We start from the raw sequence: 57,671 nt of genomic DNA on the forward strand, positions 1-57,671 counted from the left end.
TATCGTTTCAAAAATTATGATATTTATTGGAGCGTTAGTACAATTTGTTTTATTAACAACTTTTTTGTTGTTAGTTTATAAGGAAAAAATCATTACAAAGTGCGCTGACTTTTTCTTAAGATTGTTTAAAAAACTACATTTAGTTAAAAACATTAAGGAAAGACAGGAAAAATTAAAGCATGTTGAAAAGCAATATAAAGAGTGTGCTCAGGCAATAAGCAGTCATAAGAAACACATTTTCGTGGCATTTATTTACAACTTATTACAAAGATTGTCACTGATTGGTGTTTCTATTTGTGTGTTTATTGGAATTGGTGGAACAAAGGTGGTAGATGCTTTTGCAGCTCAGGGATTTGTTGTAATCGGTTCTAACAGCGTGCCAATACCGGGAGCAGTTGGAGCAGCAGATTATTTGTTCATTGACGGATTTGGACATTTGGTTAAAGACAGTATTAGCATTGAACTTTTAAGTAGAGGAATTTCTTTCTACTGTTGTATACTAATTTGTGGATTGATTACTTTAGTTGCATATTTGTTAAGAGGAATGAAAGGAATGAAACACAAGATAAAATGATAGGAATTTGGGATTATACTGTGATACTTACATACGGTTCACTACTTTCTGCAGTAATGGGAATCTTAGTATCACTTTCAGGACATGGTCACCCATATTTTGGAGTATTGTTTCTGCTTTTATGTGGATTGTTTGATACTTTTGATGGTAGAGTGGCAAGATCAAAGAAAAATAGAACAAAAAAAGAAAAAGATTTTGGTGTTCAGATTGACTCATTGTCAGATTTGGTAGCATTTGGTGTTTTACCGGTTTGTATAGGTATGGGACTTTGGAAAAGAGATATGTTTGACGCAGGCAGAGTGGCTGGTGCAACAATGGTTAAGCAACCTAGTGTTTTATGCACAATACCTGAAGCAGTTATCGTTATTGTAAGTGCATTTTTTGTATTAGCAGCGTTAATCAGACTTGCGTATTTTAACATTACTGTTGAAGAAACACAGGGAGATTGCGTAGGAGATAACAAGTATTATTATGGTTTACCTGTTACATCTACAGCACTTATTTTCCCAGCATTTCTTTTACTAAGACATATTTTATATATTAACAGTGTTAATATTTCTTTTGCATACTACATAGTTCTTATAATTGTAGCGGTTTTATTTGTTTTGAAATTCAAGCTTAAGAAACCGGGTACTGCAATGTTGTATTTTATGGTATTTTTAGGTGCATTAGAATTTATAGCTATGATAGTTGTAAAACATTTTGCAAGATAATTTATAAATGAGTTAATGTGGTAAGCATAGAACAAATAGATTAGTTTATTAATAATAGAGAGTAACATGGAAAATAATAACGAATCAGGAATTTTAAAATTTTTATATAATACAGTGCCAGGTCGTGTGGTGCTGAAAATACTTACAAGCCCCATCATTTCAAAAATTGGTGGGGCTTATATGGATTCTCCAATATCTAAAATTCATATTAAAAATTTCATCAAAAACAACGGTATAAACATGGCGGATTATGAAAAGGCAAAATACCATTCTTTTAATGAATGTTTTACAAGAAAGATTTTGCCGGAGAAGCGACCGGTGGAATACAGTAGCGATGCTTTTATTTCGCCTTGCGACAGCAGATTGTCAGTTTATAGGATTGATGAAAAGTCAACTTTTAATATTAAGAGAAGTCATTACAAAGTGGCAGATTTAATACCGGACAGTAAGAAGGCGCCTGACTATAATGGTGGAATTTGTATGGTGTTCAGACTTTGTGTGGATGACTATCACAGATACGGCTATGTTGACAATGGCGAGATTGTGGAAAATAAGCCGGTTAAGGGAATACTTCATACAGTGCGACCTATTGCCGTAAATAAATATCCGGTGTTTGCACAAAATAGCAGAGAATATTCAATTATTGAAACTGAGAATTTTGGAACAGTTGCTCAAATAGAAGTGGGTGCAATGATGATTGGAAAAATCAAAAACCACCAAAAATCAGGTTTGATAAAACGTGGGGAAGAAAAGGGTATGTTTTTATATGGCGGTTCAACTATTGTTGTTTTAGTTGAAAAGGACAAAGTAAAACTTCCTGAAACATATTTCTATAACACTTCAAAAGATATTGAGACAAGAGTTCTATATGGCAGAAAAATAGGCACAAAATATAAAGAGTAATTTAGAAAATGGTGGCATATTACCACCATTTTTTCTTTTTGAAAATTACACACATAATAATAACAAGAAGAAGACTAAAACCAAAAACTATAGGATAGCTGTATTTGAATTCAAGCTCAGGCATATGTTCAAAGTTCATACCATACCAGCCAACAATTAAAGTTAAAGGCATAAATAGCGTGGTTACAACAGTGAGAAATTTCATAACCGCATTTTGATGCACGTCCAACTGTTGCTGATAAATATCTCTTATTTGTGACGTGTATTCCCATATCTGTTCCGATTCGTGACCAAACATTGTAGTTTTTCTTATAAGAATATTGAAATATTCTTTTGCTTCATTACTAATTAAATCAGAAATATCATCTTCCAAATCCTGAAGAATTCCCTCAAGTTGTACATAGTAATGGTGAAGCTTCATGGTGCGGCTCCGATAATTTGTAATTTCTTTTATAATATCTAAATTTTTTTCATTTAAAACTTCCAACTCCAACTGTACAAGATTTTGTTGAAGGCTGTTAATCTTCTCTAAATCCTTAGCCATAATATAATCAAGAAGAAAATACAAAACACACCCGCTATCCCGAAAAGCATCTTGGTTCTTGCTGGATTCAGACATTTTTTGAAAAGCCTGGGCAACATACTCGTCTCTGTCAATAAACACAATATAGTCCCGAGTCAAAATAAAAGAAATAATAGAACGGGTCGTAACAAGAATATCCGGTATATTAATGTACCCATAGATAAAATTTTTAGAGTTCTCTAATTTAGAGAAATGGAAATCCATAAATAAATTAGGTATTTTTGGTACATACTTATTAATAATGTGGTAATTATTAACAGAAGATAGTGGTATAATCCCTACGAAGTTATGTTCAGGCTGTATATCTAACTTATTTTTAAAATCATTAAATTTATAAAACATAGTATTAGTATATTGTCCGAAAAATAATGTTTTAAACATAGAAAAATAAGGTATAATCATTGTGGGAGTGCGAATTGCGAAACAATTCCCAGAATCAAAACTCAAAATCAAAAAAAGTTCGTAATCACTTGTGTTTGAACAAAAGTGGATTAAAGACTTTGGGAGAAAGGAAGTTTTTATAATGAACAAACAGGAAATACTTGTAAAAAAATTAATTGAGAAGAAATATACAATATCTTTTGCAGAAAGCTGCACCGGAGGAAAGATGGCAGCGACTATCGTTGATGTGGCAGATGCGTCAAAGGTTTTAAACGCAAGTTTTGTCACTTATGCAAATGCGGCAAAAATGAAATATGTAAATGTTTCAAAGGAGACACTTGATACATTAGGTGCAGTAAGCGAACAGACAGCAAAGGAAATGGCTGAGGGCGTAGCAAAAGCTAATCAGGCAAATGTAGGAGTGGGTATTACAGGAATTGCCGGTCCTACAGGTGGCACTGTGGAAAAGCCTGTTGGTACTGTATGTTTTGGCTATACAATTAATGGTGAAACAAAAACGGAGACAGTACACTTTGGCAATCTCGGAAGAAACGTGGTCAGGGAGAAAAGCGTGGAGCATGTTTTAGATATGCTAATAAGCATGTTGTAAAAATATGTATAAATATGTATAATACAAAAATTTGAACAAATCTCACTATTATGTTAAAATGAAATTTACGATTGATTAAGAGAAAATTATGAAATATAATTGCACAATACATAATGTAGAATTACGAAATTTGCACGTATTATTTCATATTATTAAACTAAATGTAGGAAAGAGGATATAAACATGCCAATAAAAGTAAAATCAAATTTACCTGCTAGGGATATTTTAGAAAATGAAAATATATTTGTTATGACGGAGAACAGAGCAATGACTCAGAACATTCGTCCGCTAAAGGTGTTGGTATTGAATTTAATGCCTACAAAGATAGTAACAGAAACACAGATTTTAAGAAAATTATCAAATACACCACTCCAAATAGAAGTGGAATTTTTGCAGACAGCAACATACCGTTCAACTCATACTGATCCAAGTCATATGGATGAATTTTACAAAACATTTGATGAAGTAAAAGACCATCATTTTGATGGCTTAATTATTACAGGCGCCCCACTTGACTTTGTAGCTTACGAAGATGTGGAGTATTGGGATGAACTTTGTACAATAATGGAGTGGTCAAAGAAACACGTTCACTGTACGTTCCATTTATGCTGGGGAGCTTTTGCAGGCTTATATTATCATTATGGAATACAGAAAAGAGACAGAGTGCCTAAATTATCAGGTATTTACAAACATCATATTTTAAATAAAAAGTCACCATTGTTTAGAGGTTTTGATGATGTGTATTATGCACCACACTCAAGAGCAACAGAAATTACAAGAGAACAGATTCTTGAATGTCCGGACCTTGAATTAATGGCAGAGTCAGATGAAGCAGGAGTTGGTGTTGTAAAATCAGTAGACAGCAGACAGTTCTTTGTTTTATATCATTCAGAATATGATGCAGATACATTGAAGTTGGAATACGAAAGAGATTTAGCAAAAGGTATGGACCCGATTATTCCGGTAAATTATTTCCCAGACGATGATCCAACAAAAGAGCCAATTGTTAACTGGCGTGCGGCAGGTCAGCTTTTGTGGACAAACTGGATTAACTATTATGTATACCAGACAACACCTTACAATATTAATGAGGTAGAGAACGAATAACAACGGAGGAACTATGGTAAAAATTATTACAGACAGTACAAGTGATTTAACAAAGGAAATATTAGAAAGATACAATATTGATGTTTTACCGCTGTATGTTCACATGGGTGACAATGAATATAAGGATGGTGTGGATATTACACCGGATGATATTTATAAATGGAGCGATGAAAATAAAACAACACCAAAAACAGCGGCACCATCAATTGAAGATGCGGTTAATGCGATAAAACCATACAAAGAAGCAGGCGACGATGTAATTATGTTTGCTATTTCAGAAGACATGTCAACAACAGCAAATGTAATGCGACTTGCAGCAAAAGAGCTTTATTACGAAGAACACGTTTTTGTTATTAACTCAGAAAGCCTTTCAACAGGTATTGGACATTTAGTAGTTGAGGCAGCTATTTTGGCAAGAAAGAAATATCAGCCGGAAGAGATAGTTGAAACAATTGAAACTCTTAAGCCTTATGTAAGAGCAAGCTTTGTTGTGGACACATTAACTTATCTTCATAGAGGTGGAAGATGTTCAGCAACATCAAAATTATTCGGCAGTATTCTTAAGGTAAAACCTTGTATTGTTGTTAAAAATGGTAAGATGGATGCTGATAAGAAATATCGTGGTCCAATAAAGAAGGTAATTCTCGACTATGTAAAAGACCAGGAGCAGGAACTAAGACATGCTAAAAAAGACAGGGTTTTTATTACGCATTCAGGTTGTGACGCAGAAATCGTGGAGGCTGTAAGAGAATATCTTCAAAGTCTTAACAGATTTAAGAAGATTGTTGAAACAAGAGCGGGAAGCGTAATATCAAGTCATTGTGGACCGGGAACACTTGGAGTGTTGTACATTGCAGGTGGGGATTCTTACGGACCATACGATAAAGACTTTGACTACAACCATAATGGAATTATAGATGAGGACGAAAAGGCTGCTGAATCAGCGTATATAAGACATATGGTTGAAGCAGAAAAGTTGGATAGGAATGAGTCAGAAGAAGATGATGATGACCAGGAAATGTTCTCTGGAGAATAAAATATATCAATAAAAGTTGACTGATTTAGACAATTACACAACTAAAAATCTTGTTTATTCTGCCTATAACAATTTATTTTTAAAAGTAGTAGAATTATATTGTGGGAAAATCGGTTTAGGTACAGCTTAAATTTGTACCTATATATTTATACATAAATAGTATTACAAAACAACATATATTGAGATAATATCTTAGTATAGTAGGAAATTATTTTATGCATTGTTGTAGAATTTCAAGTCACTTAAAACGATGTTAAATTCAATGACTGAATATTTTCGTAAAAACGTGAAGTTTTGTATTGCACTAATAGTAAAAAAAGAATAGAGGTGTTAGAATTGTTTAAAGTTGGAGACTATATTGTGCATGGAAGAAATGGTGTATGTAAAGTGGTTGACATAACACATCTGGATATGTCAGGAGTTGATAAAGACCAGTTATATTATGCTTTAGTTCCAATGAAATCCGAGGATAGCAAAATTTTCTACCCTGTGGACAGTGACAAAGTAGTTATGCGTTCAGTTGTAACAAAAGACCAGGCTAAAGACTTAGTTTCAGAAATAAAAGACATTGAGCCAATGCGGATTGAAAACGACAGACAGCGTGAGGCAAAGTATAAAGAAGCGTTAGTTTCATGTGACTGCAAACAGCTTATCTGCATTATCAAAACTATGTATGCAAGAAACAAAGAGCGTATTGCTAAAGGAAAAAGAATCACATACGTGGATGACAGATATTTAAAAGAGGCAAAGCAGAATTTAAATGACGAATTTTCAATTGCCCTTGGTATTGAACCAAGAGAAGTTGAAAAATACATTAAAGCTCAGTTTGTAGAACAGGAAGCTTAAATAAAATATTAGATTTTTGGAAAAAACCTTACTGATTTTTTGAAGTCGGCAAGGCTTTTTCATATTTATGTGCAAAGCAAAAATAATTATTTATGCTGTATAAAAAATGAATATTAGAATGAAGGAATAGAAAAATATGAAGTTTGCGCTTAAATCATATAATTCGCATCAGGACGAATTTGTGTGTATATACGACATGGACGAATTGAGTTTATACACATCAGATTGTAGCACTGATGGTAGCCTAGTTGTTAATGGAACATATATTTGTTTAGATTTCGATATTAAGACACAAGAAGTCAAGGGAATATTTTCGTGGCACTAAATGATAGCGTGATAGAAGGAATTTTGATAAAACTATAATGTGTATAAAAGTTTAAAACACCAATAGAATTACATTTTACTTGCATTGATTATAAAAATTGAATTATAATGTGAAATAAATGATAAAAAATATACGTTATATATTAAACAGGGAAAATAAGACCTGTGAATTTATATAACACATAAAACGAAAAGAAAAAACAAGGAGGACATTAATATGTTTTGCAAAAAGTGTGGTAAATATGTACAGCCAACTGAAAAACAATGCCCATATTGTGGAGAAATAATGGAAGATACTGTGAATAATCAGGCTGACAATGGTACAGGAAATGCGTCAGAAGATTTTGGAGAAACTAAGATTTTTGATGACCCAAAAGAAGATTTTGGAGAAACTAAAATCTTTGGAAATCTGGATATTGATGATGACAATGTTGAAGAAATACCAACAGTATCAGATGACTTCGACGGAATAGATACAGTGGATGATGAGTTTGAAGACTTGCCTGACGAAATCCAATATGAAGAAGAGGATTCTTTTGACTTCCCAGAAGAAATGGAAGATGAAAATTTCGTTTTTGAAGATGAGAATCAAATTGACGAAGATGAAGAATTTTATGATGATGATTCGGATGAATATGATACGGAAATACCGGACAGTCAGATAATTAATCAAAATAAAAAAATGAACATTATTGCAATAGCGGTTTCAGCAGGAATTATTATTGTGGTTGTAGTGGCAGCAATATTTTTATCAAGTACATTTGGTAAAACAAAGACGGAAGAAACAACAGCAGAGGAAACAACAACTGTTGATAAAACTACAAAAGAAAAAGCAAATAATGACGACGATAATAATCACACAGAAGAATACACAAGAGCATCTGAAACTTATGCACCACAGACAGCAGCACCTGAAACAGATGCACCTGAAACAGACGCACCGGAAACTAATCCACCAAAAACAAAGCCACCAAAGACACAGGCTCCAACAACAAAGAAAGTAGTGGAAACAAAAGCACCGGAACCTGAGACAGCAGCACCTGAAACAGATGCACCACAGGACAACAATGAAGATGGTGGAGAAACAGCAGGAGAATAAAAGTTTATAAAAGAAACATAAACATCCCTTTTGAGATTAAATAATAATCTTGAAAGGGATGCGCACTCGTGGGAAAAGAAAGTAGTTGCATACGGGCTCGCACTCGGTGTGTAGAATGTCGCAGGCGACATTCTTATTTCCATAAATTGTTAAAAAAATTAATTTATTACTTTAATTTATTAAATTTCCATTTATTTTTTTTCAGTTTTCAGGTATACTAATCAAGTTAAGTAAAATAGTATGAAATACATTACGGGAAAAATACGCGCCATCTGTATTTTTTTGGTAACAAAGTGTGTTAACACAAAATAAAAAAGAACAGGAGAGAAAAAATGGATAACAAGAAAGAGTTTAAGCCATTTATTCCTGCTGATAAGGTTATGCCTGAATTTACAGTTGCATCTGTAATTATCGGTCTTATTTTAGCAGTTATATTTGGTGCAGCCAATGCTTACCTTGGTGTAAGAGTTGGTATGACAGTTTCTGCTTCTATACCGGCAGCTGTTATTTCAATGGGTGTTATTCGTGTTATTATGAAGAAGGATTCTATTCTTGAAAATAACATGGTACAGACTATTGGTTCAGCTGGTGAGTCATTAGCAGCAGGAGCAGTATTTACATTACCTGCAATTTTTATGTGGGCAAAAGAAGGAAAGGCAACATCACCATCATTTATTACAATTGCATTAATCGCATTATGTGGTGGTATACTTGGTGTACTTTTCATGGTACCACTTCGTACAGCATTAATTGTTGAAGAACATGGTACATTACCATATCCTGAAGGAACAGCTTGTGCTGAGGTACTTCTTGCGGGAGAAGAAGGAGGAAGTAAGTCAAAACTTGTTTTCTCAGGATTAGGAATTTCAGCTGTATATAAATTTATCGCAGACGGTCTTTGTTTATTCCCAAGTGAAGTTGACTTCTCATTTAAGGGAAGCTACACATGTGCTGTTGGTATGGATGTGCTACCGGCATTATCAGGTGTAGGTTATATTTGCGGACCTAAGGTTTCAAGTTACCTTTTTGCAGGTGGTATTTTATCTTACTTAGTGCTTATGCCTGCAATTGCGTTCTTTGGAGGAGACAGCTTATCATCTGTTGCAGATGATGCAGGAAATTTACTTCCATTTAACCAGTTAGATCCGGGAACAATTTGGAGCAAATATATTAGATATATTGGTGCCGGTGCAGTAGCAGCAGGTGGTATCATTAGTTTAATTAAAACTTTACCAACTATGTTTAGAACATTTAAGTCAGCTATTAAAGGTTTTGGAAAAAATGTATCAGGTGGAGATAGAACACAGCAGGATTTACCAATATCTGTAGTTTTAATTGGTTCATTAGTAATCGCTGCTGGAATGTGGTTAATCCCTGAAATTCCTGTTAGCTTACTTGGCGCATTATTAATAGTTGTATTTGGTTTCTTCTTTGCTACAGTTTCATCAAGAATGGTTGGTATTGTAGGAAGTAGTAACAACCCTGTATCAGGTATGGCAATTGCAACTTTAATACTTACATCTTTCGTATTAAAGGCTACAGGTTCAACTGGTTCAGCAGGAATGATAGCAGCTATTTCAATTGGTACAGTTATTTGTATTATCGCAGCTATGGCTGGTGATACATCACAGGATTTAAAAACAGGCTACATTGTTGGTGCAACACCTGTAAAACAGCAGATCGGTGAATTACTTGGTGCAGTTGTTGCAGCTTTAACAATCGGTGGCGTATTATACATTTTAAGCAAGGCATGGGGTGGATTCGGTTCAGCACAGCTTCCAGCTCCTCAGGCATCTTTGATGAAAATGGTAGTAGAAGGTGTTATGGGTGGAACTCTTCCTTGGGTTCTTATTATCGTTGGTGCATTTATTGCAATCGTCGTGGAAATCCTTGGAATCCCTGTATTAGCATTTGCAATTGGTTTATATTTACCAATTCACTTAAGCACACCAATTATGCTTGGTGGTGCCGTAAGATGGATTATTGAAAAGAGAAAATATTCATCAGAAAAAGAACAGAAAGAATCTGTTGACAAGGGTGTACTTTACTCTGCAGGTATGATTGCAGGTGAAGGAATCGTAGGAATTTTACTTGCAATATTTGCAGTAGCAAAATTAGATGGCAAAATTAATTTATCAGGAATTTACGGAGACAACTTCAACACAGTTGGTAACTGGGTTGCTCTTGTAGCATTCGCCTTATTAGTAGGTTCACTTTTCTTATTCTGCAGAAGAAAGAAAACATCAGACAAATAAATTTTTGATATGAATAATAATTTAAACATTTTATAATTTTAGAATGTTTTTTAGAGGGGTGGAAGTGCTGATTTTTGGTGCTTCCACTTTCTTCTATAGAAAGATTTATACTGTGCTTGTATAAACAAATGTGGTATACTAATGGTTAGATTTAAAGAAGGCGGTATTAAATGAAAAAAGAAAATAAAAATCAAAAATCACAGGAAAATTATTTGGATAAAGTGCCGGTGATACAGAAAAAATGGGAAGTAAATGAAAAAGGTTTAGTTGAAGTTACAGTTGAAAATACTGGGTTCTTCAATGTAATTGCACAGAAAGTATTTAAGAAACCAAGATATAGTTTTATTGAATTAGATGAGTATGGCAGTTGTGTGTGGCAACAGATAGACGGCAGGAAAACATTGTATGAAATTGGAGCCGTTTTAAAGAAACAGCACAAAAAAGCTTCAACACAGTTATATGAAAGATTGGCAAAATTTTTTGGCATATTAGAACATAATAAATATATAAGATTTATAGATAAGGAAAAATAATGGAAATTAGTACAGTCGTTATTGGGATAATTTTATTTGCCATAGCTACAATGATTATTTATGGCTGGGGACTGGTTAAACAGAAGAACCAGTCATCTGATTTGATGAACATGCTTTTTAGTAAGGGCAATAGTAAAGTAAAAAAATATTTAAAGAAAAATGAGTATATTACATTGCCACAGGTTGCAGAACTTTGTGATGGCATAGAGGCGAAGCTTCCTTTTTCGAAAAACAAGGCAATTGTAAAAGACAAAAATGATTTTGCAAAACAGCTTATGCAGTATATGGTTAAAACCGGCCAGGTGGAAGAAGAAAACGGAAGCTATAAAAAATCAAAGTGATTGAATTAAGTATTGAGCAAACCAAAGTTAATAAAAAGATTAAAGAAGGCTAAGTTAATAGAAATTAAACACATAACAAATGTTAGAAGGGTAAATGTAAAAATAATAAATATAGTTACAAAGTAAAGCAGAAATGTTTTGACTAAAAGTATAAGAATAACAGAGTTTTAAATATCATTATTATAAATTAATGATTGAAAATAAATAATAATTAAAATATATAATGCGAGGTGTAAGGATATGTCAGTTTTAGAAGGAAAGAAACCTGAAAATGTATTAAAATTTTTTGAAGAGATAGCATCTATTCCTCATGGTTCAGGAAATGTGGAACAGATAAGTGATTATTTAGTAAAGTTTGCAAATGATAGGGAATTAAAGTGCCGTCAGGATGAAAAGAAAAACGTAATCATTTGGAAAGGTGGCACAAAGGGCTACGAGAATTCAAAGCCTGTTATTTTACAGGGACACATGGATATGGTTGCTGTAAAAACAAATGACTGTGACAAGGACATGACAAAAGATGGACTTGACTTGGAAGTTAATGGGGACTATTTAAGTGCAAAAGGTACATCACTTGGTGGTGATGACGGTATTGCTGTAGCCTATGCTTTGGCAGTTTTAGATAGCAACGACATTGCACATCCACCAATTGAAGCTGTATTTACAGTTGATGAAGAAATTGGTCTTTTAGGTGCAGACTTCATTGATACATCAGATTTAAAAGGCAAAGAGTTAATCAATCTTGATTCTGAAGACGAAGGAATTTTTACAATTAGTTGTGCAGGTGGTGCTACAGTAGAATGTTTACTACCTTATAACACAGAACCTATTAATGCAAAAATTATTGAACTTAGGTTATCAGATTTTGCCGGTGGTCATTCCGGTATGGAAATTATTAAATGGGGAGCTAATGCAAACTGTATTTTAGGTCGTATTTTATTAAATGTATTTCAAAATGTTGGTATGCGTATAATGGCAGTTAACGGTGGCGAAAAAGATAACATTATTGCAAAGGAAAGCGAAGCTGCAATTGCAGTATTACCTGAAGTTGTAGATAAAACAAAAGAAATTATCGAAAAAACTTTTGAAGATGTTAAGGAAGAATACAAGTTTACAGATCCTGACATGAAGCTTCAAATCAATGTTATGGATGAAGGAATTTCAGAAGCATTATCAGGTGCAGCCACATTGGCAACAATTATTTCTTTAGTTAATATGCCAAATGGAATTCAGAGAATGAATCCTGAAATGCCACATATGGTACAGACTTCTCTTAACTTGGGAATTTTAAGAACCAAAAAAGACAACGTTTCATTATCATATTCAGTAAGAAGTTCAATTGAAAGTGAGAAGAATTCCCTAATTGAAAAGATGCGTTCACTTACAGAAATCTTTGGTGGTCAGATTGTTGTTTCAGGAGAATATTCTGGTTGGGCATACAGAGAAGACTCAAAATTAAGAGATACTGCAGTGGAAGCCTACAGGAAATTATACAATGAAGAACCTGTTATCGAAGCTATTCACGCAGGTCTTGAATGTGGTATGTTTGCAGACAAGATTGAAGATTTAGATGCAATCTCATTTGGCCCAACAATGAAAAATGTTCATACAACAGATGAAATGTTAAGCATCTCATCAACTGAAAGAACATGGGAACTTATTGTAAAGATTCTTGAAAAATTAAAATAGAAAATGAAATTTGATATAAAAAAATTAAAAAAGGACATAAAAGAAATAGCGATTCCTATAGTCGCTATTTCTTTGTTTATAATAATAATTAATAGTAAGTTTGGAAAAATTTGTCCCTTAAGAATGCTCATTGGAATTCCATGTCCAACCTGTGGAACCACAAGAGCAGTAGGTCTTTTATTAAAAGGAAAAATAACAGAGGCGGCAATGGTTAATCCTATATGGATTTTTCTTTTGGTAATTATAGTAATGGTGTTTTTTTATCGTTATGTAGAAATGGCATTCCAAAAAAGAAAAAGTCTTTTGAAGCTTATAGATATAATGATTTTTACAACAATAGCTGTAGTCATTGCTGTTTACATATACAGAATGATTTTCTGGTATCCAAACAAAGAACCTATGGTGTATGACAAAAATAATCTGTTAAACTTGGTGAAAATATTGTATTTACAACTGTCTTGTCAGATGTAAAAACATGTGCTATAATCTCAAGCAATGTTTGTAAAAAAAAGCAAATATACACAAAAATAAGAAAAGGCAGTGTTTTTACACTGGAAGTGAAATTAAAATGAGAACAGATATTATAATTGTAGGAAGCGGATGCGCAGGTATGTATTGTGCATTAAACCTGCCAAAAAACAAAGATATTTTAATTATTACAAAAGACATTGTAGAACATAGCGATTCATTTTTAGCACAGGGTGGTATGTGCATGTTGAAGGACAAAGAAGATTTTGATAGCTATTTCTACGATACAATGAAAGCCGGTCATTTTGAAAATGATACAGCAGCAGTTGAAACTATGATTAACTCATCACCGGATCTTGTAAAAGATTTATTAAGTTACGGTGTTGATTTTGCAAGAGATGAGGATGGAAATCTGGCTTACACAAGAGAAGGTGCTCATGCAAGAAATCGTATTCTTTATCACGAAGATATTACAGGCAAGGAAATAACAAGCCATATTTACGAACAATGTAAGAAGAGAGATAATATTACAATCAAGGAACATTGGACCATGGTTGATATTATTCCAAAAACTGAAAATGGCAAAGAACAAAATGAGTGCCTTGGTATAGTAGTAAAGAAAGATGACGGAACTTTAGATACTATTTACGCAGATTATACTGTACTTGCCAGTGGTGGTATTGGTGGAATTTATAGATATTCAACTAACTACAGACATTTAACAGGTGATGCAGTGGCAGTGTCAATAAGACATAATATAGAGTTAAAAGATATTGATTATGTTCAGATTCACCCAACAACATTTTATTCAGAAAAAGAAGAAGACAGAAGTTTCTTAATTTCAGAATCTGTAAGAGGTGAAGGCGCCCAGTTGTTTGACAAGGATAAGGAACGCTTTACAAATGAACTTCTACCTAGAGATATTTTAACAGGAAAAATTAAAGAGCAGATGAAGAAGGATGGCACTAATCATGTTTGGCTTTCAATGAAACCAATTGATGAGGAGCAGTTAACAAATCATTTTCCTAACATTGTAAAACACTGTAAGGAACATGGTTACAATGTGCCAAAAGAAATGATACCTGTTGTGCCTGCACAGCACTATTTTATGGGTGGCATAAAAGTAAACCTTCAAAGTAAAACTTCAATGGACAGACTTTATGCAGTTGGTGAAACAGCATGTAACGGCGTTCACGGAAGAAATAGATTAGCAAGTAACTCATTACTTGAAAGTATGGTTTTTGCAAAACGTGCAGCGGTGGAAATGTCTGAACAGTTTAATGATAGAGAATTCGACAGAAAAGAAGAGACTGTAGATTTTGATAAATACAAAGATCTTCATGCATGGAATAAAGAAAATAAACAGATGATACTTGACTTAATTGAAGAGAGCAAAAAACAAAGAGAGAAAGCAGACGCTTAATTAAAAATAGAGCAAAAGTAGATGCAAAGCTATGAAAAATAGCAGATAAAAAATATATGCAAATACAAACAGATGCTTAATTAGAAAAAGAATAAACAAGAAAAGAACCAGAAAAGAGGAGGAAAATATGTTTGATCCAATAACATTAAAATTAACAGTAGACCCACTTATTGAAAGTGCTTTAAAGGAAGATGTTACAAGCGAGGATGTAACAACAAATGCAGTAATGCCTGAGTCATGTATGGGACAGGTAGATTTAATTTGTAAGGAAGATGGTGTAATCTGTGGATTACAGGTTTTCTCAAGAGCATTCCAGCTTTTAGATGAAAATACAAAGATAGAACTTTTTGTAAAAGATGGTGACCAGGTTAAGGCAGGCCAGCTAATGGGAACTGTTACAGGTGACATTAGAGTTCTTTTAGTTGGAGAACGTACAGGTCTTAACTTTTTACAGAGAATGAGTGGTATTGCAAGTTATACTAACTCAATTGCAAAATTACTTGAAGGAAGTAAGGTTAAACTTTTAGACACAAGAAAGACAACTCCAAACAACAGAATCTTTGAAAAATATTCAGTTAGAGTTGGTGGTGGAAACAACCATAGATACAATTTAACAGACGGAGTTTTATTAAAGGACAACCATATTGGAGCAGCAGGTGGTGTTAAGGAAGCAATAAAAATGGCTAAAGATTATGCTCCATTTGTTAGAAAGATTGAAGTGGAAGTAGAAAATCCTGATATGGTAAAGGAAGCTGTTGAAGCAGGGGCTGATATTATTATGTTAGATAATATGGAACATGATGTAATGAAAGAAGCTGTTGACATTATTGATGGAAGAGCTGAAATTGAAATCTCAGGAAATGTTACAAGAGAAAACATTGCTAAATTAATTGATTTAGGTGTTGATTATATTTCAAGTGGAGCATTAACACACTCATCTCCAATTCTTGATATATCTCTTAAGAATTTACACAGAATCTAATTTGTAATAGAAAATATAGTAAAGTGGCATTAATTAAGTAATATAGTATTGAACTCATTAGGAGGAACAAATGAGCGGAGAAAAAAGAAGGGAAAATTTGCTTAAGATTTTGCAGGAAAGCCATAAGCCGGTTTCAGGAACAAAGTTAGCTGAAAAATTTCAGGTTAGCAGACAGGTTGTTGTACAGGATATTGCTTTACTTCGTGCATCAAATCATGATATTGTTTCTACGCACAAAGGCTATGTTTTAAAAGATAAAGATCATATTTCACGAGTGTTTAAGGTAAAGCACAGTGAAGAGAAAATGCTTGATGAATTAAATCTTATTGTGGATTGTGGTGGAAAAGTTGAAGATGTGTTTGTTTATCATAAACTATATAATGTTGTGCGTGTGCCAATGAACATCAAGTCAAGAATGGATGCAAAAAAATACGTTGAGTCCATTAAAGGGGGCGTTTCGGTTCCCCTAGAGCAGATAACATCTGAATATCATTATCACACAGTAGTGGCAGATTCAGAGGAAACTTTAGACATAATTCAACAGCAATTGCAGGAACATGGATATTTGGTTGCATTAAGGGATTATGAACCTGTAGACTTTTGGGGAGAAGAAGAATAACTATAAATAGCAGTTAGTTTTGAAATTAAGATAGAAGAACTTAAAGTTATAAAAATAATAAATAGTAATGCATATAATAAAGTTACATGAAGTGCGAAAAAACAGAAAAATTGTGAAAGTTTCACACTTTATGTAACTTTTATGCTATACTTAAACTTAGACAAAGAGGCAAATATGAAAAACAAAAACTATTTTATCTTAATGAAATACCGATTTAATAATCTATATTTCATATTACCTACTTGTAAATATCAAAAAGGAGAAGAATATGAATATGAAGAAAATCTTATCAATTGCCTTATCACTTGTTATGATAATGGCACTATTCACAGGATGCGGAAGCAACAAAAACGCAAAGACAAAAGATAATGGCTCTTACTTTAAAGAAGTAAAGAAGATGCAGGAAATTAAGACAGGAACAGGGGAAGTAGAACTTTCATTTGATGTAAGTGCAGATTCAATCAAGAAAGATAAAACTATACCTGCCAAGTTCAAGAAGGATGGCAAGATACAGGGCAAGTTAAAAGTTGAGACAACAACAGAATCAACATCAAAGCTTGCTGCTAAAATCTCACTTCAATATTTAACAGATACTTATGAAGAATTGACAACAGTTGTAATTGATGGTTCAAAATTATATATGAATATGGGTTCAATATCTAAATTCATAAGTAAAATTGACAGTGAGTCAGGAAAACAGTTTGAAAGCGCCTTAAAGCAGATTGGTGCCACAGGATATGTTTCACTTAATTTAAATCAGGTTGCGGATTTATTAGAAATAGACAAGGAAGCTTTCGCTAAGGCAGTGACATCATCTACAAAGATTAATACAAAGGTATATGATTCATTAGAAAAAGATTTCTCATCATTACAGGGAAAAGACGGAAATGACTATACGCTTACAGTAAATGGTGAAAACGCTGATGCAGCAGTTACAGCTTTAGTAAGCTTCTGTGACAATTCATTAAAGGATATTTATAATGAATTAATGGACGTTTACATTGAAGCATTTGGTGCAGATTCAACTATTGGAAAACAGTATGCTGACATGAAAAAAGACACAAAGGATGTTGACAATGCAATTAAGAAAGTTAAAGACAACAAAGATAAAATTGTAAGTGCAATTAAAGATTCAAATGCTAATATTGTATCAAAGGCAAAAGTAACAGGTGACAAGGGTAGCAGAAAAGGAACTATCTCTATTGAAACAGGAGAAATCAAGAATGATGATGCATCAATGAATATTTCATTAACATCAAACATAACAGAAGGAAAGCCTTCAGTTAAGGATTTAGTTCCAACAGAAAATGTAACTGACTTAACTTCTATTATAACAATGCTTTCATCACAGATGTCAGGTAAGGGATTATAGAAAGTTGAACATAAAAATTCCCTAACAATAGCCGGCGGACAACGGGGATAATTAACAGTAGATGTTGTAATTAATCATAATTATTAACACAGATGAATAATTATGGAAATAATGTTAATAATACACAAAAAAAGTAGCGATAATGATAATTTGGAAATGTTCCCATTACATTATCGCTACTTTTGCATTTTTTTATTATTTGTTATTTAATGCAGCTTCAACAAATCCCAAGAACAATGGATGAGGTCTGTTAGGACGGCTCTTAAGTTCAGGATGTGCCTGAGTTGCAATAAAGAATGGATGAGATGGTATTTCAACCATTTCAATAATTCTGCCGTCAGGAGAAATACCTGAAAGCATCATACCATTATCTGTTAAAACTTTTCTAAAGTCATTGTTTACTTCATATCTGTGACGGTGACGTTCATGAATTAATTCTTCTCCATATAATTCATAAGCTTTGCTGTTCTTGTCAAGTTTACATGGATAAGAACCAAGTCTTAATGTACCACCAATATCTGTTACACCTTCCTGATCAGACATAAGGCTGATAACAGGATGAGTAGTTGAAGGATCAAGTTCAATACTGTGTGCATCTCTGTATCCAACAACATCTCTTGCAAATTCAACAATTGATAACTGCATTCCAAGGCAAAGTCCTAAGAATGGTATATTGTTTTCTCTTGCGTATTTAATAGCTGCAATCTTACCGTCGATTCCACGACTTCCAAAACCACCGGGAACTAAAATTCCTGAAACATCTGAAAATACTTCAGCAGCGTTTTCGTTTGTTACTGTTTCAGAATCAACCCATTTAATATTTACTGTAGCACTGTTTGGATAGCCTGCATGCTTTAATGATTCAACAACACTGATATAAGCATCGTGTAAAGCAATATATTTTCCAACTAAGGCAACTGTAACTTCCTTTGTAGGATTCTTAGCAGCCTTAACCATTGCTTTCCAGTCATCTAAATCAGGTTCAGGACAATCAAGCTTTAAGCTGTTGCAAACGATTTCTGCAAGATGTTCTTTTTCCATTGCAAGAGGTGCTTCATAAAGCATGTCGACTGTAAGGTTCTGTACAACGTTACTTGCAGGCACATTACAGAATAAGCTGATTTTGTCTTTTAAGTTGTCATCAATTTCATGTTCTGTACGGCAAACAACAACATCTGGCTGTATACCAAGTCTTTGAAGCTCCTTAACACTCATCTGAATTGGTTTTGTTTTCATTTCTTCAGATGCAGGTAAGTAAACCATAAGAGCAACATGAATTAAAATACAGTTCTCGCGACCAACATCATGCTGGAACTGTCGAATGGCTTCAATGTAAGGCTGAGATTCAATATCTCCAACTGTACCACCAACTTCAATAATTGCAATTTCTGTTTCTTCGCTTAAACTTCTGTAGAAGCGACTTTTAATTTCGTTTGTAATGTGAGGAATAACCTGAACTGTACCACCACCAAAATCACCACGTCTTTCTTTTTCAAGAACCGACCAATAAACCTTACCGGTAGTTACATTTGAGTTTTTTGTTAAGCTTTCATCAATGAATCTTTCATAGTGTCCTAAGTCAAGGTCTGTTTCAGCACCGTCATCTGTTACGAAAACTTCACCATGCTGGACAGGATTCATTGTACCCGGGTCAATGTTAATATATGGATCAAACTTCTGCATAGTTACTTTGTAACCACGAGCTTTAAGAAGTCTTCCAAGAGAAGCGGCTGTAATTCCTTTACCAAGACCTGAAACTACACCACCAGTTACAAAAACGTACTTCACTGCCATGTGATTTTTCCTCCATTGTATTATTTATAAATTTTTAAAAAAATTGTTTTTTAAATAAATTCCTAAATATGTAGTATAACCAAAATATTGATTTTAATTAATATTTCGCATTATAAAACACACCATAATAGTGTACTACAATCAAGATTCAGATTCCATAACAAAATAAATTTTGTTAAAAATTAATGAAATATTAAACAAAATTTAACATAAATTAAGCACGATATGGTATATTGTTAAGTATAAAATAAAACACCTGTAGCATATTGTAATTTATACGGAAATCTATGACAAAAAATATCAAAGGTGGAAAGGATACCAGACTAAATGGATAACAACAGAAACATACCCCCTCGTAATAATCAGGGTGGACCTAACAATCAAAAGAAAAATAAAATAATATCAGTATTTGTAACTTTTATAGTGGCATTGATTTTTACAAGTTTAATGTCTTATATGTTTGACTCAGCAACAAAGAAAGAAATAACTTATAATCAGTTTATTGATTTGCTGGATCAGGGCCAGGTAGAGAAAGTTACATTTGATGCAAACAAGATTTATATAGTTCCAAAAACAGATGGAACAACCCTTATTAGGACAACATTTTGGACAACAAAATTAGATGATCCTGATTTAATTACAGATTTAAAGGATAAATATGCCGGCGTGTCATTTAAGGCAGAAGCATCAAGTGCAAGTACTAGTATTTTATATATACTACTTGAAGGGGTATTGCCACTTGTATTTTTCTGGGCAATGCTAATGTTCATAATGAGAAAGACCACAGGCGGAAAAGGCGGTGGCGGTGTATTTGGCGTAGGAAAGTCAAATGCAAAGATTTATATACAGAAAGAAACAGGTGTTACATTTAAAGATGTTGCAGGACAGGAAGAAGCAAAGGAATCAGTAGTGGAAATGGTAGATTTCTTACACAATCCGGGCAAGTACACAGCAATTGGTGCAAAACTTCCAAAGGGAGCTTTGTTAGTAGGACCTCCGGGAACAGGTAAAACTCTTCTTGCAAAGGCTGTGGCCGGTGAAGCAAAGGTACCGTTTTTCTCGCTTTCAGGTTCTGACTTTGTAGAAATGTTTGTAGGTGTTGGTGCTTCAAGAGTTAGAGATTTATTTAAGCAGGCGGAAGAAAATGCACCATGTATTGTATTCATTGATGAAATTGACTCGATTGGTAAAAGTCGTGACTCACGATACGGTGGTGGAAATGATGAGCGTGAACAGACACTTAATGCATTACTTGCAGAGATGGATGGTTTTGACTCATCAAAAGGTATTTTGATTTTAGCAGCAACAAACAGACCGGAAGTTTTAGATCCGGCACTTTTAAGACCAGGACGTTTCGACAGACGAGTTATAGTTGACACACCTGATTTTAAGGGCAGACTTGAAACATTAAAGGTACATTCAAAAGATGTTAAGTTAGATGAGACAGTTGATTTAGATGCTATTGCAAACATTACAAGCGGTGCAGTTGGATCTGATCTTGCAAATATGGTAAATGAAGCAGCAATCAATGCTGTTAAATGTGGCAGAAAAGCAATTTCACAGGATGACTTAATGGAAGCTGTTGAAGTTGTAATTGCCGGTCGAGAAAAGAAAGACAGAATCTTAAGTAAAGAAGAAAAGAAGATTGTGTCATATCATGAAGTTGGACATGCACTGGTTGCAGCAATACAAAAACATGCAGAACCTGTACAGAAGATTACAATTGTTCCAAGAACAATGGGTTCATTAGGCTATGTTATACAGGCACCTGAAAAGGAAAAATACTTAATGTCAAAAGATGAATTAAGTGCAGAACTTGTAACATTGCTTGCAGGTAGAGCTTCAGAAGAAATCGTGTTTGATTCAGTAACAACAGGAGCATCAAATGATATGGAGAAGGCAACTAAGATTGCCCGCTCAATGATTGCTCAGTATGGTATGTCAGAAAAATTTGGCTTAATGAGTCTTGAACAGATTAGTGACCCATATTTAGGTGGTCATTCTCAGTTAAACTGTAGCGATAAGACTGCAACAGAAATTGAAGAAGAAGTTAAGACTCTTCTAAAACAGAAATACGAAGAAGCAAAGAAACTTCTTCAGGAAAACAGAGATAAGCTTGATAAAATAGCCAAGTTCCTTTATGAAAAGGAAACAATTACCGGAAAACAGTTTATGGATATTTACCATAAATGTGATGAACCTGAAGCAAGCAAAGAGACTACACAAACTGTAGAAACTGTTGAAAATGCAAGGAAAGAAGCAGTACAGCCTACAGAAGAAACTGTAGCAAAGGAAGAGACGGTACAGCCAGCAGAAGAAACTACTACAAGCGAAGAGACTACACAAACTGTAGAAACTGTTGAAAATGCAAAAGAAGATATTACAGAAAAGTAATAATAAATAATTATAAAAAGATAATAGCCCACAACAGGAGCATTAAGAAAAATTAGCAAAATTATGTTAATTTAATAATTCAGATGTTCCAGGGCAAATTAAATAAGGTGGTTGCAAACAATAGTACATGTTTGGGACCACCTTATTAATCTTTGTTAGGACAGCTATATATGATACAATTATAAAAGTAAAACATTTGATGGAAGGGTAAGAAATGAGTGGTTTTAACATACAGGAAGAATTGAAGAAAATGCCGGATACACCGGGAGTATATTTAATGCATAATAAGCATGATGATGTAATATACGTTGGGAAGGCGATTAATTTAAAAAGACGTGTAAGCTCTTATTTTAGGCAAAGCACAAAGAAAAGTCTGAAAATTCAGTCAATGGTAACACAGATTGTCCGCTTTGAATATATCCTAACTGACTCAGAATTAGAGGCTTTGATTTTAGAGTGTAACCTTATAAAAGAATACCGCCCTAAATATAATACAATGCTTATGGATGATAAAACTTATCCATACGTAATGGTAACCACAAGCGAAAACTATCCAAGGATTGTCATGGCAAGAAGAATGAAAAAAGATGGTAACAAATATTTTGGACCTTTTACAAGTGGCGGGGCAGTAAGGGATACTATTGATTTGCTACAAAAAATGTATCACATTAGAAGCTGTAGAAAATCAATTATAGTAAAACATGATGAAAACTATAAAGCAAATTCAAATAATACAGCAACAAAAGAAATACCAACTGTAAACGGCAGACCATGTCTCTACTACCACATGGGACAATGTGGTGGGGCATGTCAGGGTTACATTTCAGTGGAAGAATATAAGGAAAATGTTAATAAGGCAATTAAATTTCTTGAAGGCAATTACAGAGAGACAATCAAGGAACTTGAAGAAAAAATGCAGGCTGCATCAGCAGAATTAGATTTCGAACAGGCAATGGAATACAGAGATTTAATTAACAGCATCAATCACGTAGCCGGCAACCAAAAAATTACAACCCACAAATTTGAAAACAGAGATATTATTGCATACGCAGAAGAAGGAAGTGATGCAGTAGTACAGGTTTTCTTTGTAAGAAACGGAAAGCTCATAGGCAGGGAACATTTCTATTTAACAACAGTCCCGGGAGATACGGGAAAAGATATTATTACAAGTTTTATCAAGCAGTATTATATTGGCACGCCGTTTATTCCTAATCAGTTGCTTGTTCAAGAAGAAGTGGATGAACCGGAGCTATTGTCTGAAATGTTAAGCAGAAATCAGAATTATAAAGTTAAAATTGTTAATCCTAAAAAAGGAAGCAAGGAAAAACTTGTGGAATTGGCTGCAAAGAATGCACAAAATCTTTTGGAACAAAACAAAGAAAAATATAGAAGAGAACAGAAGAAAACTGTTGGTGCTGTACAAGAAATAGAACAGTTAATAGATGTTCACAACATTCACAGAATGGAATCTTACGATATATCTAACACCAACGGATACGAGTCAGTTGCATCCATGATTGTTTATGAAGATGGAAAACCAAAAAGAAATAATTACAGAAAATTTAAAATTAAAACAGTACAGGGACCTGATGACTATGCAAGTATGGAAGAAGTTTTAACAAGAAGGTTTAAACATGGTCTGGATGAAAGAGAAAAAATGGATATGGAAGGCAACAGTGATTATGAGCTGGGAAGCTTTTCAAAATTTCCGGACCTTCTTTTAATGGATGGTGGAAAAGGTCAGGTAAATGTGGCGCTTCGTGTGTTAGATGAACTTAAAATAAACATACCTGTATGTGGTATGGTAAAGGATGATAATCATAGAACTAGAGGCTTATATTACAATAATTTGGAAATACCAATAGATACAAGATCTGAGGCTTTTAAACTGATAACAAGAATTCAGGATGAAACCCATAGGTTTGCAATTGAGTATCATAGAAGCCTTAGAAACAAAAAAGAGGTAAAATCAATATTAGATGACATACCGGGAGTTGGTCCATCAAGAAGAAAAGCATTAATGCTTTATTTTAAATCAATAGAGGCAATAAGAGAGGCTGATGTAGACCAATTATTAAAAGTGACTTCCATTAATGAAAAAGTGGCGAAAGATATATACAAATTTTTTCACAAATGATAGAATAGCAGTGGATAATTGCGCATTTTTGCGTAGAGAGAACGAAAATAAAAAGACCTATAAGGAGGTAGATTATGGCAACAAATCAGGATATATATATACCATTAACCAAAATTGTTGATAATTATGGATTAATTAACCATACACCGGAAATTAACACAGATGAAATCAGAATTAATATTCCGGAAGTAAACAGACCGGCGCTACAGCTTGCCGGCTTCTTTGAACATTTTGACAAGGAAAGAGTTCAGATTATAGGAAATGTTGAATATGCTTTTTTGGATAACATGCAGCGTCAGAACAGACAGTGGGTTTACGAAAAATTAATGAGTAGCGGTATACCTTGTCTTATTTTATGTAGAGGAAACAAGCCTGATGAAGATATGGTGGCAGCAGGACTTAGACATGGCGTGCCTATTATGTCAACACATTTTGACACATCAAGATTCAACGCAGAACTTTCAAGATGGTTAAATGTTGAACTTGCACCTTGTATTACAAGACATGGTGTTTTAGTTGATGTTTACGGTGAAGGCGTTTTAATAATGGGTGAAAGCGGAATCGGAAAAAGTGAAGCAGCACTTGAACTTATTAAGCGTGGACACCGTCTGGTAACAGATGATGTTGTAGAAATAAGAAGAGTAAGTGCAGAGACACTTATAGGATCATCACCTGCCATTACAAAGCATTTTATTGAGTTAAGAGGTATTGGAATTATTGATGTAAAAGCTTTGTTTGGTGTAGAAAGTATCTTGGATTCTGCAAGTATTGACATGGTTATTCAGTTAGAAGAATGGAGAAGAGACAAGGACTACGACAGAATGGGCTTGGATGACCAGTATACAGAGTTCTTAGGGAACAAGGTTATTTGCCATAAAATACCTATCAGACCAGGTAGAAATCTGGCTGTTATAGTTGAAGCGGCTGCTGTAAACCACAGACAGAAGCGTATGGGATACAATGCAGCAAGAGAATTGTACAAGAGAGTACAGGAAAACATGGAAAAAGGTGATTAATAATTTTAAATGGAGGATATATAATGAAAAAATATTGTTTTGGAGTAGACGTTGGAGGAACAACAGTAAAAATCGGATTTTTTAACGTAGATGGCACTATGTTAGACAAATGGGAAATCGTAACAAATACAGACAACGGTGGAGAAGCTATTTTAGGAGACATTTGTAAGTCTCTTGATGATAAATTAGCAAAAGAAAACATTCAGATAGATGAAGTAAAAGGAATTGGAATTGGTCTTCCGGGACCTGTTCTTTCAGATGGAACTGTTTTACAGTGTGTAAATCTTGGCTGGGGCAAGTTAAATGTGGAAGAGAAACTTTCATCTATGTTCCATGGAGTTACTGTTAAAGCCGGCAATGATGCAAACGTTGCAGCTTTAGGAGAAGCATGGAAAGGTGGCGGAAAAGATTACGATGATGTTGTTATGATTACACTTGGAACAGGTGTAGGCGGTGGCGTTATTATTGGAAACAATATTTTAACAGGATACAATGGTGGTGCAGGAGAAATCGGTCACTTCCATATGAACGACGAAGAAACAGATGTATGTGGTTGTGGTAAGAAAGGCTGTCTTGAACAGTACGCATCAGCTACAGGTGTTGTAAGACTTGCCAAGAGATATATGGCAGACAATGATGACACAAAGATGAAAGAATTTGGCGACAATATTACAGCTAAAGATGTATTTGACCTTGCAAAAGAAGGAGACCAGGGAGCAAATGTTGTTGTAAAACAGATGGGAACATATTTAGGAAAAGCAATGGGCTTTATTGCGGCAACTGTTAATCCACAGGCATTTATCATCGGTGGTGGTGTAAGTAAAGCCGGTCGGTTCCTTATTGATGCAATTACTGATACATATAGAAATGTAAGTTTTAAAGCCTGTTCAGAAGCAGCAGTATGTTTAGCTGAACTTGGAAATGATGCAGGAATGTATGGAGCAGCAGCTCTTGTAAAATAAATTGAAAGAGAGTGTGTTAGATTGTTTGAAATTTTAAAAAATATTGTTGGTGAAGATTATATAAGAGAAAATGAACCAATGGGAAAGCATTGCACTTTCAGATGTGGTGGTAATGCAGATTTATATGTAATGCCCGGTTCAATTGAGGAATTATCTTCAGTAGTTAAGGCATGTAGAGAAAATGATTATCCATTTATGGTTATAGGAAATGGAAGTAATATTCTTGTAAAGGACCAGGGCTATAAGGGAGCAATTATTGAAGTAAATAACAGAATTAATTCAGTTGATGTAATTGGTGATGAAATAGTTGCTGATGCCGGGGCTAAATTGTCAAGTGTGGCAATGGCAGCCTATGAAAATGACCTGGCAGGTTTTGAATTTGCTCATGGCATACCGGGAAATGTAGGTGGTGCAGTTGTAATGAATGCCGGTGCTTACGGTGGAGAAATAAAGGATGTTATAAAATGGGCAAAAGTCCTTACTGAAGATGGAGAAGTTGTTACACTTAATGCAGAAGAATTAGAATTAGGTTATAGAACAAGCATTGTTCAAAAGAAGAACATGATAGTTCTTCAAATGTGTATTAAGTTAGATTTAGGAAGTCAGGAAGAAATTGCACTTATAATGCAAATGTTCATGCAGAAAAGAAAAGCAAAGCAACCTCTTGAATATCCTAGTGCCGGTAGTACTTTTAAAAGACCTGAAGGTTATTTTGCAGGCAAATTAATTGAAGATGCAGGTCTTAGAGGCTATCAGGTTGGTGGCGCAATGGTTTCAGAAAAACATTGTGGTTTCGTAATTAACTATGACAATGCAACAGCAACAGATATTTTACAGTTAATGGATGATGTAAAAGCAACAGTAAAAGAACAATTTGATGTAGAATTAGAACCTGAAGTTAAAATTATATAGCTAGTTGGAGGAAACAGCATGCGTTTTGTTATTGTAACAGGAATGTCAGGGGCAGGAAAAATAACAGCACTTAAAATATTCGAAGATAACGGCTACTATTGTGTAGATAATCTTCCAATAGATTTAATTGAAAATTTTGCAGACCTATTGTTTGCACAAACAAGTGAAAAGAACAAGGTGGCAATAGGTGTGGATATTAGAAGTGGTGAGAATTTAGATCGTATAAATGAAGTGCTTACTCACATGAAGAAAAAGGAACAAAATTACGAAATATTATTTTTGGACTGTAATAACAGCACTTTGATTAAGAGATTTAAGGAAACCAGACGTAGTCATCCAATGGGTGATGCAGACAGCGTGGAAAATGAAATCGAAGCAGAGCGAGTGAAACTTGCATATCTTAGAAAAAATGCAGATTACATAATTGATACAAGTAATCTTTTAGTGCGCGATTTAAGAGTAGAAGTGGAAAAAATATTTGTTATGAATCAAGATTACAGAAACTTATTTGTAACAATAATGTCCTTTGGTTTTAAATATGGAGTACCGGCAGATTGCGACTTGGTTTTTGACGTAAGATTTTTGCCAAATCCGTACTATGTACCTGAACTTAAGCATAAGACAGGCGAGCAGCAGGAAGTAAGAGATTATGTTTTGGCATCTCCTGTATCAACAGAGTTTTTAGAGAAATTAATCGACATGATTAAGTTCCTGATACCAAATTATATTGACGAGGGAAAGAATCAGTTAGTAATTGGTATTGGTTGTACAGGAGGTCATCACAGATCTGTTACTGTAGCAAATGAACTGTATAGACAGTTAAACAATATGGATGCAAATTACGGCATACGAATATCTCATAGGGATATTTTAAGAAACTAAAGGGACTAGAATAGAAAGTTAAATATATGAGTTTTTCGATAAAAGTAAAAAATGAATTAGCCAATCATATAAGCAATGCCACACATTGTAGAATAGCAGAATTAGCCGCACTAATCTCCATGTGTGGTAGTGTTATGATTGACGAAAACAATAATTACAAAATAAGAATAAAAACAGAAACACAACCTACAGCAGAAAAAATTAAAAAACTGTTGTGGAAAACATTTAAAGTAGATGTTGATATTTCTACCAGAGAAAATGCATATTCAAAAGTGGGAAGAACATATACTTTATTAGTAGGCGACCACCAGCAGGCGCTTAAAATACTACAGGCTACTAAGCTAATTAACGAAAATAATGAAATTGGAGAGAATTTTTCAATTACAAATAATATTGTAATTATGAAAGATTGCTGCAAAAGAGCCTTTATTAGAGGGGCTTTCATGGCGGCAGGTTCCATTAGTGATCCTAATAAATCTTATCATTTTGAAATCAAATGTAACAGTGAAAAAAAGGCAAAGCAGCTTATAGAATTACTAGAAAATTATAATATTGATGGAAAAATGGTTGCAAGAAAAGGTGGTTATGTGGTATATATCAAAGAAGGCGAAGGCATCGTTGACGTGTTAAATGTTATGGAAGCACATGTTTCCTTAATGGAAATGGAGAATGTAAGAATACTTAAAGGTATGAGCAATTATTATAATAGACAGGTTAATTGTGAAACCGCCAACATAAAGAAGACCGTGGCAACTTCGGTGAGACAAATCGACGATATCGACTTTATTATACAAAATAAGGGCATAGATTATTTGCCGGAGAAACTACAAGATATCGCATGGGTTAGAAAAGAGAATCCTGATGCATCTTTGCAGGAGCTGGGAGAAATGCTAGATCCTCCCCTTGGAAAGTCAGGAGTAAACCATCGATTGAGAAAAATTTGTCAGATTGCACAGGAATTAAGGGGATAGCCCTAAGGAGGAGAGATTTAAAATGACAACTAGAGATGTTACAATTGAAATCAAACAGGGATCAGATGTAAGTCCGGTAGCAAAATGTGTACAGGTTGCAAGCCAGTTTACAAGCAAGATTTATGTGGAGTACGAAACAAAGAAGGTTAATGCTAAAAGCATTATGGGAATGATGGCATTAGGAATTGCAGCAGGACAGACAGTTACAATTTCAGCAGACGGAGAAGATGAGACACAGGCTATTGACAGTATTGAAAAATATTTAGGAAACAAATAGTTAGTACAATTATTAGAAAGAGAAATTAATAAATAATTTAGAAATTTCCAATTGAGAAAAATATAACAATTTTAATTATAGAAAAATCTAATATATTTTTATAAAAAGTCATAACAATGATAAGTTTTTTGCAATCTGAACTTATTTGTTATGACTTTTTTATGTAATAAGAAATGTATAAAACTATTTTTATTTTTTTAATAAAAATACCATAAAAAATAATTTTATGAAAAAGTGTACCTTCTATAAAAAAGCACTCCTTTTTTGAACTGATTTTATATTGTAAAAATATAATAGTAGGAAGAACGGTTTAGATTAATGTAAAAAAAGGAGGATTTTTTTTATGAAATTTAAAATTTCAAAAAAACTTTTAGCAACAGTGTTAGCTATTGCCATGGTAGTAACGGGATTTGGCATAAATAACACAAGTAAGACAACAAAAGCAGCTTCTCTTGGAAGCAGTGGGGATTATGAGGTAACAGCTGAAGAGATTTCTTCTAGCGTATGTAAAATAAATTTTAACAGTAAAAACTATGCTGCATATGCAATTCTTCATTATAAAGTTAATGATGGAGCACAGCAGAATGTAACAATGAGTGGAAGTGATAAGCAGTTCCAGTACAGCATTAACGGTTTAAAGAAGGGCGATAAGCTTACATGTGTATTTACATATAACAAGGGCAATGCTCAGTATGACACAAGTGAAATGACATATGTTACAGGTAGTACAAGTTCTACAGATGCTAACATACAGGCACCTTTTGGTTTAGTAGTAAACAGTCCAAAAGATAATACAGTTAGTGTTGTATGGGGACGTGGAAATATTGATTCATACAATGTATACATTGACAACGACAAGGTTGCAAACAAAGTAACTTGCGGTTACTACGAATATGGCAATATTTCAGCAGGTACACATACAGTTTCAGTTACAACAGTTTCAGGTTCAAGGGAATCAGCAAAGACTTCATTATCAGTAACTGTAAAAGGACAGACACAGCAGGTGACAACAGCAGCACCAACTACAACAACAGCAGAAAAAGGTGTTGTATATATTTATCAGGATATTAATTATGGCGGTAGAGTTGCAGCTTTAAATGAAGGAAGATACAACCTTGCAGCATTACAGGCAAAAGGATTTAAAAATGATGATTTATCTTCATTAAAGGTTGCAAGTGGATATGAAGCAATTCTTTATTATGATGACAACTTCCAGGGAGAGTCAAGAAGAATTACGTCGGATACTGCTTGGATTGGTTCAGATTTTAACGACAGAACATCATCAATTATTGTACAGAAAAAGACAGTTGAAACAACTACAACAGTTAAGGCAACAGAAAAAGAAAATACAGATACAGGTATTGCTAAACCATTTGGCTTGGTAGTAAGCAATCCATCAGCAGGAACAATTGGAGTTGTATGGGGACGTGGAAACATCAATTCATACAATGTTTATATTGATGGAAACAAAGTTGCAAGCAAAGTAGGATGTGCATATTACACATACTCAGGATATTCACAGGGAACACATACAGTAGCTATTACAACTGTATCAGGTAATAAAGAATCAGCAAAAGAAACTATGACAGTAAATGTTGCACAGAGTGGTTCAGGTCAGGCACCAGCAACAACGAAAGCACCTGCAACAACAAAGCCAGCAACTACAACACCAAGTACTAGCATAGGTACAGATGTACCACAGCTTGATTCAAGTATTCCTGTAAGAAGTGATAAGATGTTCTTACAGCTTAACAACAAAACAAATGGAAAGTACAAAGATAGTGAAATCTATTGGATTGTACTTGGAAGAAATAAAAATCATGAAATTTGTTATTTAGACGCACAGGGAAACCTTGTTAAAGCAAGCGAATCACTTAATACAGTTACAAAGAATGGTAGAAAATGTGCAAATGTTGCCCATTCTATGGCAGAAGCAAAATATGTATATTTGCCGGATATTGAATCAGGAAGAATGTATTTAAGTTACGGTGAACCTGTTTACGTAACATTCATTAATGGTGCTGATGGAAAAGTAGGTTATGCAGGACCTGACTTAAACAATCCATCAGATCCTAATAGTGATGTGTTATTCGAGTTTGCAGAATTTACAGTAACAAATAAAGAATATTGGGGCAATACAACAAGAGTTGACTTCTTTAGTTTTCCAGTTGTAACAAGATTAGTAGGACAGGGTGGATTTGATAACCGTCCGGGAGATTACCCAACATATGATAAGACAGTTGGTGATATAGGAACAAGAGATCAGATTTTCAATGCATGGAAGAACAGTGCACCTGCAGCATGGAAGAGTCTTTACGACGGAAAGAGAATTATGGCTCCATGTAAGACAACTTTCAATGAAGGAAAAGAAAACGGACATTACTTTGACAACTATATTAATGAATTTTGGAATAAATACTCAAATGAAACATTAGTATTCAGGTGTGATGCCGGAACATTTAGAGGTAGAGTTAGTGGAGATCACATGACATTTACAAAAGATGGTGACGGTGGAACATACACAATTTACAAACCAACAACACAGGATGTGTTAGAAGGAAAAGGAAACTTTAACAGAGGAAATTCAACAGAATTAGTAATTGAAGCACAGCTTTGTGCAGCATTTAACAGAGGTGTTGCAACAGATCCTGCAAATTATCAGAATCCAAGTGCTTATTACAAAAATGGAACATACAACTATTATAGCAAGTTCTTACATGAACGTTCTGTAAATAATTTCTCATATGGTTTCTGTTATGATGATGTAAATGATCAGAGTACACTTCTTCATTACACAAACCCAACAGCATTGATACTTGACCTTAAATGGTAATAATATAGACAGACACAAACCTTTCGATGTTTTTCTCAATATATTATAGGGCGAAGCTACTTCATCAATTTGGTGGAGTAGCTTCATTTCTGTTGCCGGGCTTCATTTCTGTTGCCAGGCTTCTTTCCTGTTGCCAGGCTGACGGTTAAATTAGAACGATAGGCAGTATTTCGTTATCTGAGCTAGCCTAGCTACAATCGCGAGAGATTGTTTGAAACCGCGTAGTGGTTGAGTTATCGATAGCGATTGTTAATAGGCGGCGCAGTGAAGATAGAAATACAACCTGTTCTAATTTAACCGTCAGCTTGGCAAAAGTGGAGAATGGCACCGGAGGTGTTGACAAATGTGTTGAATTTAAAATATACTTTTTAGTATGTTTTAGAAATGATGGAAATTAATTTAGATTATTAAAAGAGCTGAACTATAATTTGTACTTAAGAGAAGTTGCTAGAAACTATAATGTATAAATAGAAGTTAAAAATAGAAATACTGAAGAGGGATTAAGTAATGTCAATATACCAATTATTATGGTTGTTTCTGATTTATTCTTTTGTGGGATGGATTTTGGAAACAATTTTTGCAATTACCAAGCAGAGAAAAATTATTAATAGAGGTTTGATTAATGGACCGTTTTGTACCGTTTATGGTTTTACGGGAGTGCTGATTACTGTTGCACTTAAAGATTTGTCAGGTGTATGGTTGTTTCTTTTTTCAGCTATATATGCTTCTGTAATTGAATGGGTAGCAGGAAAGATTATTGAAAAAATCTGCCATGAAAGATGGTGGAACTATGAAAATAATAAGTTTAACTTAGGTGGCTATATTTCTCTTCAAACTTCGGTGCTTTGGGGAGTGTTAGGATTTATAGTGGTTACTTTTACGAATAGCCTGTTAATTGATGCTTATAAACTTATACCTTTTATGGTTATAAGAATTATATTGATTGTTGTAGTTGTGGCATTAGCTGCGGATATGATTTTCTCACTTCTGATTCTTTACTATAATGGTAGAGGAATTGAGAAGGTTAAGAGTGCAAACAATAATTTTACTAAGTTAAGCAGAAAACTTGAAAAATGGTTAATAAGTAGAGTTAATAATAGAAAGAATAAGGCTTATCCTAAAACTGTAAAAGTAGAAAAGGAAGCAAAGGATAAAACAGTATTTGCCTATGGGTGTGGTTTTTACAAGTTGGTTGTTTTGTTTTTTGTAGGTGCCTTTGTAGGAGATATTATAGAAACTATTTTTTGCCGAATTACCATGGGAGAATGGATGAGCAGAAGTAGTGTTGTGTGGGGCCCTTTTAGTATTGTGTGGGGACTGGCAATTGCAGCAGCTACTCTTATGCTTTACAAGTATAAGGACAGAAGTGACGGTTTTCTTTTTCTTATAGGAACCGGATTAGGTGGGGCTTATGAGTATTTGTGCAGCGTGTTTACAGAAATAGTTTTTGGAAAAGTTTTTTGGGATTACAGCGATATACCTTTTAATTTAGGTGGTAGAATTAATTTACTTTATTGTTTCTTTTGGGGAATCGCAGCGGTAGTGTGGTTTAAGTTGATTTACACAAGACTTTCAAAAGTAATAGAAAAAATTCCTGTTAAGTTTGGTAAAATAACAACTTGGATTTTGGTTGTTTTTATGATTGCAAATGTACTTATGTCATGTTTTGCTTTAACAAGATATGACCAGAGAGAAAAGGGTATAGATGCTAAACAGTCATGGCAGGTTTGGCTGGATAAACATTACGACGACGAAAAAATGATGAGAATTTATCCAAATGCCATAGTAACAAACAAAAAATAGAAGTATGATTACTGTTATGCAATGGAATGATTTAGAATTTCCCTATAGAGCAATGAATGTTTCAATATGTATACATTCTGGTGTGAAAAGAAAACAGTTGAGAGATAACGCTCATCAGATGAGAACGTTGTAAGGAACAGTATTGGTTCCATATAGATTATAGAGAAGGATAAAAGATGGCATTTACACATTTACATGTCCATACAGAATACAGTCTGTTGGATGGTTCAAGTAAAATAAAAGAAATAACAAAAAGAGCAAAAGAGCTTGGTATGGATAGCCTTGCCATAACAGACCATGGAGTTATGTATGGGGCGATTGATTTTTACAGAGCTGCATTGGCTAATGATATTAAACCAATTATTGGCTGTGAAGTTTATGTGGCTCCGGGCTCCCGTTTCGATAAAGAGGCAAATGCAGGTGAGGACAGATACTATCACCTTATTTTGCTTGCGGAAAATAATACAGGTTACGAGAATCTTTGTAGAATTGTATCGAAAGGGTTTGTAGACGGATTTTATTATAAGCCTAGAGTAGATTATGAAGTTCTTGAAAAATATTCTGAAGGTATTATTTGTCTTAGTGCCTGTCTTGCAGGTGAGGTTCAAAGATATCTTGCAAGAGACGAGTACGAGAAGGCAAAAGAGGCAGCAGTTCGTCATTTGAATATTTTCGGAAAAGATAATTATTTTTTGGAATTACAGGACCATGGAATTCCTGAACAGAAAACAGTAAATCAGGCTTTGTTAAGATTAAGCAAGGAATTAGATATAGACTTAGTTTGTACAAATGATGTTCATTACACATACGCTGATGATGTGGAAGCACATGATATTTTGCTGTGTATCCAGACAGGTAAGAAAAAATCTGATGAAGATAGAATGCGTTATGAAGGGGGTCAGTTTTATTTAAAATCAGAAGAAGAGATGGCTTCTCTTTTTAAATATGCACCACAGGCATTGGAAAATACTCACAAGATTGCTGAGAGATGTAATGTAACGTTTGAATTTGGTGTTACAAAACTTCCTAACTTTGAAGTGCCTGAAGGCTATACGCCTTGGACTTATTTAAAAGAATTATGCGAGGATGGTCTTCACAGAAGATATCCTGTTTTTAGCGGAGAAGTAGATGAACACTGTAAATTAACAAAAGAGCAGTTACAGGAAAGATTAGATTATGAATTAAATACAATTAAAAGTATGGGGTATGTAGAATACTTTTTGATTGTGTGGGATTTTATACATTATGCAAAATCAAATGGTATAGCAGTAGGCCCGGGTAGAGGTTCAGCAGCCGGCAGTATTGTTTCTTATTGCTTGGAAATAACAGATATTGAGCCAATGAGATACAATTTGCTGTTTGAACGTTTCCTTAATCCGGAGCGTGTATCCATGCCCGATATTGACGTGGACTTTTGTATTGAAAGACGTCAGGAAGTAATTGATTATGTAGGAAGAAAATATGGAAAAGACCATGTGGCGCAGATTGTTACTTTTGGTACATTAAAGGCAAAAGGTGTAATCAGAGATGTGGCGCGTGTTCTTGATATGCCATACGCACAGGCAGATGCGATTGCAAAAATGATTCCAAATGATTTACACATGACTTTGGAACTTGCCTTAAAGCAAAATAAAGAATTAAAGAATCTCTATGACACAGACCCTGAAGTTAAATATTTAATAGACATGTCAATGAGACTTGAAGGTCTGCCAAGACATGCGTCCATGCATGCGGCAGGTGTTGTTATTTGTGCAAAACCTGTAGATGAATATGTACCGCTTTCAAGAGCAGCAGACGGTTCAATAACAACTCAGTACATTATGACAACCTTGGAAGAACTGGGGCTTTTAAAAATGGATTTCCTTGGCCTTAGAAACTTAACTGTTATTCAGAATACTCAAAGATATATTAAGAAAAACAGAGGCATGGATTTAGATTTAAACAAAATAGATTATTCAGATAAAAAAGTTTTGGATTATATTGGAACAGGAAATACTGAAGGTATATTCCAGCTTGAAAGTGCCGGTATGAAAAACTTCATGAAGGAGTTAAAACCACAAAGTCTTGAAGATATAATTGCGGGTATTTCATTGTACCGACCGGGCCCAATGGATTTTATACCAAAGTATATAGAAGGAAAAAATAATAAGGACAGTGTAACATACGATTGCCCACAGTTAGAGCCAATTCTTGAGCCAACCTATGGCTGTATTGTTTATCAGGAACAGGTAATGCAGATTGTTAGGGACTTGGCAGGTTATACATTAGGTCGAAGCGATTTGCTACGAAGAGCCATGTCAAAGAAAAAGGCTGATGTAATGGCAAAGGAACGCCAGAAGTTTGTATATGGCGACGAGGCAGAAGGAGTAAAAGGTTGTATAAATAATGGAATCAGTGAAGAAATCGCAAACAAAATTTACGATGAAATGACTGATTTTGCAAAATACGCTTTTAACAAATCTCATGCGGCGGCTTATGCAGTAGTTGCTTATCAGACAGCTTATTTGAAGTATTACTATGCCGAAGAATTTATGGCAGCAATGCTTACGTCGGTAATGGACAACTCAGACAAGGTAGCTGAATATGTTTATTCCTGTCGTTCAATGGGCATTAAGATTTTACCGCCTGATATTAATGAAGGAGAGAGTGGCTTTTCAGCAGGGGATAAATGTATCCGTTATGGTTTAACAGCTATCAAAAATGTGGGTAAGGCAGTTATTGATGGCATAGTTGCAGAACGTGAAAGAAATGGCAAGTTTAAAGACTTAGAAGATTTCATCACAAGAACATCTTCAATAGGTGTTAATAAACGAGCTATTGAAAACTTTATAAAAGCTGGGGCTTTTGATTCTCTTGGAGCCACAAGAAAACAGATGATGATGGTTTATATTCAGATTATGGATGGTGTAAATCAGGAGAAAAAAGATGCCATGGCAGGTCAGACTTCATTTTTTGATTTTATTGATGATGAGGCTAAAGAGACTTACAAGGTTCAAATGCCAAATGTTGGGGAATATGATACAGCCCAGAAGTTAGAATTCGAAAAAGAGGTTATAGGAATTTATGCCAGTGGACATCCGCTTCAGGACCAGGAAGAAAAGTGGAGAAGAGTTATAACGAACATGACTTTGGACTTTGCAGAACCGGAAGAGGGCGAAGAGTCAAAAGTTCAGGATAAAAGTAAAGTAATAGTTGGTGGAATTATTAGTAATGTAACCAGAAAGTTTACAAAGACAGGTGCTCAAATGGCATTTGTTACTTTGGAAGATTTGGTTGGTACAATTGAAGTTATTGTATTTCCAAGACAGTTTGACAACAGTAGAAGGCTTCTTGAAGAAGGACGAAAAGTATTTGTGGAAGGTCAGGTGAGCATTGAGGAAAATGCTGCAGGAAAAGTAATGGCAAATAAGATTCGTGATTTTAGTGAAGTGCCTTCAGAGCTTTGGATAGCTTTTAAGGATAAGGAAACTTACATGGAAAAAGCACAGGAATTAACAGAAATAATTCTTGCTAACCATGGCAACGATAAGGTTATTGTTGCTTTGGCAAAAGAGCGTCAAAGAAAAATGATGCCACCACAATATTCTGCAAACATTACAGAAGGATTAATAAAGTTATTAAAAGAAAAGTACGGTGATGACTTTGTAAAGGTTAGACAGTAATCGTATATGGGACAGATTTGTAAGGGTAGGTGAAATAAGTGATAACATCCGCGTCAAATGAGCAGATTAAACAAATAATACAGTTGAAAGAAAAATCGAAAGTTAGAAAACAGAAGAATCAGTTTGTTGTTGAAGGAATCAAGATGTTTTCAGAAATTCCTGATGACCAGCTTGTAGCAACTTATGTGTCGGAGTCTTTTGCAGAAGAAAATAAATATGCCTTTAAGGGAGAAAACTTTGAAGTCGTAAGTGATAGTGTCTTTAAGAAAATATCAGATACAGTAACTCCACAGGGCATTATGGCAATTGTAGAGAAGAATGCTTACACATTAGATGATATTATTGAAAATGTAAACAATAATATTACTCAAAAAGGTCGTAGCTGTGTTGTAGTATTAGACAGATTACAGGATCCAGGAAATTTGGGTACAATTGTAAGAACAGGTGAAGGCGCAGGAATCTCTGGTATAATTATGAGCTCAGGGTGTGCTGATATTTATAATCCTAAAGTAATCCGTTCAACAATGGGGTCAATTTTCAGAGTGCCTTTTACTGTTGTTTCAGATTTGCCTGAAGCAATTGAAACTTTAAAAGAAAACAGTATTACAACTTATGCAGCTCACTTAAAAGGTGAAGAGTACAATAAAGGAGTTTTTGAAAAAAACGTTGCCCTTTTAATTGGCAATGAAGCTAAAGGCTTAAGCGATGAAGTGTCAGGGAAGGCTGATAGATTAATAAAGATTCCAATGGAAGGAAAAGTTGAGTCTTTAAACGCAGCCATTGCTACAGCAATTTTAATGTATCAATGTATAGATGTATAATTATTTTGTATAGATGGTAATTAGAGTTGGAAGTATATTTCTGAAAGCCAATATACTGCTACAAAAAGGTATGCTGTTAGGAATGCATATATTAAACATAATTAAAAAATACAGAATAGATAGTTGATAAGATAAGAAAATGGAAGGTTCATAAACAAACCTTCCATTTTCTTATGTGTTATATTTTCCCTAATTTTTCTATTGCTTTGTTTGCAACTATTTCTTCAAAATGTTCCATATAAAATAATTCTTTTGCGTATGTTGGAGTCTCTCTGTGTCCATTTTCTGTTAAGATGCTACATATCTTGTTAAGAATATGTTCATCCGTTGCCGGCATGCATAAAGACAAATAATATTTATTGTTAAAAGGTGATTTGTATAATGAACTGTCACCCTTATATGCAGAAGCTATCATGTTAGCCACAGAAATTACATCTCTTAAGTTGTCAAAAGAATAAATACTATATAGTAATGAATCATCATCGCCGTTTTCTTCTGAATATGGTTTTTGTGTCTCGCCATCACTTGAGTCGTCAATCTGTTCAATTTCGTTTAAATCGATTTCTAAGTCATCAAGGTGAGAAAGAAAACTATCTTTAAATTCTTTTGAGAAAAATTTTGAAAGATGTTCTTCTGTCTCTTCAGGATTTTCAACTTTGGTAATTACCAAAATAATGCTTTCCGGTGAAACAGGAATTGCTTCAACCATCAGTGGAATATCACCTACGTCGAAACCAAAATCGTCATTGGCTTGTTTCATCATATCCTGAAAAAGCTCTCTGGTCTTGCCCGAACCATATGCTAATTCGCTAATTTTTATATCGCGGTCAGCAAGATCTTCTTTTGTTAAAGTACAGCGAATCTGATTTTCATTTATTTTTTCAATCTTCATAAAAATCACCTCACATTTGATTACTTATATTCCTTCTAATAGTATATCCAATAAAATTAGAAGTGTAAAGTTTTTCAATTAGTAATATATAACAGTTACTTTGTATATAAAAAATTATAACAAATAACAGTATACAATATATATTCTAAAAGTGTATAAAATATGACAAATTTATAAAAATAATTATTAAAAAGCATAAAAAACAAAATAACAAAAAAATATGTTGAAATATTAAAACAATATGTTACAATCAAAATATCATATACATTAGGGGATTTTTCACGAAAAGCATAACTTGACTAAATAATTAATAAGGTTGAGTTTCCCTATGAAAGCTATAGCTGTGAGCAGATTGTCATGAATAGATTTAAGAGAATGTTAAGAAAGTTTTCAAGAATCTTTACAATTTGTCCACAGCTATTTTCTTCACATACATTAGCTGATGTGTTATGATAACAAACGTAGGATGACGAAGGAGGAAAAAATGAAAAGAAACATAAAAGTGATTTTGCTTACATCCCTTGTAACTTTGTCTATGTTTGTAGTAAGCGGATGTGATTTATTTATAAAAACTAATAAAGGAAGCGTTGACTTGAAATGGTACATGGGACTTACATATGAAGATGACAGCAAGAACGACGTTGCCTATAAGACATCTGTTGGTGACCAGGTAGCAGCAGTAGCTTTGGAAGATAAATACAGCGATGAATACGGAATCATCAAGGATACATCGGCTTATGTTAACATTGACACTGTTAAGTCAAATATTGATAAAAGATTTTATTGGGACAAGAAAGATAAGAAACTGTTTTTTACAAATGCAACAGAAGTATATTATGTAGATGAAAGTCAGCCCACAGTTATTCATGGCAATACAGATGAAACAGTGAATTACAAAGTATTTTTAAAAGAAAAGAAGAAATGTTATGTTAATCTACAGTTTATCCAGAAGTTCGTTGACTTAGACTCAAAGATAACAAAGAAGTCAGGCAAGGCACCGGCAATTATCAGTTTGAAATATACAAGCGGTGAGAAGACTACTTTTAAGACAGATAGCGAAACTGAAATGAGAACAAAAGGTGATTATCAGAACCTTATTGTTAAGACACTTTCAAAAGGCACAACTGTTACACTTCTTGGTTCAGGAAAAAACTGGGATAAAGTAAGAACAGATGACGGCTATATTGGTTATGTATTGGTTAAGGAATTAACTGATGAAAGTAAGAAAAAGGTATCTTACAAAAATGATGACAGTGAATATACACATATCGCTATGGATGGAAAAGTAAGTTTAGCCTGGAATCAGATATATAACCAGACAGCTAATAAGAATTTAGAATCACTTCTTTCTAAAACAAAAGACATAAATGTAGTTTCACCTACATGGTTTTCTCTTGTAGATAGAAACGGTAATTTATCAACATTGGCAGATTTGGATTATGTGGAAAAAGCTCATAAGAAAAATATACAGGTGTGGGCATTGTTTAATGATTTTACAGATAGAAATTTAACAAAAAAGGTGCTTACATCTACAAAACTTAGACAAAGACTTGTAACTAACATTATGTATTATGTAGACAGTTACGAACTTGATGGAGTCAACATTGATTTTGAATATATATCAAAAGATATAATCGATGATTATTTGCAGTTTTTAAGAGAACTTTCAGTAGAATGTAGAAAAAATAAGATTGTATTGTCAATTGATAATTATGCACCATCAGAGTGGAGTGGTTATTTTGACAGGGAACAGCAACTGAAATTAGCTGACTATCTTATTATAATGAATTATGATGAACATACTTCAGGCAGCAAAGAAGCAGGTTCAGTGTCATCTATGTCATACGCTGAGAATTCAATTAAAGAGACTATTAATCAGGCAAAGGATTCTTCAAGAATTGTCGGGGCAATACCATTTTACACAAGAGCTTGGAAGGAAACTCCTGAAGAGTACAGCGACGGAACAGGCGTTTTTGTAGAAGATGCGGCAAATGGTAATTACTATTTGGCAAGTGAAGCTCTTGGAATGGAAGCGGCAGAAAAAGCATATAATAGAGCAGGCGTTAAGCCGTCTTTTGATAAAACAACAGGTCAGAATTTTGTAACATATCAAAAGGGACATACGACAGTTTCAATTTGGCTTGAAGATGAAACATCAGTTAAATCAAGACTTGAATTGATGAAAAAATATAATTTAGCAGGAGCAGCTTATTGGTCATTGGGTCAGGAGAAAGCTGATATATGGAACATAATAGATCAGTATTTTGAATAACCTAAACGTAAGTAATCAAACTACACATGAGAATGTTGGGATAAGCTTTAAGGAGTGTTACAACTGTAGGGGATGCTACAACTGCAAGGAATATTACAACTGTAAGGAATGTTACAAATGGAAGAAAAATATATGAAACAGGCAATTAATCAGGCAAAAAAAGCCCTGGCAATTGGAGAAGTGCCTATAGGCTGTGTTATTGTTTATGATGGTAAGGTTATAGGACGTGGCTACAACAGAAGAATGACAGATAAGAATACATTAAGTCATGCCGAACTAAATGCCATAAAGAAGGCAAGTAAGAAACTGGATGATTGGCGACTGGATGATTGCGAAATGTATGTAACAACTGAACCATGCCAAATGTGTGCAGGTGCAATAGTTCAGGCTAGAATTAAAAAAGTCTATATTGGTTGCATGAATCCAAAGGCAGGTTGTGCAGGTTCCATTATGAATCTTCTTCAGGTAGATAAGTTTAACCACCAGGTTGAAATTGAGTCAGGAATAATGAAAGAAGAATGTAGTACATTGTTGAAAGATTTTTTTAAAAAATTAAGGAATCGCGGTTGACAAAAAAATGCCTGTAGGGTATGCTTAAATTCGATTGTAAAAAAATACGATATAACACTTCCGCGCAGCCGGGGAGATAGCGGCGCCCTGTACCTGCAATCCGCTACAGCAGGGGTGATGATTTGCCTAGGGGATATTTTGTAGGGCTGCCCTTTATAAGTGGTGTTGACGTTTGGGTCTTATGCAACAGAATCCTGTGAACCGTGTCAGGTCAGGAATGAAGCAGCACTAAGCAGATCGTTTTGTGTGACATGAGGAAGCCTAGGCCGAGCTAACTGTAAAGGTAACGCTTATGGGATATTCACAAAGCAAATCGCGCGGATTAATAATAAGAGAAGCTGAAACTTTTAATTTAGAAGTTTCAGCTTCTTTTTTATCCGAAATTGAATTTAGAAGTTTTAACTTTAATAAAGTGATAATTTGAGACAATGTGATTTATATAAAATATACATTTATATAAAATAGTTTAAAAATATTACAGAATATAATACAATATAAATAGTACACAAAAGAAAAAAAGGAGGACAAAATGAAGAAAAAATTTTTAAGCATGGTAATGATTTTGACTATGGTTATGTCAATGTTTTCGGGAGTTGATTTATGGAATGTTTCTGTAAAGGCAGCATCAGGATATGCTGTTGGAACATCTGTATATTTTGGTGCTTATTATCAGAATTTCATTACAAATGAAGATATCATTTATACATTAGATGATACGGATTTTAACAAAGACGGCACAGTTACCTACAAAGGTGTAAAATATGCCAGAGCAAAAGCTTATGGTAGATTTCACTATGCCAAGGCAAATGATTCAATAGAATGGCTTGTTTTAGGTGAAAGTGGTGGATATTACACACTTCTTTCAAAGAAAGTTTTGTTTATGAGTGATTACCAGGGATTTTGGTCAGAATCACAATTAAGAGACAAATTAAACGATGACTTTTATAATACAGCATTTACAAAAAACGAACAAAAAGATATGAAAGCAATTGTAAATGTTACAAAATACCATCCATATAACGATGCTTATATAGATAAAAAACCGGCGCAGTATATTGAAACACAGGACAAAGTATCTTTACTTGATAGTGATGAAGTTCAAAGTTTAGATTATGGTTTTGATGATACAGACAGTGACACAGATACAAGAATAGCATATACAACAAAATATGCAGGATATGATGAACCGGCAGTAAGATGGTGGCTTCGAGGTCCTGGTGGCTGGCATTATGGAAACATGGTTCAAAGTTTTGTTTCAGTTACTGGAAAAATAAAAACCCAGTATTTTACATATTCATATGGTGTAAGACCGGTTATTAAAGTAAAAGCAAATTCAGTACTTTTATCTGACCAGCCATTTGACAGAGATAAAGTAAAGAATGTTACAAATAAAAGTAACAGTATTACATTAAATGTAACCGGAACATACAAAGATGGTCAGACAAAGAAAGTATTAAAGGATACGGAAAAGTATTCAGATGGATATTTTACAAAATCAAGCTCAAAAATTCAGGGAGGCCTTGCAAAATTGTCAATGCTTGCGGCATCTTCAGTTTATAACAAAAAATATTCCAATAAGCTGATAAAAGCCTGCAAGTTTAATAAATACAAATATGTAAAAAAGACTCCAAAGAAAAATAACAATGATACCATATCATATGAAGTTGGTATTAGAAATGTAGATGGCACAAATATTGTGGCTGTTTGGGTAAAAGGTACCGGTGGTGATTATGAGTGGGTTAGCAATTGGAATCTTGGAAAAGGAAATACTCATACAGGTTTTTCCATTGCCGAAGAAAAGATGTATAAAGAAATAAAAAGTTATTTATCAAGCAACAAAGTAGGGCTGAATAAAAATTCTAAAACGAAGGTTTGGATTACAGGTCATAGCAGAGGAGCAGCGATAGCTAATTTATTTGCAAAACATATGAATAGCGTAGTAGGAAAAAATAACGTGTATGCATATACATTTGCAACACCAAGAGTATCTGTCTTGGCAAAGAAAAAAGGATATGAGAATATTTTTAATTATTTAAATCCGGGAGATTTTGTAACAGAAGTTGCACCAAAGAAATGGGGATACAAAAGATATGGTGTAGATATAACTTTGACAGAATCAAAAAAGAAATCAATGGAGAAGAAGTTTAAGAAACTGAGCAAAGCGAAATATAATGGATTCGGAGTACAGGGGAAAAACTCATTAGTAAAAGCTTTCTTAAAATATGCAGGCAATAAAAAATCTGGATACTATAAGAAAAAGCCAAATAAAACACCAGAATTTTTCTGTAAGTATGGATTAGGTTATGTCTTAGGTGGACAGTTAAAGTCCGGACTTAAAAATTGTATTGCTGCATGTAAGTCAAACAATGACGCAAAAAAAGTTATGTTAAAAATGGTAGTGGACGGCAAGGTGAATAACAAATTTGGATTTGCCCATACACAGCTGGGATATATTGCATGGCTTGATGTAATGTATTAATTTATAATTAAAATATTTTATAGAAAGAAAAGTTTTCCAACATCTTGTATGGAAAACTTTTTTAGTTTATAATGGTATCCAAAGGTGCAAATGGGTGTACTATGCCCAAAAATATTACAGCAAAGGAGAAAACATGTCTTACACAGCATTGTATAGAAAATTCAGACCAACATCTTTTGATGAAGTAAAGGGTCAGGATCATATTGTGCAAACTTTAAAAAATCAGATAAATGCAAACAGAATAGGACATGCTTACTTATTTTGTGGAACAAGAGGAACAGGTAAAACCAGTGTGGCAAAGATTTTTGCAAAAGCCGTAAACTGCGAACATCCTGTTGATGGTAGTCCCTGCAATGAATGTGATGTATGTAAGGGGATTAATTCAGGCAGTTCCATGAATGTAATAGAAATTGATGCTGCCTCAAATAATGGTGTAGATAACATAAGACAAATCAGAGATGAAATACAGTATACTCCGTCAAGTGGAAAATATACTGTATATATTATTGACGAAGTTCACATGCTGTCAATTGGAGCTTTTAATGCTTTGCTTAAAACATTGGAAGAACCACCATCATATGTATTGTTTATATTGGCAACAACGGAACCACATAAGATCCCAATTACAATTTTATCAAGATGTCAAAGATATGATTTTAAAAGAATTTCCATCGATACTATTGTAAACAGACTTGCGGAACTTATGGAAAAAGAAAATATTGAGGTTGAAGAAAAGGCACTTCAATATGTGGCAAAAGCTGCAGATGGTTCCATGCGTGATGCACTTAGTCTTTTGGACCAGTGCATAGCCTTTTATTTAGGACAGAAGTTAACATACGAGAATGTTCTAGATGTTTTAGGGGCTGTTGATAACGAGATTTTCAGCAGACTTACAAGACAAATCATTAACGGTGATGTTGTTTCATGTATTAATTTATTAGATGAAATAATTATGCAGGGACGTGAACTAGGACAGTTTGTTAATGATTTTATTTGGTATTTACGAAATTTGATGCTTATTAAAACATCTGATGAAGCAAGTGAAATTATAGATGCTTCCCAGGAGAGAATACAGTCTCTTAAAGAAGAAGCGGATATGGTGGATACAGATGTAATTATGAGATATATTAGAATTTTTTCTGAATTGGCAGGACAAATCAAATATTCATCACAGAAACGTGTGTTAATAGAAATTGCATTTATTAAATTAACTAAACCTGCCATGGAAAGAGACATAAGTTCATTAAATAACAGAATTGCTTTAATGGAGAAGAAAATAGAAAATGGTGATTTTGTTTCAAAGCAGGTGGTCTCCGGACCTACTGCTCAGGCACAGGAGAAGCCAAAGGAAAAGAAGGTATTTGATAAACCGGTTCCGGCTGACATACAGGCAGTTGTGGATAACTGGGGAAGAATCAAGAGACACATTTCTAATCCATATAAGATTTATTTAAATGATGCAAGATTTAGCGTCAAAGGTGAAGACACCTTGCTAATTGTATTTAACGCAGGTTCAATTGGTTATGAAGGTTGTAATAAACCTGAGGTAATAGAGATGCTTACTAATGTGATTAGTGAAGAAATACAAAAACAGGTAAGAATTGAAATGACTATATTAGAAAATAATCAGAGTTTTAGTGATTATTTTATGGAAGTAGTCTCAAAAATAAAAATGGAAGTTGAAGAGGAGGATTTCTAAATGGCAAGAAGAGGAGGATTTCCGGGAGGCATGCCTGGAAACATGAATAATATAATGAAGCAGGCACAGAAGATGCAAAAGCAGATGGAAGAAGCACAGGCTCAGCTTGAAGAGTCAAGCTACACTGCAACATCAGGTGGCGGTGCCGTTGAAGTTACAATATCAGGTAAGAAGGAAATTACAAGTATTAAATTTGATCCGGAAGTAGTTGATCCGGATGATATTGAAATGCTAGAAGATTTAACAATGGCAGCAGTTAATGAAGCTATTAGAAAAATCGAGGAAGTATCAGCACAGAAAATGTCTAAAATTACCGGTGGAATGGGTGGTCTATTCTAATGGATTACTACAGTGGTTACATTACAAAGTTAATAGAAGAGCTTTCAGCATTGCCGGGAGTTGGTCCCAAAACAGCAGGAAGGCTTGCATTCCACATATTAGACATGCCTAGCGAACAGGTACATGATTTAGCGTCTGCAATTGTAGAGGCAAAGAATAATGTAAAATATTGTAAAATCTGTTGTACCCTTACAGATCAGGAAGTATGTCCAATCTGTAGCAGTAATCAAAGAGACCACAAGACAATTATGGTGGTTGAAACAACAAAGGATATGGCAGCCTATGAAAAAATAGGAGAATACAAAGGTGTATACCATGTTTTACATGGAGCGATTAATCCAATGGCCGGCATTGGGCAAAATGATATTAAATTAAAAGAATTATTTCAACGACTAAAAGATGATGTTGATGAAGTAATTATAGCTACAAATTCCAGCGTAGAGGGTGAGGCTACGGCAATGTATATTAGCAAGGTGGTTAAACCTTTGGGAATTAAAGTTACAAGAATAGCCAGTGGCGTTCCCGTTGGAGGAGATTTAGAGTGCATTGACAATGTTACATTGCTAAGGGCATTAGAAGGACGTGTAACAGTTTAACAAGTCAAAATAAAGAGGTATTCAAATGGATAGAAATGAACAGATACAAAAAATGGATGAACTAAGGGATGCAATGAAACGCAGGGATTTTGACAGAGCAGTTGACATTGCAGATTCTTTAGATTTAAAGAGAATAAAAGACAATAATATTTTAAGTTTAGTTGCAGATGCCTATGAGGTGACTCATAATTTTGAAGAGGCAAAAGAAGCTTTAACAATTGCTTATGAAAATACAAATGCAGGTAGACTTATTGCATACAAGCTATGTTTAATTTCTGTTAAAACAAAAGACTTTGCTGCAGCAAGAAGCTATTATGAAGACTTTATTGAAATGGCACCAAGAGATACTGCAAGATATATTCTAAGATATAGAATGGCAAAGGCTCAGGGAAAACCTATTGAAGAGTTAATTAATATTTTGGAAGAATATGTAAATCTTGACATGGAAGAAAAATGGGCTTACGAGTTGGCAAAACTTTATTACAAAGCCGGCAAAAAGGACAAATGCCTTGATATATGCGATGAGATTAATTTATGGTTCTCCGAAGGAAAATATGTAAAGAAAGCCTCTGACTTAAAAGAAAAAATCAATAATCCAAAGGCTGCAAAGATAAAAAAAGAAAAAAAGGCTAAAACACTGGCGGAAAACAGTGCGGATGAAATTATAGAAATTACTGATATTTCAGAAGATGGAGTGAAGGCTAAAATTGTTGAGGCTCCCAAAATGACTGAAGAACCAACTATTGCTGAAATAGTAAGTAATGAAAATGGTCAGACAAAAGAAGAAGTGAAGCCTGAACCTGAAAAAACTTCAGAGACTGTGGATGAAATCCAGTTCTTAGATGAAGACGGAAATGTTGAAGAAAAGAAAATTATTTCTAAAGCAGAAGAAAAATCACATAAGAAACAGAAAAGAACTTTTAGACCTTTTGAAATTAATCCTGACATGATACAGAAAGACACAGCTTCTGTGAACAAACCGGAAAAAGAAGAGGAGAGTGTTCCAGAAGAAGTTGAACCAAAGCAGGCTGAAAATGAAGAGAAGAATATAGAAGAATTTATTAATTTGAATTCAAGTGAAGATGATGATATGGAAGAAATTATTCTTTCTAATGAACCTGAAACAGTCGATTCAGTAACATCACAGAATGACAAGGTACCTGAAATTGTTGACGAAGCTCAGCAGGAAACAAAAACTAATGATGATCAGGTTGAAGTTACAAATAGTGACAATACTGAAACAGTTAAGGGAACAATTGAAAATGGCGAATTTGAACCGGATTTACATGACGGTGACATTACAGTTGGTCAGTTGCTAAACGATGAAGAACAGCCTAGGTCACAGGCAGATGAGAAAGTCTCAGAACAGGTTGAACCGGAAGAATCAAGAACTGAAAAATTAACAGGCATTAATGATGTAAGTGATATTTTAAGACAGCTTCAGGAAAGAGGAATTCTTAAACCTGAAACTGTAAAAGAAGCAGTTGACATTATTAATGAGGCAGCAGAAGTTAGTGATAGCAATTCTAAAGCAAAGCAAGAAGACAGCATACTTCCAATTGATGAAAGTGTTATTGAAGAGTCTGATGATGAACTGGTTTCTAAAGAAGAATTAAATGAAACAGAAGAAAAAGTTGATGGCACTGAAATTGATGATGCAATTAAGGTAGAAGAAAGTGTTCATGATAACATAGAAATTGATGAAAGCGATATTGTTTTAGAAGAAGATTTAGAAGAAAACAAAAACGCTCAGTCAACTGAGAATATCGTTCCTGATGATTTGGGGAGCACACGTATATTTGGAAAAATTCAGATTCCTTCAAGAGAAGAAGAACAACCAAATGTAAGCAGAGTTGTAAAACCACAGGTAGAGGAACAAATTGAAGAAGGACTACATGAGGAAACAGGTGAAGTTCCGGCACTTGATTTAGGCTACAAAACGCCAACAAGAGATGAAAGCAATGACTTAGGACAGAAGAAGATATACAAAAATATTGCTGCTAACTCTGATATGGGATATAAGACTGATAAACTACCAACCCGCGATGAATTGCAAAAAGCAATAAAAGAAGCAGAGGAAGTTGTATCAAATAATCAGGAAGACTCAGATGTAAGAGTTAAAGAAAACCCAACATCTAAAGTTGAAATATTAGCAGGTGCTGGTATTGTTCCGGAAGGTGAATTTGAAGTTGAGTCTAAAGAGCAAAAGCAGGCTCAAGGCAAACAAAAGTCTGATACACCGGTAGGCGAAGATAGGATTATAGATACTCCTAAAACACAGGTGGTTGAAAAGAAAACATCAGTTGGGGCAGAAGCAAATGCAGAGTCTGTTGAATCGGAAGAGAAAGCAACTACTGCTGAGGCAGAAGAAAAAGCAGATAACAAGAGCATTAACACTGAAACGAGAACAGAAGAAAAAGCTGACAATATAGAAGCAAAGATAGAAGAGACCGTTGAAGTAGAAAAAGAGGCGGATGAAGCTGCAGAAACAGAAGCGAAAGTAGAAGATGAAGCTACTGAAACGGAAGCAAATGTGGAAGAACCAGCTACAGCTACTGAAGCAAAAACGGAAGAAAAAGTAGCTGCTACAGCAGAGGCAGAACCAAAAGAAGCAACAGAAAATAAAAAGACAGAAAAGAAAGAAAATCAGACAATGGATAATAATATTGTTCGCGAGAATGTTTTATCAGAAGCTGAACTTACAGAATTTAAAAACTACTTGAATGTTGAAGGATTTGAGATTAACATAAGAGAAGTTTTACAGGAATTGATTGTTAATTATTCTCCAAATGGTAAGTCAGACCATGGAAATGTAATTATAATGGGGAATGAAAAAACAGGAAAGACAACATTAGCCATTGAATTAATTAAACTTGTAAACAGAAAACGTGGTAGAAGAAACAGAAAACTTGCAAAAGTTGATGCACGAGTGCTTAATAGAAAAGGCTTTAAATATGTATTAGGCAAGTTAGTAGGCAGTGACTTAATTATCGAAAATGCACACCAACTTGGAAAAATGACTGTTATTAGCCTGTTAGATGGATGTGGAATGTTTACAGATGACATGCTTGTTATTCTTGAAGGAAATGAAGATGGCATGGAAGAGTTACTTAAGGAGAATCCAAAACTTGAAACTATATTTAATCACATTGTTAGAATCAAGGAATACAACATTGAGGAATGGGTAGAATATGGAAAGCGTTATGCATTGAACAAAGGATACGAAATGGATGAACTTGCCAACTTGGCATTTTATAAGGCAATAGATGATTATTTTGGAGCAAATAAGGGAATTTCACAGGACAATGTTGAAGAAATAATCGACAATGCCATTGCGCATACCAAGAAGTTGGGAAGAAAGTTCAAAGGTATATTTGGTTCAAAGTCAAAAAATGACGGACTTAATTTATTACAGGAATCAGATTTTGAAATTTAGTATAATTCAGACATATAAAATTTTCATATTTAAGAAAGGAAGTAACAATGGAAAATTTACAGCTTGCAAAAATTGCAAATGAAGTGAGAAAGAATGTTGTGACAGCATTACACAGTGCAAAGTCAGGACATCCGGGTGGATCATTATCAGCAGCAGACATGCTTACATTTCTTTATTTTGAAGAAATGAATGGTCTTGATCCCAAAAATCCAAACAAACCGGATAGAGACAGATTTGTTTTATCAAAAGGACATGCAGCACCGGGATTATATGGTGTATTAGCAGAAAAAGGATTTATTCCAAAGGAAGATTTAACAACTTTAAGAAAGATTGACTCATATTTGCAGGGACATCCTGATATGAAGCACACACCTGGAGTTGATATGTCAGCAGGTTCTCTTGGACAGGGAATTTCAGCAGCAGTAGGTATGGCACTTGCCGGAAAGATGGATAACAGTGACTATCGTGTTTATGCAATGCTAGGTGATGGAGAAATCGAAGAAGGACAGGTTTGGGAAGCAGCAATGTTTGCAGGTCACAGAAAATTAGATAACATGGTATTTATTGTGGATAACAATAATTTGCAGATTGATGGAACAGTTGAGGATGTATGCTCACCTTATCCCATTGATGAAAAATTTAAGGCATTCAATTTTCATGTAGTTACAATTAACGGACATGACTTTGACCAAATCAGAAGTGCTTTAAATGAAGCAAAAGAAACAAAGGGTATGCCAACAGCAATCGTTATGAATACTGTAAAAGGAAAAGGTGTATCTTTTATGGAAAATAAAGTAAATTGGCATGGTGCAGCTCCTAATGATGAGCAGTACAAAGTGGCAATGGAAGATTTAGAGAAAGTAGGTGAAGCATTATGTCAGAAGTAAAGAAAATCGCAACAAGAGAAAGCTATGGTAATGCTTTAGTAGAGCTTGCCAAAGAGCATGATGATATTGTAGTTCTTGATGCTGACTTAGCGGAAGCTACAAAAACAGGTATTTTCAAAAAAGCTTATCCTGAAAGACACATTGACTGTGGTATTGCAGAAGCAAATATGATGGGTATTGCAGCAGGTTTATCAACTTGCGGAAAAGTACCATTTGCAAGTACATTTGCAATGTTTGCAGCAGGAAGAGCATATGAGCAGGTAAGAAACTCAATTGGTTATACACACTTAAATGTGAAAATTGGAGCTACACATGCAGGTATTTCTGTAGGAGAAGATGGAGCTACACATCAGTGCAACGAAGATATTGCACTTATGAGAACAATTCCAGGCATGACAGTAATTTGTCCATGTGATGATATTGAAACAAAGGCGGCTGTAAAAGCGGCTTACGAAATGGATGGTCCTGTATATTTAAGACTTGGAAGATTAGCAGCACCTGTTATTAACAAGGAAGACTACAAGTTTGAAATTGGAAAAGGTGTAAAAATGAGAGAAGGTAGCGATGTAACTATTGTTGCCACAGGTCTTATGGTTGGCTATGCATTAGAGGCAGCAGAAAAACTTGCAGCAGATGGAATCAATGCAGAAGTAATCAACATTCATACAATCAAACCTTTAGATGAAGATATTATTGTTGAATCAGCTAAGAAAACAGGAAAAGTAGTTACGGTTGAAGAACATTCTGTAATTGGTGGACTTGGAAGCGCTGTATGTGATGCATTAAGCAGTAAATTGCCTACAAAAGTAACAAAATTAGGTGTACAGGATGTTTTCGGACATTCAGGTCCTGCAGTAGAATTACTTAAAGAATTTAAGCTAGACGGAGAAGGAATTTACCAGCAGGTAAAGGAAACTTTAGCATAATTTCAAATAGAGCATAGTTATAAAAAGATTCTTATGACGAAATAGGAAATATAATTCCCAAACTTAAAGTTAGAAAGAACTAAATTAATAAAATGAAACAAATGGTTAAATATTTAAAACAATGTCTTAATAATTTTAGTTAAGACAGGTTTACTGTTGCAAAACAAAAAACAGATGTTATAATAGCCATTGTTAAACGAAATGCAAGGGAGCAGACGTAAAGGTCTAGCTCCCTTTTTCTTTTGTTTTTAGGAGAATAAAAGAATTTCGTAAGAAGGAAAACATACCCCTTTAAAATGTTTCCCCACAAGAGAAATCTTGTGATGAACATTTGAAAAAAGTCAATTCAAATGTTTAAGAGAAAAAATATGACTGAAAGAATGGAGGAAAAAATTATGGACGCAAAAGAAATTATTCAGGCAGCTACAGACAGTAGTTTTGCAATCTGGTTCTTAATTGGTGCTGGTTTAGTATTCTTTATGCAGGCAGGATTTGCAATGGTTGAAACAGGATTTACCAGAGCAAAGAACGCTGGTAACATCATTATGAAGAACCTTATGGACTTTTGTATTGGTACTATTATGTACATTGTATTAGGATTTGGACTTATGATGTCAGAGGATTATGTAATGGGTGTTATTGGTATTCCAAATCTTGATATTTTCACAAACTACAGTAACTTCAACTGGTCACAGTTTGTATTCCAGTTAGTGTTCTGTGCAACAGCAGCAACAATTGTTTCAGGAGCTATGGCTGAAAGAACAAAGTTCAGTGCTTACTGTATTTATTCAGGAGCAATCAGTTTAATAGTATATCCTATTGAAGCAGGTTGGGTTTGGAACCTTGGTGGACATGGTTGGTTACAGCAGTTAAATTTCGTAGATTTTGCCGGTTCAGCAGTAATTCACTCAGTTGGTGGTATGGCAGCTTTAGTTGGTGCAATTATTGTAGGTCCTCGTATTGGTAAATATACAAAGAGATCAAATGGAAAAATCAGATCAAATGCTATTGCCGGTCATTCAATTACACTTGGTGCTTTAGGATGTTTCATTCTTTGGTTTGGCTGGTACGGATTCAACGGTGCAGCAGCAACAAATGTTGACAGTTTAGCTTCAATCTTTATGAATACAACAATTGCTCCTGCAACAGCAACAGTAGTATGTATGATTTTCACATGGATTAAAGATGGTAAGCCTGATGTAGGCATGTGCTTAAATGCTTCACTGGCAGGTTTAGTAGCAATTACAGCAGGTTGTGCTTCAGTAGATACAATTGGCGCATTAATCATCGGTGCTGTAGCAGGTATTTTAGTAGATGTAGTTGTAGAAGTTTTAGACAAGAAATTCCACATTGATGATCCTGTTGGTGCAGTTGGTGTTCACTGGGCAAATGGTGTTTGGGGAACAATCGCAGTTGGTTTATTTGCAACAGGAAAAGGTGATACAGTACAGGCATTTGCAGATGGTTCAGCATACGCAGGTTTATTCTACGGTGGTGGAGCAAAATTATTAGGAATTCAGATTTTAGGTATTGTGGCAATTGATGTATATGCAGCGATTATGATGACAATCGTATTCCAGTTAATTAAACATACAATTGGACTTAGAACAACAGCAGAAGAAGAAATTATTGGTATGGATATTTCAGAACATGGTCTTGCATCAGCATACGCAGACTTCCTTCCAGCAGCACCATCATATGCAGGTGAAAGTGAAGGGGCAGTTGATTTATCAGATGTTAAACCTACACCACTTACATTAGGTGATAAGTCAGAAGGCAGATATACTAAGATTTCTATTATATGTCCTGAAGAACGATTTGGAGTTCTTAGAGATACAATGAATGCCATTGGAGTAATGGGTATGACAGTATCTCAGGTAATGGGTTGTGGAGCTGAAAAAGGTAAGACAGGTAGATATAGAGGTGTGTCAACAACAATGAACCTTTATAAGAAAGTTCAGGTTGATATAGTTGTATCAACGGTTGATCCAGGACTTGTAGTTGCAGCAGCAAGAAAAGCTCTTAATACAGAACACTATGGCGATGGTAAGATTTTCGTTACAAGTGTCGAAGATGTAATGAGAGTTCGTACAGGTGATACAGGATACGATGCATTGAAATATGATGAAAAATAATTAACAGTAATTAACAATTATTTATTAAAAAGATATTTTAGAACTCTGTTCTTAAATATATATTTTACTTAATCTCATTAAAGGGCCGGTACTTAAGTACCGGCTCATTTTTTTTTGAACAATGAGAAATTTGGAAAGAATTTCTCATTGTCCAAAAAACGTTCCACTAGGGATGCACACTAGTGCGAAAAGAAAATAGTTGCGGACGGACACCCATTGGGTGTGAAAGAATGTCATAAGTAACAGGCTTTCAAAAATAGAAAATTCTTTCAGAAGATTCATTGCATAAAAAAATAAAACTATGGTAAATAGATAAAAAACGCATAAAAACGTTACAGTATATGTGCAAAATGCACAAAAAGATAAGCTTTTATTGTATAAAAGGTCGAAATGTGTTCTATTTGTGAAAATATTATTGAAAACGTTTCCGAAAAGTGCTACTATCAGTTCATAGGAAACGTTTCCAAAGAAAGTGAGTACCACACTGGAAATGGAAATATCGGATAACCTAAGTTATTTTTTTAAGAAAAGGAGACAAAGATATGCGTAAGAAATTATTAAGTGTAGCGTTGTGTGCAACAATGGTAGCAGGATTATTAGCAGGATGTGGAAGCAGTTCTAAGAGCGATAAATCAAGCTCAGAAAAAGGATCAGTTTACTGGTTAAACTTTAAACCAGAAGCTGATGAGGCTTTACAGAAAGTAGCAAAGACATACCAGAAGGAAAAAGGAGTTAAGGTAAAGGTTGTTACAGCAGCTTCAGGAAACTATAACTCAACATTAACTTCTGAAATGGGAAAATCAGCAGCACCTACATTATTTGTAGTTGGTAACCAGGCAGCAGTTAAGACTTGGGATGATTATTGCTTAGATCTTAAGGACACAGATATTTACAAGGAATTAAGTACAGATTCATTTAACTTGAAAGATGACAAAGGCAAAGTTGCATCAATCGGTTATTGCTATGAAAGTTATGGATTAATTGTAAATAAGAAATTACTTAAGAAGGCAGGATATGAAGTTTCAGACATTAAGAACTTTGAATCATTAAAGTCAGTTGCTGAAGATATTCATAAGAGAGCTGACAAACTTGGATTTGATGCATTTACATCATCAGGAATGGATGATGCATCATCATGGAGATTTACAGGACACTTAGCAAACATGCCATTATTCTATGAAGGAAGAGATGATGGATGGAAAGAAGCTCCTGCAACAATTAAAGGAAAATATTTAGATAACTTCAAAAAAACATGGGATTTATACATTAACAACAGCAAATACGATAAGAACACTTTAGCAACAGGTGGTTATGATGCAGAAGCAGAATTCAAGAATGGTGAAGCAGTATTCTTCCAGAATGGTACATGGGAATATGATGCTTTAAAAAAATCAATTTCAGATGATGATATGCAGATGATTCCAATTTACTGTGGAGTTGATGGTGAAGAAAAAGCAGGCCTTTGCTCAGGAACAGAGAACTGCTGGGCAGTTAATGCAAAAGCTTCAGAAGCTGATCAGAAGGCAACACTTGATTTTATGAAATGGTTAGTAACTTCCGATGAAGGTACAAAAGTTATGGCTGAACAGTTTGGCGCTATTCCATATAAGAAAGCAGCAGACAGTGGAAATGTATTCTTAAAGAATGCAAACGACTTATTTGATGCAGGAAATTACAATGTTGACTGGGCATTTAACTACACACCAAATGTAGATGAATGGAGAGCAAGCCTTGTAGCAGCAATGAACAAATATGATGCAGGCGGTTCATGGGATGATGTTAAGACAGCATTTGTAGAAGGATGGGCTACACAATATAAGGCAGCTAACAAATAAATTATCCAATAAATAAATTATAATTATTGATTGGACAATAATTATTAACTAAATAATAGTTATTAATTGCTATAGGAAATAAATATAGAAACTTGATATTTAGGGGGCGGGCATAGCCCGCCCCCTCTTATTAGAAATAAGGAGGAGATTGCTGTGAAAGAAAAAAAGAAAAAACATAACAGTGGAACATCTGTAAATTCTAAACTTCTTCGCAGACCTATTCAAAGATGCTTTCTTCTATTCTTAGCACCTACTTTTGGAGCTTTTTGTATTGGATTTATTTATCCATTTTTAAGAGGAATTTATTTATCTTTTTGTGAATTTGTTACAATCGGAGATGCTTCTTTTGTAGGTTTTAGAAATTACATGGATGCATTTAGCGATGCGTCATTTATACATGCATTTTGGTATACAGCATTGTATGCAATAGTATCACTATTTTTGATAAATATACTGGCATTTGCAATAGCATATTTATTAACGTTAGGTATAAAAGGTGCAAACTTATTTAGAACAGCATTTTTCATGCCAAACTTAATTGGTGGTATTGTTCTTGGATATATTTGGAGTATGATTTTCAATGGTATATTAGGAAAAATGAACACTTCAATATTAATGGAAACAAGATATGGTTTTTGGGGCTTAATCATATTAATGTGCTGGCAGCAGGTTGGATATATGATGATTATCTATATTGCAGGGTTACAGGCAGTTCCCGGAGAATTAATTGAAGCAGCAAAAATCGATGGAGCAAGCAAATGGCAGACATTAACAAGAGTAACAATTCCAAATATTATGCCATCTATTACAATTTGTTTGTTCTTAACAATAACTAATGGATTTAAACTTTTCGACCAAAACTTAGCATTAACAAATGGTCAGCCATTTGAACAGTTAAAGGATGGTTCAGTTATAAAGACAACAGAAATGTTGGCACTTAATATTTACAACACATTTTATGGACAGTCACTTACAGGTAAGGGAGTGGCACAGGCGAAAGCCGTTATATTCTTTATTTTAGTTGCAGGAATATCAATTATTCAGCTTAAGGCAACTAGATCAAAGGAGGTGCAGCAATAATGAACAATAAAGAAACAAATAGAAATTTAAAAGATACAAAATTAGTTGCTGCCACAAAGAAGAAAAAATTAAAAGAGAACAATGAAATTCCATTGAAACATGGAAAGCTTTTAACAATAATATTATCAATTGTAACATTAATTTATGTCAGTCCGATATTTGTTGTTTTAATGAACTCTTTTAAAGCAAATACCTTTGTTAAA

At 34.3% G+C, this 57,671-nt stretch carries 46 protein-coding genes and 1 other RNA gene (2 of these 47 running past the window's edge); 44 read left to right on the forward strand and 3 right to left on the reverse strand.

Annotated features, from left to right (window positions below; genetic code table 11):
• The 3 genes from DWZ69_RS08320 to DWZ69_RS08330 all read left to right on the forward strand — a co-directional run.
• Positions 1-574 carry the 3' portion of a lysylphosphatidylglycerol synthase transmembrane domain-containing protein gene (locus tag DWZ69_RS08320; RefSeq protein WP_117999743.1) on the forward strand. The gene continues 464 nt to the left of window position 1, outside the view, so only the last 574 of its 1,038 coding nucleotides appear in the window; the start codon falls outside the window, past its left edge; its stop codon occupies positions 572-574.
• Positions 571-1,287 (forward strand): CDP-alcohol phosphatidyltransferase family protein, encoded by a 717-nt coding sequence (locus tag DWZ69_RS08325; protein ID WP_022164658.1) that lies wholly within the window; start codon positions 571-573, stop codon positions 1,285-1,287. The genes DWZ69_RS08320 and DWZ69_RS08325 overlap by 4 nt, the downstream gene beginning before the upstream one ends.
• 66 nt (positions 1,288-1,353) lie before the next feature.
• Positions 1,354-2,190 (forward strand): phosphatidylserine decarboxylase, encoded by an 837-nt coding sequence (locus DWZ69_RS08330; RefSeq protein ID WP_117999744.1) that lies wholly within the window; start codon positions 1,354-1,356, stop codon positions 2,188-2,190.
• Positions 2,191-2,209: 19 nt separating this feature from the next.
• On the opposite strand, the gene DWZ69_RS08335 is transcribed toward DWZ69_RS08330, so the two are convergent.
• A complete protein-coding gene (locus tag DWZ69_RS08335) occupies positions 2,210-3,115 on the reverse strand; it encodes a CorA family divalent cation transporter (RefSeq protein WP_158573372.1) in 906 nt (301 codons plus the stop codon).
• Between the two features lie 181 nt (positions 3,116-3,296).
• On the opposite strand from DWZ69_RS08335, the gene DWZ69_RS08340 reads away from it, so the two are divergent.
• The 15 genes from DWZ69_RS08340 (at position 3,297) to DWZ69_RS08410 (ending at position 17,858) form a co-directional block, all read left to right on the forward strand.
• Positions 3,297-3,764 (forward strand): CinA family protein, encoded by a 468-nt coding sequence (locus tag DWZ69_RS08340; RefSeq protein WP_022164661.1) that lies wholly within the window; start codon positions 3,297-3,299, stop codon positions 3,762-3,764.
• A gap of 183 nt (positions 3,765-3,947) precedes the next feature.
• Entirely contained in the window at positions 3,948-4,871 is a 924-nt protein-coding gene (metA, locus tag DWZ69_RS08345) for a homoserine O-succinyltransferase (protein WP_022164662.1), read from the forward strand.
• 13 nt (positions 4,872-4,884) lie between these two features.
• Positions 4,885-5,907, forward strand: coding sequence for a DegV family protein (locus DWZ69_RS08350; protein WP_118436698.1), 1,023 nt, complete (start codon positions 4,885-4,887; stop codon positions 5,905-5,907).
• Positions 5,908-6,243: 336 nt separating this feature from the next.
• Positions 6,244-6,753: a CarD family transcriptional regulator gene (locus DWZ69_RS08355; protein WP_118436700.1), complete on the forward strand. Its 510-nt coding sequence runs from the start codon at positions 6,244-6,246 to the stop codon at positions 6,751-6,753.
• Between the two features lie 136 nt (positions 6,754-6,889).
• Entirely contained in the window at positions 6,890-7,078 is a 189-nt protein-coding gene (locus DWZ69_RS08360) for a hypothetical protein (protein ID WP_118436702.1), read from the forward strand.
• 216 nt (positions 7,079-7,294) lie between these two features.
• Entirely contained in the window at positions 7,295-8,176 is an 882-nt protein-coding gene (locus DWZ69_RS08365) for a zinc ribbon domain-containing protein (RefSeq protein WP_118436703.1), read from the forward strand.
• A 332-nt stretch (positions 8,177-8,508) separates the two neighbouring features.
• Complete coding sequence (locus DWZ69_RS08370; protein WP_117999751.1) at positions 8,509-10,431, forward strand: oligopeptide transporter, OPT family; 1,923 nt, start codon at positions 8,509-8,511, stop codon at positions 10,429-10,431.
• 170 nt (positions 10,432-10,601) lie between these two features.
• Positions 10,602-10,964, forward strand: coding sequence for a PqqD family protein (locus DWZ69_RS08375; protein WP_117999752.1), 363 nt, complete (start codon positions 10,602-10,604; stop codon positions 10,962-10,964).
• The gene (locus DWZ69_RS08380; RefSeq protein WP_117999753.1) at positions 10,964-11,305 is read left to right on the forward strand and encodes a hypothetical protein; all 342 of its coding nucleotides are present in this window, start codon (positions 10,964-10,966) and stop codon (positions 11,303-11,305) included. The genes DWZ69_RS08375 and DWZ69_RS08380 overlap by 1 nt, the downstream gene beginning before the upstream one ends.
• A 240-nt stretch (positions 11,306-11,545) precedes the next feature.
• Positions 11,546-12,994, forward strand: coding sequence for an aminoacyl-histidine dipeptidase (locus DWZ69_RS08385; protein WP_118436704.1), 1,449 nt, complete (start codon positions 11,546-11,548; stop codon positions 12,992-12,994).
• A gap of 3 nt (positions 12,995-12,997) precedes the next feature.
• A complete protein-coding gene (locus DWZ69_RS08390; RefSeq protein WP_118436706.1) occupies positions 12,998-13,465 on the forward strand; it encodes a DUF2752 domain-containing protein in 468 nt (155 codons plus the stop codon).
• 97 nt (positions 13,466-13,562) lie between these two features.
• Positions 13,563-14,885, forward strand: a complete 1,323-nt coding sequence (locus DWZ69_RS08395; RefSeq protein ID WP_118436708.1) for an L-aspartate oxidase — start codon at positions 13,563-13,565, stop codon at positions 14,883-14,885.
• Positions 14,886-15,012: 127 nt separating this feature from the next.
• On the forward strand, positions 15,013-15,867 hold the full coding sequence (gene nadC / locus DWZ69_RS08400) for a carboxylating nicotinate-nucleotide diphosphorylase (RefSeq protein ID WP_118436710.1): 855 nt from the start codon (positions 15,013-15,015) through the stop codon (positions 15,865-15,867).
• A 70-nt stretch (positions 15,868-15,937) separates the two neighbouring features.
• On the forward strand, positions 15,938-16,486 hold the full coding sequence (locus tag DWZ69_RS08405) for a transcription repressor NadR (protein WP_117999757.1): 549 nt from the start codon (positions 15,938-15,940) through the stop codon (positions 16,484-16,486).
• 268 nt (positions 16,487-16,754) lie between these two features.
• Entirely contained in the window at positions 16,755-17,858 is a 1,104-nt protein-coding gene (locus tag DWZ69_RS08410; RefSeq protein ID WP_118436712.1) for a hypothetical protein, read from the forward strand.
• Positions 17,859-18,053: 195 nt separating this feature from the next.
• Here the strand turns inward: DWZ69_RS08410 and DWZ69_RS08415 are convergent, their stop codons facing one another.
• A complete protein-coding gene (locus DWZ69_RS08415; RefSeq protein WP_118436714.1) occupies positions 18,054-19,652 on the reverse strand; it encodes a CTP synthase in 1,599 nt (532 codons plus the stop codon).
• Between the two features lie 327 nt (positions 19,653-19,979).
• Here DWZ69_RS08415 and ftsH point away from each other — a divergent pair, with 327 nt between their 5' ends.
• The 12 genes from ftsH (at position 19,980) to DWZ69_RS08475 (ending at position 38,322) form a co-directional block, all read left to right on the forward strand.
• Complete coding sequence (ftsH, locus tag DWZ69_RS08420) at positions 19,980-22,046, forward strand: ATP-dependent zinc metalloprotease FtsH (RefSeq protein ID WP_118436716.1); 2,067 nt, start codon at positions 19,980-19,982, stop codon at positions 22,044-22,046.
• Positions 22,047-22,260: 214 nt separating this feature from the next.
• On the forward strand, positions 22,261-24,183 hold the full coding sequence (uvrC, locus tag DWZ69_RS08425; protein WP_118436718.1) for an excinuclease ABC subunit UvrC: 1,923 nt from the start codon (positions 22,261-22,263) through the stop codon (positions 24,181-24,183).
• 74 nt (positions 24,184-24,257) lie between these two features.
• Complete coding sequence (gene hprK / locus DWZ69_RS08430) at positions 24,258-25,199, forward strand: HPr(Ser) kinase/phosphatase (RefSeq protein ID WP_347497498.1); 942 nt, start codon at positions 24,258-24,260, stop codon at positions 25,197-25,199.
• Positions 25,200-25,222: 23 nt separating this feature from the next.
• Positions 25,223-26,161 carry an ROK family glucokinase gene (locus tag DWZ69_RS08435; RefSeq protein WP_118436720.1) on the forward strand — a complete coding sequence of 313 codons (939 nt, stop codon included), beginning with the start codon at positions 25,223-25,225 and terminating at the stop codon, positions 26,159-26,161.
• A 21-nt stretch (positions 26,162-26,182) separates the two neighbouring features.
• Positions 26,183-27,073 (forward strand): UDP-N-acetylmuramate dehydrogenase, encoded by an 891-nt coding sequence (gene murB, locus DWZ69_RS08440; protein WP_279210257.1) that lies wholly within the window; start codon positions 26,183-26,185, stop codon positions 27,071-27,073.
• An 18-nt stretch (positions 27,074-27,091) separates the two neighbouring features.
• On the forward strand, positions 27,092-27,955 hold the full coding sequence (gene rapZ / locus DWZ69_RS08445) for an RNase adapter RapZ (protein ID WP_118436722.1): 864 nt from the start codon (positions 27,092-27,094) through the stop codon (positions 27,953-27,955).
• A gap of 26 nt (positions 27,956-27,981) precedes the next feature.
• On the forward strand, positions 27,982-28,926 hold the full coding sequence (whiA, locus tag DWZ69_RS08450; protein WP_118436724.1) for a DNA-binding protein WhiA: 945 nt from the start codon (positions 27,982-27,984) through the stop codon (positions 28,924-28,926).
• A 22-nt stretch (positions 28,927-28,948) separates the two neighbouring features.
• Positions 28,949-29,203 (forward strand): HPr family phosphocarrier protein, encoded by a 255-nt coding sequence (locus tag DWZ69_RS08455; RefSeq protein ID WP_022164683.1) that lies wholly within the window; start codon positions 28,949-28,951, stop codon positions 29,201-29,203.
• A gap of 343 nt (positions 29,204-29,546) precedes the next feature.
• A complete protein-coding gene (locus tag DWZ69_RS08460; RefSeq protein ID WP_118436726.1) occupies positions 29,547-32,036 on the forward strand; it encodes a beta-1,3-glucanase family protein in 2,490 nt (829 codons plus the stop codon).
• 507 nt (positions 32,037-32,543) lie between these two features.
• Positions 32,544-33,839, forward strand: a complete 1,296-nt coding sequence (locus DWZ69_RS08465; protein WP_118436728.1) for a putative ABC transporter permease — start codon at positions 32,544-32,546, stop codon at positions 33,837-33,839.
• Positions 33,840-34,015: 176 nt separating this feature from the next.
• On the forward strand, positions 34,016-37,501 hold the full coding sequence (locus tag DWZ69_RS08470) for a DNA polymerase III subunit alpha (RefSeq protein WP_118436730.1): 3,486 nt from the start codon (positions 34,016-34,018) through the stop codon (positions 37,499-37,501).
• A 38-nt stretch (positions 37,502-37,539) separates the two neighbouring features.
• On the forward strand, positions 37,540-38,322 hold the full coding sequence (locus tag DWZ69_RS08475; RefSeq protein ID WP_117999768.1) for an RNA methyltransferase: 783 nt from the start codon (positions 37,540-37,542) through the stop codon (positions 38,320-38,322).
• A 178-nt stretch (positions 38,323-38,500) separates the two neighbouring features.
• Here DWZ69_RS08475 and DWZ69_RS08480 read toward each other — a convergent pair whose 3' ends face one another.
• Positions 38,501-39,214 carry an adaptor protein MecA gene (locus tag DWZ69_RS08480; RefSeq protein WP_022164689.1) on the reverse strand — a complete coding sequence of 238 codons (714 nt, stop codon included), beginning with the start codon at positions 39,212-39,214 and terminating at the stop codon, positions 38,501-38,503.
• 484 nt (positions 39,215-39,698) lie between these two features.
• Here DWZ69_RS08480 and DWZ69_RS08485 point away from each other — a divergent pair, with 484 nt between their 5' ends.
• From DWZ69_RS08485 to DWZ69_RS08550, 14 genes are all read left to right on the forward strand, one after another.
• Positions 39,699-41,486 (forward strand): glycosyl hydrolase family 18 protein, encoded by a 1,788-nt coding sequence (locus DWZ69_RS08485; protein ID WP_158573373.1) that lies wholly within the window; start codon positions 39,699-39,701, stop codon positions 41,484-41,486.
• Between the two features lie 108 nt (positions 41,487-41,594).
• Complete coding sequence (tadA, locus tag DWZ69_RS08490; protein WP_117999771.1) at positions 41,595-42,056, forward strand: tRNA adenosine(34) deaminase TadA; 462 nt, start codon at positions 41,595-41,597, stop codon at positions 42,054-42,056.
• 60 nt (positions 42,057-42,116) lie between these two features.
• An RNA gene (ffs, locus tag DWZ69_RS08495) (signal recognition particle sRNA large type) lies at positions 42,117-42,377 on the forward strand.
• Positions 42,378-42,585: 208 nt separating this feature from the next.
• Complete coding sequence (locus tag DWZ69_RS08500) at positions 42,586-44,535, forward strand: DUF6273 domain-containing protein (RefSeq protein ID WP_118436734.1); 1,950 nt, start codon at positions 42,586-42,588, stop codon at positions 44,533-44,535.
• 133 nt (positions 44,536-44,668) lie between these two features.
• Positions 44,669-46,234 (forward strand): DNA polymerase III subunit gamma/tau, encoded by a 1,566-nt coding sequence (gene dnaX / locus DWZ69_RS08505; RefSeq protein ID WP_118436736.1) that lies wholly within the window; start codon positions 44,669-44,671, stop codon positions 46,232-46,234.
• Positions 46,235-46,573 carry a YbaB/EbfC family nucleoid-associated protein gene (locus DWZ69_RS08510; RefSeq protein WP_117999774.1) on the forward strand — a complete coding sequence of 113 codons (339 nt, stop codon included), beginning with the start codon at positions 46,235-46,237 and terminating at the stop codon, positions 46,571-46,573.
• Positions 46,573-47,169, forward strand: a complete 597-nt coding sequence (gene recR / locus DWZ69_RS08515; RefSeq protein ID WP_022164848.1) for a recombination mediator RecR — start codon at positions 46,573-46,575, stop codon at positions 47,167-47,169. Before DWZ69_RS08510 ends, recR begins: the two co-directional genes overlap by 1 nt.
• Positions 47,170-47,194: 25 nt before the next feature.
• The gene (locus tag DWZ69_RS08520) at positions 47,195-50,605 is read left to right on the forward strand and encodes a hypothetical protein (RefSeq protein ID WP_118436737.1); all 3,411 of its coding nucleotides are present in this window, start codon (positions 47,195-47,197) and stop codon (positions 50,603-50,605) included.
• Between the two features lie 47 nt (positions 50,606-50,652).
• Positions 50,653-51,492 carry a transketolase gene (locus tag DWZ69_RS08525; RefSeq protein WP_117999776.1) on the forward strand — a complete coding sequence of 280 codons (840 nt, stop codon included), beginning with the start codon at positions 50,653-50,655 and terminating at the stop codon, positions 51,490-51,492.
• Positions 51,480-52,418, forward strand: a complete 939-nt coding sequence (locus tag DWZ69_RS08530; protein WP_117999777.1) for a transketolase family protein — start codon at positions 51,480-51,482, stop codon at positions 52,416-52,418. Before DWZ69_RS08525 ends, DWZ69_RS08530 begins: the two co-directional genes overlap by 13 nt.
• Positions 52,419-52,813: 395 nt before the next feature.
• Positions 52,814-54,553, forward strand: coding sequence for an ammonium transporter (locus tag DWZ69_RS08535; RefSeq protein ID WP_199640868.1), 1,740 nt, complete (start codon positions 52,814-52,816; stop codon positions 54,551-54,553).
• 542 nt (positions 54,554-55,095) lie between these two features.
• On the forward strand, positions 55,096-56,388 hold the full coding sequence (locus DWZ69_RS08540; protein ID WP_117999778.1) for an ABC transporter substrate-binding protein: 1,293 nt from the start codon (positions 55,096-55,098) through the stop codon (positions 56,386-56,388).
• A gap of 153 nt (positions 56,389-56,541) precedes the next feature.
• Positions 56,542-57,468: a sugar ABC transporter permease gene (locus DWZ69_RS08545; RefSeq protein WP_117999779.1), complete on the forward strand. Its 927-nt coding sequence runs from the start codon at positions 56,542-56,544 to the stop codon at positions 57,466-57,468.
• A protein-coding gene (locus DWZ69_RS08550) for a carbohydrate ABC transporter permease (RefSeq protein WP_243002597.1) crosses the window boundary here: on the forward strand, positions 57,468-57,671 show its beginning. It continues 720 nt past the right edge of the window; only the first 204 of its 924 coding nucleotides appear in the window; it begins with the start codon at positions 57,468-57,470; its stop codon lies off the right edge, out of view. Before DWZ69_RS08545 ends, DWZ69_RS08550 begins: the two co-directional genes overlap by 1 nt.

This window comes from Eubacterium sp. AF34-35BH (assembly GCF_003477765.1).
Lineage (GTDB): Bacteria > Bacillota > Clostridia > Lachnospirales > Lachnospiraceae > Eubacterium_G.

Coding starts and splice junctions, on each gene's coding strand:
- DWZ69_RS08540 (WP_117999778.1), top strand. CDS start 55,096: ATGCGTAAGAAATTATTAAGTGTAGCGTTGTGTGCAACAATGGTAGCA.
- DWZ69_RS08500 (WP_118436734.1), top strand. CDS start 42,586: ATGAAGAAAAAATTTTTAAGCATGGTAATGATTTTGACTATGGTTATG.
- DWZ69_RS08325 (WP_022164658.1), top strand. CDS start 571: ATGATAGGAATTTGGGATTATACTGTGATACTTACATACGGTTCACTA.
- dnaX (WP_118436736.1), top strand. CDS start 44,669: ATGTCTTACACAGCATTGTATAGAAAATTCAGACCAACATCTTTTGAT.
- DWZ69_RS08360 (WP_118436702.1), top strand. CDS start 6,890: ATGAAGTTTGCGCTTAAATCATATAATTCGCATCAGGACGAATTTGTG.
- DWZ69_RS08465 (WP_118436728.1), top strand. CDS start 32,544: ATGTCAATATACCAATTATTATGGTTGTTTCTGATTTATTCTTTTGTG.
- DWZ69_RS08410 (WP_118436712.1), top strand. CDS start 16,755: ATGAATATGAAGAAAATCTTATCAATTGCCTTATCACTTGTTATGATA.
- ftsH (WP_118436716.1), top strand. CDS start 19,980: ATGGATAACAACAGAAACATACCCCCTCGTAATAATCAGGGTGGACCT.
- DWZ69_RS08390 (WP_118436706.1), top strand. CDS start 12,998: ATGAAATTTGATATAAAAAAATTAAAAAAGGACATAAAAGAAATAGCG.
- DWZ69_RS08520 (WP_118436737.1), top strand. CDS start 47,195: ATGGATAGAAATGAACAGATACAAAAAATGGATGAACTAAGGGATGCA.
- DWZ69_RS08485 (WP_158573373.1), top strand. CDS start 39,699: ATGAAAAGAAACATAAAAGTGATTTTGCTTACATCCCTTGTAACTTTG.
- DWZ69_RS08480 (WP_022164689.1), bottom strand. CDS start 39,214: ATGAAGATTGAAAAAATAAATGAAAATCAGATTCGCTGTACTTTAACA.
- DWZ69_RS08460 (WP_118436726.1), top strand. CDS start 29,547: ATGAAATTTAAAATTTCAAAAAAACTTTTAGCAACAGTGTTAGCTATT.
- tadA (WP_117999771.1), top strand. CDS start 41,595: ATGTTACAAATGGAAGAAAAATATATGAAACAGGCAATTAATCAGGCA.
- uvrC (WP_118436718.1), top strand. CDS start 22,261: ATGAGTGGTTTTAACATACAGGAAGAATTGAAGAAAATGCCGGATACA.
- DWZ69_RS08330 (WP_117999744.1), top strand. CDS start 1,354: ATGGAAAATAATAACGAATCAGGAATTTTAAAATTTTTATATAATACA.
- metA (WP_022164662.1), top strand. CDS start 3,948: ATGCCAATAAAAGTAAAATCAAATTTACCTGCTAGGGATATTTTAGAA.
- recR (WP_022164848.1), top strand. CDS start 46,573: ATGGATTACTACAGTGGTTACATTACAAAGTTAATAGAAGAGCTTTCA.
- DWZ69_RS08370 (WP_117999751.1), top strand. CDS start 8,509: ATGGATAACAAGAAAGAGTTTAAGCCATTTATTCCTGCTGATAAGGTT.
- DWZ69_RS08530 (WP_117999777.1), top strand. CDS start 51,480: ATGTCAGAAGTAAAGAAAATCGCAACAAGAGAAAGCTATGGTAATGCT.
- DWZ69_RS08405 (WP_117999757.1), top strand. CDS start 15,938: ATGAGCGGAGAAAAAAGAAGGGAAAATTTGCTTAAGATTTTGCAGGAA.
- DWZ69_RS08385 (WP_118436704.1), top strand. CDS start 11,546: ATGTCAGTTTTAGAAGGAAAGAAACCTGAAAATGTATTAAAATTTTTT.
- DWZ69_RS08380 (WP_117999753.1), top strand. CDS start 10,964: ATGGAAATTAGTACAGTCGTTATTGGGATAATTTTATTTGCCATAGCT.
- rapZ (WP_118436722.1), top strand. CDS start 27,092: ATGCGTTTTGTTATTGTAACAGGAATGTCAGGGGCAGGAAAAATAACA.
- DWZ69_RS08350 (WP_118436698.1), top strand. CDS start 4,885: ATGGTAAAAATTATTACAGACAGTACAAGTGATTTAACAAAGGAAATA.
- DWZ69_RS08435 (WP_118436720.1), top strand. CDS start 25,223: ATGAAAAAATATTGTTTTGGAGTAGACGTTGGAGGAACAACAGTAAAA.
- nadC (WP_118436710.1), top strand. CDS start 15,013: ATGTTTGATCCAATAACATTAAAATTAACAGTAGACCCACTTATTGAA.
- DWZ69_RS08365 (WP_118436703.1), top strand. CDS start 7,295: ATGTTTTGCAAAAAGTGTGGTAAATATGTACAGCCAACTGAAAAACAA.
- DWZ69_RS08510 (WP_117999774.1), top strand. CDS start 46,235: ATGGCAAGAAGAGGAGGATTTCCGGGAGGCATGCCTGGAAACATGAAT.
- DWZ69_RS08375 (WP_117999752.1), top strand. CDS start 10,602: ATGAAAAAAGAAAATAAAAATCAAAAATCACAGGAAAATTATTTGGAT.
- DWZ69_RS08535 (WP_199640868.1), top strand. CDS start 52,814: ATGGACGCAAAAGAAATTATTCAGGCAGCTACAGACAGTAGTTTTGCA.
- DWZ69_RS08455 (WP_022164683.1), top strand. CDS start 28,949: ATGACAACTAGAGATGTTACAATTGAAATCAAACAGGGATCAGATGTA.
- whiA (WP_118436724.1), top strand. CDS start 27,982: ATGAGTTTTTCGATAAAAGTAAAAAATGAATTAGCCAATCATATAAGC.
- DWZ69_RS08395 (WP_118436708.1), top strand. CDS start 13,563: ATGAGAACAGATATTATAATTGTAGGAAGCGGATGCGCAGGTATGTAT.
- DWZ69_RS08415 (WP_118436714.1), bottom strand. CDS start 19,652: ATGGCAGTGAAGTACGTTTTTGTAACTGGTGGTGTAGTTTCAGGTCTT.
- hprK (WP_347497498.1), top strand. CDS start 24,258: ATGGCAACAAATCAGGATATATATATACCATTAACCAAAATTGTTGAT.
- DWZ69_RS08340 (WP_022164661.1), top strand. CDS start 3,297: ATGAACAAACAGGAAATACTTGTAAAAAAATTAATTGAGAAGAAATAT.
- DWZ69_RS08470 (WP_118436730.1), top strand. CDS start 34,016: ATGGCATTTACACATTTACATGTCCATACAGAATACAGTCTGTTGGAT.
- DWZ69_RS08525 (WP_117999776.1), top strand. CDS start 50,653: ATGGAAAATTTACAGCTTGCAAAAATTGCAAATGAAGTGAGAAAGAAT.
- DWZ69_RS08335 (WP_158573372.1), bottom strand. CDS start 3,115: ATGTTTTATAAATTTAATGATTTTAAAAATAAGTTAGATATACAGCCT.